We start from the raw sequence: 57671 nt of genomic DNA on the forward strand, positions 1-57671 counted from the left end.
ACGAGGTTTAGACATGAGACTACGACGATTGATGGGTGTAGCCGATCAGATCGTAGCTTCTAGATTTAGTTCCATCGATTTAAGCAACAAAGCCCGTTATCAACACTGTTATTGGTGAATGAGATGTTTGCGCAGGAAGACAACAGTATTGCGCTTACGATCGGTGAATCTATTCCGTTCTCAAGCTATAACACCAGTGCAAATCTACCTGCAAAAACACGTGTGAAACTTTTTAAAAAGCACTTATACAATCTCTCCCGAGGAAAAGCTGGCGTATTCCCGACAGAATCTGCCATTGCATCACCAGAGCCTCGACTCGCGGTTAAAGAAGAATTGGAAAACAGCGAGCGCTTGGGCACTACCCCTGACGGCAAAATGATTTACCTTTATCGCTATCACGATGAATCCCCTGTCATGCGCGAGATAGGACGATTAAGAGAAGTGGCATTTCGCGCCGTTGGAGAAGGCACAGGACAGCGCCGAGACATCGACAAATATGACCCTCACTATTTTCACCTTGTGCTTTGGGATCCAGAGGCGCTCGATATCGTTGGTGCCTACCGTTTTTGCGATACACAAGCAATCATGGCAAATCACGGGGTCGATGCCATCTACACCAATACATTGTTCAATTTTAACGGCGGTATGAGGCAGGTCTTGGATCAAGGATTGGAACTTGGCAGAAGCTTTGTGCAGCCTAAATATTGGGGGAAACGGAGTTTGGACTACTTATGGCTCGGGATTGGTGCATTCTTATCAAAGCACCCACACTATCGCTACCTGTTCGGCCCTGTCACAATCAGCAACGCGATGCCGCTGGCAGCGAAGGAACTCCTTATTTTTTTCTACTCTATGTATTTTGGATCATCGGCCATGTTGGCAACATCCAAACGCCCTTTCAACCTCAATAATCAGAAGCAGCATGAGTTGCTCGGGCAATTTTGCGGTGACAATTATCAGAAAGATCTTAAAACGCTTAAATCCCTGCTCGATAATTTGGGAACAGCCATTCCAACACTCTATAAACAATACAGTGAACTCTGCGAAGATGGCGGCGTTCAGTTTTTAGATTTCAGTGTTGACCCAGATTTTGCTGACTGCATTGATGGTTTGGTCATGGTAGACCTTACCAAGCTGAAGGAAAAAAAGCGGTTACGCTACATCACACCTCATAGAGAAAAAGCGTTGAGCGAAGCTTAGCGTTTAAACCGCACATGAAAAAAAGGCGCGAATTCATCGCGCCTTTTTCGTATATTCAATCTAGAAACAGTGCTTACCAAGCTCTCACTGGCCCTGTATCCACATGGATAAAGCCACTTTTCGGGTAATACCCGACGCCGCCAGCATTTAACGACAACGCTGCTTTTCGTAAGGAAGCAAGCGGAACGCCTTCCACAAAGAAATCGATAGCCTGTCCCGTCATGTGGTAGCTCTTTTTAGCTTGACCGCCACCACCATTTCTCAACATTTCATTGGTTGCTGGCGAACGATAACCTGACACCATAGTGATGGGGTTCGGTGCCTTTACCAAGCCACAAATCGCTACCAGCTGATCATAGAGTTTCGGGTCCATCTCCGTTGACAAATTTCTCCGATGATCGCGGCATAAGTGGTTTAACTCACCGAGACCATCCATGAGATATTGTTTGCCATCGAAATAACAAACATCAAGGTGTTCACCCGTATTAATGCTGGTCATCGCCAAATTTCGAGGCTTCCCCTGAGCAATCGGGAGCGCAAAAGCCGCATTAGGTAGCACCGCCGCAGCCAGACAGGCGACTCCGCCCACCATAAAGCGACGACGTTGAAGATCCAAACCGTCCATAAACCAACAAGTTCCCACAACTGTAAATCACAACAAGTAGCGGCAAGGCCCCGTTTTTTGACACAAAAAACGAGTGCGCACACTAAACAAAGGGGAATCTATAGATTTATTAATTAACAATCAAACGGGTTGCTGTCTCTAAAATGAGCATAAACATGTAAAAACACCACCTTCGTGCTGATATTTCACACAATTTCGTCATTGTCAGAGAAATGTAAATTAATGAAATTATGACTATGGGGCCACAACACCGTCATTGCCCTGGTTTAAACCCTAGGTAGGCTAAATGGGCAGACGACTCGCGGCGAGAGAAGATACTGTGGCGTTATTTCGCTTTGGGCGCGTATCATAGTGATATACATCATCTCGAAACTCCACGCCTCCTTCTTCATTTACCCATGCGGTTTGATAAATGGTATGCACTTCAATTTGCTTACGAAGCGATACCCATTTTGTTTCTGGAATTTGCGATAGTAATCGTAATCGCCAAACTTTAACCCCGATTTACTCAACAAGATCTGCGCCAGTGTTTCGGCTTTTTGTACACGAATACAACCTGAACTGTATGCTCGGCGTTCTTTGTTAAAGAGACTCTTTGCAGGCGTATCATGTAGGTAAATCGCGTTCCCATTGGGCGTGTTGAACTTATAGCGTCCCAGTGCATTGAAGTTACCGGGAGACTGTTGGAGACGGTATGGGAAGTTTCTCGGTGTCACCGTTTCCCAGTCAATTTCTTCATGGGGTATTACATTGCCATTGACCCAACTACTGAGCACGGTATAGGAGTGTTTCGAAAGGTATTCATTGTCCTCTCTCACCTTTGGAAGAATATCCTCTCGCATGATCTTCACCGGGACATTCCAACTCGGGTTAAAGACGACGGAGTCCAAACGAGATTCAAACAACGGTGTTCTTCTACTTGGTCGTCCGACAACCACTTTACTGTCCAGAATAAGCTGGCTATCCAACCACAATTCCATTTCGTAATTTGGGATGTTCACCAAGATGATCTTCTCTCGACCTGTCGGCCATAAGCGAAGCCGTTCCATATTTAAAGCGAGGATTTGGATGCGATTATCGGCTGATTTATTGAGCCAGCGACGCGTCTTGTGTCCAATGACGCCATCCACTTTCAAGCCATGCTGTTGCTGAAATCGCTTCACAGCTTGCACCAACGTTGCGTTGTAAAAGCCAACCTTGTCAATTTTCAGCCTTTGCGCTTCAGGTGTACTCAACACACCTTGTCTTTCGAGGTTAGTGATCAGGCTGTCAGGATTATCCAGCTTTTCACCATGCTTAATCAGCCCGCGCTGAAGAAATTTTGGCCAATATGAGGGTTCCAAATCTTGTAACGCTACGATCGCTTTCGCCATTTCACGATATTGCATCGTGGCGGGTCTCAAATTGTGGACGAAGCCATAGAGTTTGTTCTTCATTGCTGAGACCAGAAAGCGGTTCATCTGTGTCAGCGTTGGGGAAGGCAAAACGGCATCAATGTCAGTGCCGAAAAACCAGCTTTTGCCATTATTAGGGATGGATTCGATGTAGCTTATCAAAGCAAGAAGGCTATCAGTGGCAAACACGTCATACGCGCGCCAACCACCACTTGCACGCAATTCTCTCAATATTACCGCTCGCCATTCAAAATCCTGGCTAATACCCGCCAAAGAAATAATGTTGATTTGGGTTTCTAACTCGTCTTTGGCTCGATAATCATGCCAAATAGGGGAAAACGAGAAGCTTTCGTAGATACGGGCAACTTCATCCGTGTACGTAACGATGCCAACTTCCGGCTCAGCCTGCTGAACCCAAAGTAGTGCTTCTTCAGAGATGCGACGCTCATTGGACGCCTCCACAGCCATTGCCGCGAACGGGAATAGGGCAAAAACAACCAGTGCCTTAATAATCGTACGGACAAATCCCATGCATCACCTCCAAATAGAGATCTTAGTATGGCAAATGACACAATTTTCGTTGGCGGAATTTTTATGAATATTACAAATCAGAGAGTTAGAAAAGCATGATCTGAAAGCATGACCCAATGGTTGTCCCATACTACGTCAGTCCCTTGATATATCGGGATTTCTTTTGCACTTTTCACAACTAATCGTCCACTACCTGAACTGATTGCAAAGCCAAATTGATTTGCCGAAGCACCTGATGCGTCAAGCAAAGTGCCCATTTCCATGAGTTTTCCAGAGCCGAGATCCCACACACCAAAACAGTTTCCTCTCGGAGAGGTGGCGACAATCTGTGAATCTGTACACGCAACACTGCCAATATATTGATTGAACCGCTGCCACTGTTCTGGCCTTGCCTCTAACGCTAGAAACTCACCACTTTTTCTCAATATCGCTAACAATGGCAAGGCTGCACCGTCTTCGCCCTTGTATTGCTGGGCAACCACAACATCACCATTCCTACTAATCGCAATATGCCTAATGCTCAGTTGGTGATTTTCCAACTCGTACCGTCCTTTCAACATGCCACTCTTACGATCAAGCAACACCAGAGCTGGCGCCATATTGTCAATATTGAGCTTTTCTCGGCCTCGCGTTTTTATACCGCCTACCGCCACCGCTAATGTTTCGTCATTAACCACTCTCACTTCATGAGGACCGGTACCAAAACCCGAAAATTCCCGTGTTTTATGTAAACACCCTGAAGGCAATATGTCATAAACACCAATAATGCCATCACTGGTTTCTGTAACACCTTCACTGGTATATAGAAAATGTTCGTAGACATCACCATGCCCATAAAAGATGCGATCATCCGGCGGGTAATAAACACCAAGCGTGGTTCCGTTTTGTGTATTGATGGTTTGAATAAACCTTCCTGGACGGCGGGCAAAAACAAAGCCCATTGACCGTTCCCTCATTAACGCGATGCCGTGGCCACGAGCTTGAAGAGAAGAACTAAAACACCGAATGCCTTCGCGTGAAACCCCGGTGACCTCATATCCTCCATCATCGCTTCTTGCACACCCCAAAAACGCCGGTTTCACGTTGTCTGAATATCTCGTTTTAATTCCCAGTCCGGCGAGTGTGCCACCTACGACAGACACACCGAGCGCAGACAACAAAAGACGTCTTCGTTTTTGACTGATAGCCATCGATTCAATCACCGTCTGTAGAATTAAAGCCGACTATCATTCCCAGCGCGGGTCCCGCCTCATCATCCAGCGCTATATTAATGTATTCGAGGTTGTTCAATACCATGATCAATGAACGGTAACCTTCTTTCGATTCGAGTAACGCTTTTAAGCCCTCACCATCAGGAATACTTTCTACTGCTGCCTCCCAGTGTTGCGTGAGACAGTTAGCGAGTTCCGTATGTGCGTTTGCAATAAGAATAGGCTCAAGGGTTTGCGCATAGAGACGTTGAAGATGCACGACACTTGCACGTAAAACCGTGAGCGACTGTTGCGAACGCCAAGCTTGTGCCTGATAGGGTTTTGGATATCCAGGCTTGCCCATCGGCAATTCAATGGCTTTCATCGTTGTGGCCAGTTTCGCTGCAATAAGCCTAAGTGCATCGGTATCACGCTGTTTTTCCTCGGCATCACGCCACGGGTTAACAGCCCAAGACGCCGTCAACGCCTCAGCAGACGAAACAATTTTTCCCGCAACTACAGTCATAAGCCTGCAGTTTTCCTTCACATGGATTGTATTTGCGGAATCAAACAGCAGCCACTCCATCGCCCCTAACCCCTGAACCGCCACACTTTCTGTTGAAAGAGAGTCCACAGAGTAGGGACCGCCCTTTTTAATCAACCGTGATAATTGTCGACCTGTCGTATTTTTTTTGTCTGGATAAAATTGTATTTGCCAACTTAACGATGTGGCTTTTTCATTGCCAACATTTGTACCTTGAAGCGGAGCCCAAGCCTTCATTGCTTCGACCCACGCCTGTTTTGTGCTTTCTATCTGAGACGGTTCACTGTCGGTATCGCAAAAGCGGTTGGTTGACTTCGCAAGGAGAGAAGCATCTTGAAGAAATCTCTGTGATGCCAGATGCTGACTTGCCCATAGCGGATCAGGGATATCCACCGTTTCAGTTTCCGCGTCCAACCCACACCCAGATAGCGCAACCAGAGCCCCAACTAACATCGAGATTCTCATGGTCGTCTTCTTTTCTATTCGGTTCATTTTCATGCCTACAAAGAATGAAGAAAGGCAATCAGCGCTTCACGCTGCTTCTGATCAAAGCCCAAAACTGTTTGCTTAGTCGCTTCAGCCTCACCGCCATGCCAAAGCACCGCCTCCAAGGCGTTTCGTGCACGACCATCGTGCAGGAATTCAGTATGACCGTTCACCTCTTCGGTATAACCCAAGCCCCATAACGGCGCAGTTCTCCACTCTTGCCCATTCGCTAAAAACTCGCCACGGTTGTCAGCTAAGCCCTCCCCCATATCATGGAGAAGAAGATCGGTATACGGGTGAATCAATTGATTGCTGATTGCTTTTCGGCCTTCTACAGTGCCCGTTTTAATGTCACGTTGGTGACAGCTTTGGCACCCTGAATCAACAAACAGAGCCTCACCTTCTATAACCAGTGGGTCCTTCACATTTCGACGCTTTGGAACTGCTAAGTGTTGCGTATAAAACTCTATAAAATTAAGAATTTTCTCACTCACTTCAGGGGCTCCCCCATTCGGAAAAACGTCACAAATAGCCTGGGATGGAGAGCAATTTTCTTTTGGGAAATGTGTCGTTGTCAGCCCTAAATCGCCATTAAACGCCGCCGCATTTTGCTGCATCAAATTCGGTTGGCCCGCTTTCCATCCAAATCGTCCAATCTGCGTCGTGCCAGAGGCAATGTCCCACACCTTGTTCGGACGGCCTGAGATCCCTTTACCTTCTGAAGCTTGTTCGTCTGCGAATCGCTCGATAGTTTGGTTAGGAATGGCTTCCAATAAGCCTAAACCAATCATTGGGGGAGCGACTCTCAACGACATTTCAGTCGAAGGGTGAAGTTTGCCGTAGTTCAGCGCTTCTATCGTCAACACGGGTTTTCGAAGTTCAACTTTGAAGCCATCACTAAACGTTTCTGTGTGGGTTTCAAATTCAACTTTTATGTGCCCTTCTTCCTTTGAACCGGGTAAAGCAAAGTCTTGCAACTGACCACCATACGTAGGCTCTGGTACATTTCCATGTCTCTTTACCCATGCCTTTTGTGCTTCCGATATTGCTGGGATACTGAGGCGGATGAGAATGGATACAGCATTTGAATCACTTTCCGAAGGAAGGTGTCCTCTGCCATCTTTAATATGACAATTCTGGCAACCATTCGTATTGAACAAAGGCCCTAACCCGTCTCTTGCACCAGTTGATGCGGGTGCGCTCACCCAGGGGTTACGGAAAAAACTGTTTCCAACACTAAAATCGATTTGTTCTGACAGGGGAAGGTTTGAGGCGGCTTGCGAAAATGCATTTGCGCCTTGTTGAGCCGTTGTTGTATCACCGCCAGATTTTACTGACGCAAAGAGAGTGGAAGATACAAACATGAGTAATAAAAAAAGAGAATACTTCATACATCCAGCACGTAATTAACAGTTACGGTATAACGACAAAAGCCTCCAAAGATCGGAGGCTTGCGATAGAGTGACATTTTCTAGAATTGGTGATCAGCGGTGTCTGGATTCAAGTTGGTAATACCCACAACACCAGCCACTTGTTCGATGCCTTGCGTCTGCTGGACCAAAGCACTAATCGCACGGTTAACTAGCTTATTGCCCGACGCATTGTCAGAAGCAATCAGCTGGTCGAAATACACGTTCTGTTTTTCTGCAGACTCGACCAATTGATAAACTTCTTTCTTGGCATTCTCGAAATCGGCCATGATGGATTTAGCCGCTTTCGGATCAGACGCTTTCACCATGTCGTAAAGTGATGGGCCGGTCAGTGTTGAGCCATCTACCTTTTTATATGAACCCGTAAATACGTTATAGATGCCCAGTTCGTTGTAGTAGTGTGAATTGTGCGTATTATCCGAAAAGCAATCGTGCTCATCTTCCGTCGAGTTTGCTTCAAGCGCCACTTTCATCCGCTCTCCCGCGAGTTCACCCAGTGACAACGATCCCATGCCAAATAGCATTTTCCGCAATCCATTATCAGCATTGTCAGATAATAGCGAGGCGCGATAGTTACCTTTTTGGTCAGCCGCCCATTGATTTTTCATCCAATCCAAATCAGAAATTAACAATTCGGCAGCCGCTTTTAAGTAATCTCTACGACGATCACAGTTACCGTTAGTACATGATTCTCCATACGCGAAATCACTGTATGCACGCTCACCAGCGCCTGCTTTTGTGCCGTTTAAATCTTGTCCCCACAGAAGAAATTCAATCGCATGATAACCCGTCGCAACATTCGCTTCTGACCCAGCGAGCTCATTGAGTGAAGCAAGAAGTTCCGGCGTAATCGTTGACACATCCAGAGTTTCACTGCCCATTTGCAATGATTCACTTGCCACAATATTGGCTACCGCGCCGGGATTACCCAACTCGTATTGATAATCATCTGCGACGTAGTCTATAAGCCCCTCATCTAAAGGCCATGCGTTTAGTTGGCCTTCCCAATCATCGACAACGCCATTCCCAAAACGAAATACTTCCGTTTGTTGATAGGGAACACGCGCAGCCAACCATGCTTTTTTGGCCGCTTCGAGCGTGCTGGCTGATGGATTGCTATTCAGTGTATCAATAGCCTCACCAAGTTGATTGGCAGTAGAGTGAGCGTCACTGAAAACGGCATGCGCGAGATCAGCATAATGTTCAACAACGTCAGTACGCGTTGATGCAGATGCTAGGGTCGTTCCCCCTACAAAAATCAACGCTGAGTAAGCGATTGCAAGAGATGAGCGTTTCATAGTCCTTCCTTGAGTGTGGTTTCATAACAAATACCCTGATTGATAACGATTATTACATTTATTTACACTTACATTCAAATGCAAATGTGAATTACTATCATCTGCACTCTACTCGGATCACAACACCCTCTTGAAACAAGTGAAAAGTTTTAGAATTAAAGATAGGGAGGAGTATTGTGAGTAAATTGCTTTCGCTAACTCTTTTCCAAATGTGTAAGGTTTGGTAAGAAACGTGCGAAAGGCCTTTTAAAAAAAAGGTTTTGCACTGATAATTTCGCCGATTTTACAAATTGCAGTTTTTAAGGAGACGCTTCTATGGAGAAGCACGAAGAGGTATTGGTTGCATTGAGGCAAATCATCCGTGCCATTGACCTGCATTCTAGAAAGTTGAACAAGGAAGCAGGATTAACAGGCCCGCAACTTGTATTAATGAGGGCGATTCACGATCTTGATGAAGTCACCATTCGACAGCTTTCAAATCACACCAATATGAGTCAAGCTACCGCGACGACCATTCTTGATCGCCTAGCTTCCAGAAATCTCATTGTCCGTGTTAGAAGCAACCTCGATAAGCGTAAAGTGCACGCACATCTGACCCCTGAAGGGGAGCAAGCGTTAGAGCAAGCACCGAAGCCGCTGCAAGAAAGCTTCATTTCACGTTTTCAGGCGCTCGACGAGTGGGAACAATCACTTCTAATTTCCTCTGTTCAACGTATCTCATCTATGATGAACGCCGATAGCATTGATGCCGCACCCCTGCTGGAAGTTGCACCACTTACATCCTCAGAACACTGAGTTTAAAGCCCCTCGCGGGCTTTATTCCTGTCTTACCTCTCTCAAAATCATCACCTCTTTCGGTTTGCACACATCGCGTAAATCTACAGGCACGCCATTACGACATAGCAAGCAAATGAAAATAAATATTCATTCACTAACCGCATAAAAAACAACGGAACACTGCCGTATTCTTAGGCAATCTGAAGAAATAGCCATGCACTTAATATTGAATTCTATCGATAAGAATCTAACTTTAACTTGAGACGGATGTATTGAAAGTGAGTGTCTAATGAAACGTTCAAGACGCGTTATGGTTATTGATGATTCGGAATCAATCTTAGCCCTGATGGTATTAATGCTAAACGAACTCGGTTACAACGAGGTCTGTACGCACTCATCACCTCAAGAAGCACTTAAACAACTCAAGCGTTCGCCACAACTTTTCGACATAGTTTTCACCGATCTCAACATGCCAGAAATTGATGGTATGGCTGTGATTCGAGAATTAGGGGAAATCAAGTATCAAGGTGGAATCTGTATTATTTCTGACCTTGATGTTCGTATCATTGAGTTAGCAGCTGAAGTAGCAAGACAACAGCATGTTTGCTTGTTAGGCAATATCGCTAAACCCATCACGTCGGATGGACTGCGGTTAATCTTCAACCGCATGACGCACATGGAAGAACGAAAATTTGTTAATTTTAAAAAAATGACAAAAGACGAGCTGCTCGATTGCATTATTCGCCACCAAATCATTCCGTATTACCAACCTAAATTGAATCCTGAAAACAATTTGGTTGAAAGTTTGGAAGTGCTGGCAAGAATCAATTTGCCCAGCGAAATGGATGCAGTGTTGCCCGGCAGGTTCATACCGACAGCCATCGAGAATGATCTCATGGATCTCCTCACCATGCAGCTCGCAGAAAAAACAGCGCTTGATATGAGCGCACTCTCCAGCATTTTTGGCAATCAGGTAAAAGTGAGTATTAATCTTGCTCCCCAACAATTAGCCAACCTAGACATTCCAAACCGTTTAGAGTCTTTATTTGACGCAAAACACATTGCTAAGTCTCGCATTGTATTGGAAATAACGGAAGAATATGAACTCAAGTCGACAGAACAAATGGAGTCGCTAAATCGCTTGAGGATCCGGGGATACGGCTTGTCGCTTGATGATTTCGGTACCGGTTTCACTAACATTCAGCAACTTCGAAGTTTGCCTTTTACCGAAGTGAAAATTGATCGCACTTTAATCAACCAAATCCACTGCGATCAATTTAGCCAAGTTATTGTCAGTTCACTCACGGATATTGCTGATAGATTTAAAGTAGACCTTGTCGCTGAAGGTATCGAACACTTTGAAGATTTGGACTACCTCACCTCTCGTTATCCTGGCATCTTGCTGCAAGGGTTTCTAATCAGTCGCCCTAGACCTCTCGAAACCCTGTCTAGTTGGTATCAACAATGGCTGAAAAGCGTCGAAACAACATACAGCTAAGAATCTCCGATCATTAATCTTGTTTTTCATTCCTGATTTCACTTCTGTGCAAAGAGGTTATGCCACACAACAACAACGACTGTCTGTTTGGCTTTCCTCTGTCCTACCCAGCAGATCTAACTGTAAATTTTGTTAGTTCTATTCAAAATTTTGTGATACCTCTATTCGTCAGAAATGCTTGCCCATTCAGCGCAAGTTTACTCGTTTGCTAAAGGAATAAGCGTAAATGAAATCTATCGGCGTAATTGGTGGTATGAGTTGGGAATCGACAATGACCTATTACCGCTTACTCAATCAATATACAAAGCGTGAATTAGGAGGACACAACTCAGCAAAAATTTTGATGAGCAGTGTCAATTTTGCTGAGATAGAGGCATACCAACGCTCGGGTGATTGGGATAAATCGGCACACTCGCTCGCAGATGAAGCCAGAAAGCTGGAAGCCGCAGGTGCTGACTTTATTCTCATTGCAACTAACACAATGCATAAAGTCGCAACAGAGGTACAAAGCGCAATCTCAATTCCGCTTCTTCATATCGCCGACGCAACAGCCCTTACACTAAAAGAAAACGGTATCCACCATGTTGGTCTGTTAGGGACAAGATTCACGATGTCACAACCGTTTTACAAAGAACGTTTAGAAGCTCATGGTATCACCGTCTCAGTTCCACCCGATTGGCAACAAGACGTTATTCACGAAATTATTTACCAGGAGCTCTGCCAAGGTGAAATTAAATCACACTCCCGCCAGCAATACTTGTCAGTTATTGAAGAGCTACAAGGCTTAGGTGCACAAGCCGTTATTCTAGGCTGTACTGAAATTGGTCTACTGGTCCAGCAAAATCACACCGACGTTCCTTTGTATGACACCACAGACCTACACGCACTCGCCGCAGTTAAATTGGCATTGGAAGATAAGTAATAGAGAACACCAAGGATGACGATACGAAAAGCAACGCCTGCAGATTTAGAGACAATCAATACCATTTATAATCACTACATCCTCAATACATCTATCACGTTTGATTATGATGTTTGGTCTCTTGATCAAAGACGAAATTGGTTCGAAAAAATCAGTCACAATAGCGATATATACCACGTCATTGTTAAAGAAGACGAACAAGGCAGTGTAATTGGTTTTGCTTACAACAACGAATTTCGCGAAAAGTTGGCCTATAGGGTCAGCAGTGAGCTGACCATTTACCTTCACCCTGACTATGCATCTAAAGGTGCAGGCTCACAGTTGATGCAGTCGCTATTGAACAGGATTTCAACATCTGAAGTCCACCGTGTTTACTCTGTCATCACACTACCCAACCCTGCGTCACTTCGACTGCATGAAAAGTTTGGGTTTAAACAGGTAGGTATACTGTCAGAATCTGGCTACAAATTTGAACAATATCATTCTGTTGCAATACTTGAAAAAAGCTTTTAATTTTATAAGCCTGCAATAAGCCTTCGTGTCACTAGACGTGAAAGTCTACCAAGCCATGTCTAGTGTCACATACAACCACTTTCTCTTTTTAGCAGCATCAAACAGAAGTATCTCCATTAAGCATGCATTCCACGCGTTCTTGTTTTTCCGTCAACTTCCATCGATTAATCACAGCGTGAAAATTAATAGCTCTACTTTTCAAAGCCTTAAATGGCAATGCCTCGAAAATAAAGTTATCTAGGCTTAAACAGCAGAATATTACCTACACTTACATTGTTATATGTGCAACTGATGTAACATATTTGGAGCGGACTAACATGAAAATTTCCACCAAAATTAAAGCCGCCTTTGTGGGTATGAGTGTATTTGCAGTCATTGCCACCGCAGCATTATTAACGATCACAGCAACTGACACATCGAGTAAAGCCCTAGAGCAACAAGTTCAAAATCAATTACTCTCGGTCAGAGAAGTAAAAAAATCCGAGATTGAGCATTACTTTGACGGGATTAGCAAACAGCTAACTAACCTCGCGAATTCCACGATGACGGAAGACGCAATGTTGCAGTTCTCAAAGAGCTTTAAAAGTGTCAATACGGAAACATTCCCCGAACAAGATCAAGCGCAGAAATTGCGCGATTACTACACCAACGAGTTTGGAAAGACTTTCCAAGAAACCAATGCGAAAGATTCGAATTCTCTAGCGACACTAAAAAACATTGGTATAAATGGAAAACTCTTACAGCAAGCCTACATTGGGGTGAACGAAAATCCGCTAGGAAATAAACACCTTTTAGATAAAGCGGACGATGGCACTACATACAGTGAGATTCATGAGGTGTTTCATCCCAACTACCGCACCTTCCTTGAGTCTTTTGGCTATTACGACATATTTTTGGTGGATACATCAGGCAACATAGTTTATTCCGTATTTAAGGAATTGGACTATGCAACCAACTTGGTTAACGGACCTTACCGAGAAAGTGGACTTGCAGAAGCATTCAATGGCGCAAAGAACCTAAGTAAAGGTGAATTTTCTTTTGTAGACTTCGCTCCCTACTACCCTTCCTATGACAGTCCTGCATCCTTTGTTGCCTCACCGATTGTGAGAAATGGCAAAAATATTGGTGTGCTTGTTTTCCAGATGCCCATCGATAACATCAATGCGATCATGACGTATGGCGGGATGTGGCACGAAGATGGACTCGGTGACACGGGTGAATCATTTCTAGTCGGCCCTGACAACCTGATGCGTTCACAAAGCCGTCAACTGGTCGAAAATAAGTCTGATTACCTCAAAACACTACGTGAAACTGGCGTTAGCACGGAATTGATCAATCGTATCGATATGACCGAATCCTCCGCTGGGCAACAACCTGTCAACACCGCACATGTAAACGCAGCCCTTAATGGGAAAGCAGGTTTTGAGACCGTCATCAACCATGCCCAAGATGAAGTCTTTGCCGCTTATAAGTACGTCAATATCCTTGGTAAGCAGTGGGCATTGGTGACTGAGATTCATAAAAGTGAAGCAATGGCTGCTGTAAACCATCTTGAAAATACGCTTTCGACCATCGCAATGCTAATCGGTGCAACATTGATTGCGATATCGATCCTGATGGCGTGGCTCATTGCGGGCAGTATAAGCAAACCGATTTCTGTATTAACCAATAAAATCACCCATATCGCCAATAACCACGATTTAACGGTTCGGTTAGATGTGAAGGGAAAAGATGAAATCACAGAACTTTCGTCATCAATGAACGCAATGCTTGAAGATTTTCTGAATGTTATCAGGGGTGCTGATACCACTGTAAAAACATTAGGCGTAGCTTCAGTAGAGATACGAAACAACATAGAATCAATGCGTAACGAAGTTGATATGCAAGCGTCCAACTCTAGTCAGGTTGCGACAGCCGCAACAGAAATGAACGCATCCATCTCTGAGGTCGCACAGTTTGCAAACAGCGCATCCGATTCGTCAGAGAATGTTGTGGTTTCGGTTAAACAGAGTGCGGATGTTGGCCAACGTTTGGTTTCTGAAATTTCAGAACTCTCAACCAAAATGGGTGATGCTACTGACTCAATGCAACAGCTATCAACTGAGAGTAACTCGATAGGTTCAGTATTGGACGTTATTCAAGGTATCGCTGAGCAAACTAACCTACTCGCGTTGAATGCCGCCATTGAGGCTGCTCGTGCAGGAGAGCAAGGTAGAGGCTTTGCAGTTGTTGCCGATGAAGTTCGCTCACTTGCGATTAGAACGCAAACCTCAACGGAAGAAATTCGCGCGAAAGTCGAATCACTACAATCTGAAACAAATAAGGTGGTCAATGGCATTTCAGGCGCAAACAAGTTTGTAGCCAGCAGCGTTGAAAACTGCAATCGGAACAATGAGATGCTTGATCAAATTGCCAATATGATGACTGAGATTAATGACATGAACACGCAGATCGCCACCGCAGCAGGTGAGCAATCTTCCGTCACTCAAGAAATTTCGTTGAATGTCAATAATATTGCGAGTTCATCAAAACACCTTTCCGACAAAACACACAGCACTGACAATACAGCGAAAGAAATCAACACCCAAACCATGCAGCTTACAAAGCAAATTGGAATGTTTAAAATAGCATAATAAGTTAGAAAAAAGAGCCCATACAAATATGGGCTCTTTTTTTATGCAAATACATCTTCTTGAGCGGGAAAATATTCAATAATACACTTTGAAAATTCAATAGGCATTTCTAACATTGGACTATGACCGCAATTAATAACCTTTCTAACTTTTAAATTCACCTCAGATTCTGCAAGGTTTTCCCAATGTGAAATTGGTGTAATTTCATCATGGTCGCCCCAAATTAATTGGATGTCATGCGGTACATTTTTCACTGCCTGAGGAACATTATAATCACGACTAACACCCAGCCACTTTGCGATATTAATGAATGCCCTTTTATCACCAAACAAAGAGGCAATTTCTTCGACACCATTTTGAGGGATTTTAGTTTTATCGAAAAACACGCGGGCAGCAAGTTCTCGCGCTACCTTGACGTCACCGGTTTTTAAATCTGCCAATGTGACCCCTGTTTCGAGCTCTGCCAAGCCTGGCGAACCGCTAACAATCAAACCGCAAACTTTGCTCGGGTTAAGACGCGTGTACTCTAACGAAATTAACGCACCCATCGAGTTTCCTGCAATAATTGGCTTGTCATTGCAGTGCGACACAACCTCATCAATTTTCTTTATAGCGTATTCCATACTGCCTTTTAGACTAATTGGAATAGGCTGATTGAACGATATAACTTTATATCCATTGTCGCAAAGCGTGTTTGCTACATCATCCCAAATCCATCCCCCGGCGAAAAGGCCTGGTAATAGAATGATTGACTGTCCACTGCCTTTAATTGAAACATCCATTTACTGAGTTCCTTTTTTATTTAATTTCGCAAATTAAATGCGACAGGCAATTAATGTTCAAGTTAAAGTTTATGACAGCCACCATAACCTGACGCAGGTAACGCGGAAATGTAACTAATGATTCTGATATTTCATAGCCATAACAATTTGGGATTTATATTGCAACACGAAGATTGAATAAACTAAAAATAATACATTCATTTATAATTAACGTTAATTTTAATATACCGAATGATATGTAATAAAAAGGCCAGCAATACGCTGGCCTTCTCTTCTTTATATTATCCGTTAATCTGCAATTTCTAATGCTTCTTGGTGAGGCGTCGTTACCTTTGCAACCTCGCCAAACCCGCGAAGACCGACCACGTGAACATGTTCTTTATCATTAAAGATCTTACGAACAAGTTTGTAGGTCGTTCCCTGCTCAGGACTGATATTTTCAGGTGCTGCAATCAAAAGCTGCATATCGAGGCGATGACAAAGCTCAAACAGCGTAGAGATCGATTTCGCATCCAGACGCGCTGCCTCATCAAGGAACAGTAAACGACAAGGAATCACATCTTTACCACGCAGGCGACGAGACTCTTCTTCCCAACTCTGAACGACCATCAATAGAATAGCTTGACCCGTACCAATGGCCTCACCCGTAGACAGCGCACCAGACTCAGCACGCAGCCAACCATCAGTACCACGGTTCACTTCGATACCCAGTTCAAGGTAGTTTCGATAATCCAAAAGCTCTTCACCCAGAACTTGCGGAGAACGCTGACCCATATCAATATGCGGATTCAAACGCTGGAACAATTTCGCCATTGCTTCCGAAAACGTCAGTCGGTTGTTGCCGAAGAGATCTTGGTGCTGCTCTGCATTTTCTGCAAGCCCAGCCAGCAATTGCGCGTGCGTATCACGGATAGACACGTTCAGACGCACACCTTTTACCTGACCAAAACCAATGTTCGACAATCCTTGGTTCAGCAAACGAATACGGTTTTGCTCACGCTGAATCGTTTTGCGGATGATGTTTGCCACAGACTCAGAACTGATTGCCAGACGTTTCTCACGCTGAGTCAGTTCTTCGGTCAGGCGGCCTAGTTCCACCTCCATCTCTTCAATCGCTTCGACAGGGTCGTCAGTACGAATGATGTCATGGCGGATACGCTCACGCAGGTGTTGATAAACCGCGACATAGAACAGTACCTTACGCTCTGGACGCGCCATATCTTCCGACGCACGCAGGGCATCGCGCAGTGTTTCATTGTCTGCCACCGCAAGACGCAGCGCACCCAACGATTTATCTGACAACGAACGCAGTTCGTCAGCGGACATGTACGCCATTTCACGGCGGTTCAATTGCTTCTCAACGTTGCTGGTACGCGCAATTTTCAGAACGCCAACCCAACCCGCTTTCGCATTCACTACGAAAGTACGTAGGTCGGTGTATTCTTTGCCCGCTTTCTTCAGCGTCTTGACCAGAGATTTCATCTCCAGTTCAATCGATGTCAGGCCTTTCTCAAGTTCACTCTTACGACTGCGAGACTGAGACAACTGTGCATTCAGTTCATCACGACGAATGCGTGCTCGCTGTTCCGCTTCAACGTCAGCACGAACACCCAGCTCAACCAGTTCACGTTTAAATTCCGCAACAGTTTCTTGTTTTGCCTGATGTGAGCTTTTCAGTGATGCCAATAGCTGGTTGTACTGGTTTACTTGGTCACGAACCTGCTTCACATGTTCACGAGAACGCGTACGCGCGCGCTCGGCATCCACGAGCTTGGCTTTCAGCTGTTCGTTCAGCTCGCTGCTTTTATCCAGCAGAGCCAGAGCATCTTCATAACCGAAGTGGTGTCGTCGCTCAACCAGATCAGACAGTGCGAACAGTGTCTTCTTCAGTGATTGCAGTGACAGATCTGCTTGCTGGTAAGCATCATTCAGTGCATCGAATTGCTCTGGGTCAGCATCCAAAGTAGAAACTAGGTTTTCTAGCTCTGTCAGAGCTTTACCGTGCTCGCGCGTGAAGTGACGTGCTTCGTCCGCTTGAGACAAACGGCTTTCTACTTCTTCTAAACGCGCTTCCAGCGTTTCATCTTCCAGTGCGCTGACAACGTGCTGAAGTTTGTTTAGCAGTGATATCGCTTCTTTCGCGCCAGCCAATTGACTACGGATTTGCTGTTCGTTTTCACGAAGTTGAGTAAGCTGACGCTGAACACTGCCGCGTTTTTCACGCAAGTCTTTCAATGCCGCTTCAGGATCTTCATTGAATGCCACACTCATGTGGTTAGACACAAAGTGGTTGAAGCTTTGGCTCAAACGTTGCAATTTCTGTGCGTCAAACGATGCTTTCGCGTAGTTTTCTACCAGCTCTTCGCGTTTTTCACGCAGCACCTCTAGACGGTGCTCACGTGCCGCGCGGCCAAACAACGGTACTTTCGGGAAACGAGAATAACGTAGCTGACGGTCATTCAAATGAACACAGACCGCGCCTTCCATTTCATCAGCGTCGAAAACACTGTCATCGAAGCCTTCGGCTTCACCTTCAATGACATAAAGGTCCTCTGGGCAATCTTCGATATCAACCAGTTTTTCTTTGATGCCTTTTAGATCGGGGACAACAATCGCGTGACGTGCTGGACCATACAACGCAGAGAAATACGGCGCATCATGCATTGTGATGTCATCGTAGATTTCTGAAAGCAACGTACCACCAAGCGTATCCGCCAGAGATTGCAAACGCGCATCATCGCTACCACCCGGTTGTGCGAGACATTCAATTTCCGCTTCCAACGCCTGTTTCTCTACCGCCAGTTTGTCACGGGTATCCAGCGTTTCACGCTCTTTGGCCATGACTTTCTGCATAGTATCGAGAACAGCTTGGTTATCGTAAAGCTCTTCACCCGATTGCTCTGAGAGTTTCTCTAGCGATTCTTGAGCTGCGATCCATGCCGGCGCAACCTTTTCAAATTCCGCGATTTTGTCTACAAACTCATTCTCGTTACGTTGCAGTTCACGCGTTTTCTCTGATTGCTCGCCCACTGATTCTTCAGCAAACTCTAAACGCTCTTGTTGACGCGCAGATTCAATCTCTACGGCTTCTTCTGTCACAACAGATGTCGAGAATTGGCGCAGGTATTGCTCTGACAGTGTTTTGGCTTGTTGGAAGCTGCGCATCTGACGTTCGAGGTCGCGATGTTGCGCCGCCAATTGGTCAGCGTTTGCAGCCAAAGACGAAAATTCTCGGCCTTTCGCAATGACGTCTCGTGCTTTTGATGCTGCATCGCCACGTTCAACCTGACCGACAACGCTGCGAACCAGTTCCAAACCGCGATCAAACTGTTTCGCTGCCGCAGAAGAAAGATCCAGCTTGTGTTTCAGGCTCAGAAGCTCAGAAGTCTGACGGTCTTCATCTGCTTTCAGCGAAGTCAGTAGTTCTGCCGCGTTGTCTTGAGTTAGATCGTCATTTTCAGAAAGTGATTGCGCTTTTTCTAATGCCTTCACCGCTTGTTGATATTGCAACGCACGGGTTTGCTGCATATCCAGTGCTTGTTGATAATCTGCCAACTGGGTTTTCAGGCTATCAACTTCTTCTTCACTGAAATGCGCTTGCTCTTCAGCGATGGCGAGCTGCTCGGTTGCTTCTTCAACAACCATCATCTGCTCTTCAAGGCGAACAGCCAACTCTTCCAAATCTTCCTGGTAACGCTCAACTTTCTCTTGTTGGCGAACAGCGGTCTGCACCAGTTGCAGGTGATCAGACGCCGCTTGATGATCCAACTCTAAATGCGACTGACTTTCCGTCAATGCATCCAACTCGTCGGTCATGCGACCAAACGTGCCTTGGAAATCATCAAGCTGACGACGCGCACTCAGCAATTCACCTCGGCGTTTTATCGCCAGCTCAAGCTTGTTGCGACGCTCATTGGCGTGACGCATATAATCCGACGCAACATAGTTGGTCGATTCAGTGATCAAGTGTTTGAACAGATCTCGGTCACGTTGCGTCAGTTTGATCGCTTCCAGCGTCATGCGGTTTTCGCGAAGTGCCACTTCCATATCTTGGAAGGCTTTCTTCACGCCACCATTTTGCGGCAGCAGGTAATCGCGAAGCGACTTAGTAATCGCACTTGAAATACCGCCGTACAATGATGCTTCGATCAGGCGGTAGAACTTCGAGCGATCGGTCGAGTTACGCAGCTTCTTCGGCAGAGCACCGAATTCAAACATTTGCGCATGATAATCCGTCACCGAAGTGAACGCTTTGAAATGCGCAGTTTCGTACTGACCTAGAGAATCTTTCACTTCATTCAATTGACGAACACGCACCTGATTTTCAGACACGTTTTCAATCAGAATATCCGTAACTTTTGCACCCGAAGGCAAACCTTGAATGATAAACGGCTTGATATCGACTTTCTTGTCGCGACCCGCTACTTGCTGAAGGCGCACACCAAATAAAATGCGTTGGTTACGTGAGTTGATAACATCCAGAGCCGCATAACACGCACCCGGTTTCAACTTACCGTGCAGGCCTTTATCACGTGATGCGGTTGAACTCCCCGCTTCGGTGGTATTACGGAAATGCAGCAGGCTTTGGTCAGGGATCAGAGCGGTAATAAATGCCGCCATGGTGGTAGATTTACCCGCACCGTTACCGCCTGACAGCGTCGTCACTAAATTGTCGATGTCAAATGTACGTGCGAAGAAGCCGTTCCAGTTAACCATCGTAAGCGATTGGTATTTACCGCGTTGGATCATGCTCATGCCTGAACCTCCTGATCATCTTCATCACGCGCTTCGTCTTGTTCTTCACGAAGCAAGCTTGATTGCGCGTGCTCTTGCGTGTGGATCACGGCTTCACCATCACGGATCAGACGCAATTGCGCTTCACGCATATCATCTCCCGCACGAACATCCGCACCAAAGCGGAAAGTCGATTCACTCACACGGAACTTTCCATTCTCACCGATTGGCACAATCATGCCCAAACGACGAAGACGACGCAGTGATGTTTTCACTTTGTCGTAAAGCTTTTCGCGATCAAGGTCAGAACCGCTAGCACGTAGCGTCACCAACTTCATGAGTTTCTTTTCATCCGCCAAAGACAGTAGTTCATCAAATAGCTCTTGAGTGGTGAAAATACCTTCCTGAGCAAGACGCTCTGGACTCAAGTAAAGGAAACACAATACTTTGCCCACCAGCATGTCCAGCTCTGACAGCACGCTACGACCAATCAACGATGTTGAACGGGGACGCAAATAGAAAAAGCCTTCCGGTGCGCGCACCAACTCAGCGTGATAACGCTGATAGAAGTGCTGCAGCGGGGTTTCAAATTCAATCAGATACGCATGGTTATCCAAATCTTCACTGGCAATATGACGGCCAGCACGCAGCGTACTATCCAAAGCCGGGAAAAGCGGATTAGCAATCGCTTTTGCCAATTCCTCCGGCATAAATTCTTCAATATTTATCGATGACATTTGCCTGTACCTTGGCTCCATATTCGTTAATTGCCTGCCAATCTGGTTGTATTGCCTGCATATCAGATTGCGAATAACCAAGGCGAACCGCTTGGTTAATGACAATGCGTGCCAGATCGAAGTGACGGGCGTGTGGATGTTGAGCCAAATAGTTTTTCAGTACGACGCCCAAATCGATGCCCTCGCCTGTTGCTCGATGGCGAGATAGCATGTCACCAATTTGGTCGCTCAATTGATCGTTAACCAGTGTCAGTTCTTCAAACTCGACTTCCGCTGGCATTTCACCAGTCACTTCATCGTCACGAAGTACCAATGCTTCATCACGCAAATCGCGCAAACGCTCAGCATCAGCAAAAGTCAGGAACCATGGGTTATCGAAGTATTCTGTCACCGACACGCGAAGACGCTGGCTGAACGCGCGATTCTTGTCCATGTCGATGGCATTACGAATAAATTTATGAACGTGGCGGTCATAACCGATCCAAAGATCAATCGCTTGTTGTCCCCAGTTCACAATGCGGTCGAGCTTCATTTGCAGGTTGTAAATCATGGCATCAACGAATTCTAAATCGTCGCGTCCAAGTACTTGCTCTTGAATGTTCAAAAGCTGCGTCTGAAGTTGGTCACCGGCTGACTGCAACGTATCTTGCAGCTCACGCAGTGTGCTCGATGTTTCATTCAGCAGGTGTTCACAGTTCGCAATAGCGGCCTGCCAATCCTGATTCAACAGCGCAGCGATGTCTTCTTTCACTTTCTGCTGTTGCTCGTCCATCGTACGCTGGTTCAAATCGATACGATCGAAAATTTCGGCCGCTGAATATTTCAGAACGCCGTAAACGTTTTTGCGCCAAAAATCCGCATCACCATCTTCTGATGCTGCTGACAAGGCTTTATCGATTTCATCCGCAACCATAGACAGCTGAATAGACAACTTTAATGAGCTGTATTCACGGTGACGCGCGTAATAGTCACTGATTCCCAACGCTAAAGGCGTTAGACGATAGATGCTGGCACCATCGGTCATTTCACTGGTGAAACGACTCATGAGGCGACTGCGCACTAATTCGTTGATTGCGTTGTTTGCTCGGAATGCGATGGTTTCGCTGGCTTGCCCGAACTGGTCACTGACAATGCGAAATGCATCGATCAGCTCTCCTTCTCCAAGCTCCTCCTCAAAACGTTCGCTACTCAATACAGCGACGGCGAGAAGAAATGCCAGCCGCTCCGGTGGCAAATTGAGAGAAAAGTCGTTTTGTTTCACCCAACCTACCAACTCAGGAACAGTCTGAGAGAATTCGCTCATCTGTTTTCCTTGTGGTTTATTTATCGTTATGTTCGAAAGGCTTTTGCGCGTATACGTGGATATAACGGCCTAACGAAATAAAAGGCTCCTGGCGACATAGCTTCTGCTCCATCGCCACAACCTGTTCAAAAGTGTACTCACCCGTTCTCGTGTCTTTCATATAGTCATGAAACGTGCGGACACCACTTTTCCCTAAAATGTTAAATCCAGCATCTTCAATCCACTGATAGACGTCTTCAGGCTGAAGACCTTTTTGTGGTTGAAGCTTAAAACGTTTTCTGTGTGGCATGCCTTCTTCGACGTGCGTCAAGTTGCCACAAATCAGATTCTTGAATAACAGACCATTTTGGTTATAGAACATCACTGACGCGATCCCACCCGGCTTGACTTGTGACAATACAACATCCAGTGCTTCACGCGGGTCAGCAAGCCATTCCATCACGGCATGGAACAAAACAAGGTCAGTCTGTTTTTCCATATGCTGTGCGATTTCCTGCACGGGAGCGTGGACGAAGCGATATTGCGCCAGAAGCCCTGCGGCATCGATATCTTTTTCTGCCAATGCCAGCATCTGTGAAGAAAGATCACACAAGGTGACGTTGTGGCCACGGCGTGCTATCTGTTGAGATAGCTGTGCTAAACCACCACCAGCATCCAAAATGTCTAGCGGACTAGCTTCACCCAATTGTTTCAATATTGATTCGAGATCTTGCCAAACAACGGCTTGGCGGATTTCTCCTTTGCTTGAACCGTAAATGTTTTTAACAAATTTGTGGGCAATGTCGTCGAAATTTCTATCCCCAGTCACGGTGCCTTCGTTATCATAATCTGCTGAGGGATACATTTTGGCATAAGCCCGCCGTTAATAAAGGCTTGATGCACGTATTGGCCCCTGTTTGACTATATTTCGGGCGACATTTCATGTTTGAACTAAAAAAACTTATATCAACTTTACTGATGCCCCTTCCTGCGCTACTGCTCATTGGATTTTTCGGCCTGTTCCTTATCTGGTTCACGCAGCGAAAAGGTGTCGGTTCCTTCTTTGTGTTTGTTTCGCTTCTGTTAATAACTTTGGTGTCTTTTCAGCCGTTCACGTCTTCGCTATTGATGCCTCTTGAACGCAATCATACCCGCTTCCTGCCAACCGATGAGCCCGTTGATTACGTCATGGTGCTTGGTCATGGCCACGTAGTGGATGATGAAATACCGCCAACGTCTGAGCTCTCCCGCACGGCATTGATGCGTTTGGTGGAAGGTATTCGGATTCACTTTATGTACCCTACCTCCAAACTGATCCTGTCTGGTTACGATGGCGGTTTTGAAGTCAGTCACGCACGCATGCTTGCACGCATCGCGATGGCAATGGGGGTAAATCAGAACAACATATTGCTGCTTGAAACGGCCAAGGACACATGGGAAGAAGCCTACCAAGCGGCTTCTGTGGTTGGTAATAGCAACCTGGTATTAGTGACGTCTGCAAGCCATATGGACCGCGCGTTGTATGAGTTTGAATCGGCAGGTTTGGACCCAGTTCCTGCCCCAACCAACTTCATCGCCCAGAAAGAGATAAAACAGCCTTGGATCAAATATTCGCCTCGTGCGCAATATCTGGAGCAGTTTGAAAAATATTGGCATGAGCGTCTGGGGCAATTGTGGCAACGCATGCGTGATAAAGTTGCGCAGCAAGAAGCGCAGTTCCAAGGTGATCCTGTTACCTCTCCAGAGGGAGAAGCTATCAGTACCAACTGATAGCCAACGCTTCATCAACACAGCAAATGACAAACAAAAAACGGCCTGCTTAATTTAAGCAGGCCGTTTTCTTTCATCGGATGATTACTGCTTTGCCACAATCCGGCGAACGACTTCCAAGTCTTCAGGTGTATCAACACCAGCTGGCGGCGCCTCAATCGCGACGTCTACGTGAATCTTTTCACCGTACCAAAGCACACGAAGTTGCTCTAAGCATTCGATATGCTCAATTGGGCTTGGTGCCCAATTGATGTAGGTATTAATAAAGCCTGCGCGGTAACCATAGATGCCAATATGACGTTTCAGGTTGTGATGAATTTCAGCGGGAGCCTTTGCAAAGTTGTCACGATCCCAAGGAATGGTAGCGCGACTGAAATACAACGCGTAACCGTCTTTATCGGTAACAACCTTTACGGCGTTTGGGTTAAACACTTCATCAGCATGGTCGATATTCACGGCAAGCGTGGACATCGGAGCCTGAGATTTTGCTAAATTTTCGGCCACCTGATGAATAACGCTGGGTGGGATCAATGGCTCATCGCCTTGAACATTTACGATGATCTCGTCCGCTGCAAGATTGTACTTTGCAACCACTTCAGCCAAACGTTCCGTGCCCGATTGATGATCTGGGCTTGTCAAACACACTTCACCACCAAAGGCTTTGACGGCATCAACGATACGCTGATCATCGGTCGCGATAATGACTTTTTCCGCGCCAGACTTAAGAGATTGTTCGTAAACCCATTGGATCATTGGCTTGCCACCAATATCAACCAAAGGTTTTGCAGGCAATCGACTCGACGCATAACGCGCCGGGATCACTACCGTGAATTTCATTATTGATTAACCTCGTCAGATGACATCTCGCGCGCTTCCGTAGCCAGCATCACTGGAATGCCGTCATGAATCGGATAAGCTAAGCGGTCGAATTTACAGACTAGTTCGTTGTTTTCTTTGTTGTAGTTCAGTTTTCCCTTACACGCAGGGCAAGCAACGATTTCAAGCAGTCGGTGATCCATATCCATCCTTCACTTTCAAAATTGTATTCATTATTTGGGTAGCCGCCTCATTGCTAAAATGTGCATCTACAGGCAGATACCACCAATTCTCGATATTCGGGTTTTGTTGAACAAAGCCTCGGCATTTCACTGCATCTTTTTCTGTCATCAACAAGTGATCGCCTTTCTTGGCTAGTCCTTCTAACTGCGGCAACTCAAAGGCTTTATGATCCGCAAACGGTTCACAGTGTACAGGGGTTACACCCATGCCACTCAATGTATTGAAGAAACGCTGAGGGTTGCCAATACCTGCCATTGCTACGGTGTTGCACAGTGATTCTGCGGCGACTTTCTGTCCGGTTTTGATATTCACTAGCTTACTGGGCCTCAGGCTCATAGCCAATTCACCGCGTTGGGCTTTGCCACCGTTACAGACAACAAAATCCACACTCTCTAACCGATCTGTTTGTTCGCGTAGCGGTCCAAACGGCATGTAATGTTCGTTACCAAAGCGACGTTCGCCATCCACAATAACAAACTCAATATCACGATCGAGCTTATAGTGCTGCAAGCCATCATCAGTGATGACAATATCAACGCCTAAGGGAAGCAACGCTTTCACTGCATCGTTTCGGGTGGGTGAAATGGCCACCGGTGCACCTGTTCGTTGAAAAATCAGTACGGGTTCATCCCCGGCGGCTTCCGTGCTGGTCGTCTCATCCAACACAAAAGGGTAAGACGCTGCGTTACCACCATAACCGCGAGAGACGACACCAGGGTTCATTCCCAATGCTTTAAGTTGCTCAACCAGCCAGATCACCACAGGTGTTTTACCGTTCCCGCCAACCGTTATGTTGCCAACAACGATGACAGGAACTGGTGCGCGATACGTGTCGCTTTTGCCATCAAGAAATGCCTGACGACGATGACGCGCGATGGCGCCAAACACCTTACTTAGCGGCCACAGCAGGGGTGCGCCAATCAAACCTAGCGGGTGACCATCAAACCAGATCTTTTCAATCAAACCCGCCAATGCTTACTCTCCGAACTGTATACGATAGAGTTGGGCGTAAGCACCGTCTTTCGCCATCAGGGTATCGTGATCGCCACGCTCGACAATTTCTCCCTCATCGACAACCAAAATTTGATCCGCTTTTTCGATGGTAGACAGCCTGTGTGCAATCACCAGCACCGTACGATCTTTCTGCAACTCATCTAGCGCAGCCTGAATAGCACGTTCTGATTCGGTATCCAGCGCAGACGTTGCTTCGTCGAGTATCAATACTGGCGCGTCGCGCAGCAATGCTCGCGCAATGGCAATGCGCTGACGTTGGCCACCGGACAGGCTGACACCATTCTCACCAATGACAGTATCGAAACCTTTATCCATTTCACGGATAAAGTCTGACGCAAATGCCAACTCGGCAGCACGTTCAATTTGTTCACGGGTATAATCTTCTGTCGCTGCATAAGCAATGTTATTCGCAATGGTGTCATTGAATAGGTGAACGTTCTGAGAAACGATTGCGACATGCGTGCGTAAATTGCTTAGCGTGTAGTCTGCAATATTGGTGTCATCGATCGTGATAGCACCACTATCAATGTCATAGAAACGTGTAAGCAAGTTCGCAATCGTGCTCTTACCCGAGCCCGAACGTCCCACCAACGCCAAGGTTTGGCCTGCTGACAAATCGAAACTCACCTTGTTCAGGGCTGGCGTGTCCTTCGTTGGATAAGTAAACACAACGTCATTAACGTGGACATTGCCTTTCACTCGCTCGACCGATTTTTGTCCGTTGTCCTTCTCGGTTTCCATTTCCATCAGCTCAAACAAGCTGTTACACGCGGCCATACCGCGTTGAAATTGAGAGGTCACATTGGTCAGGGCTTTTAATGGACGCATCAAACCAAACATTGCACCAAAGACCACCGCGAAGGTACCTGCAGTCAGTTCACTGCGGATGGCATCGGTATTGGCTAGCATCAACACCACGACCAGCGCGAATGACGCTATCAATTGAATCACAGGGTTCGCAATCGCCTGCGCCGAAACCAGCTTCATGGTTTGTTGACGCATACTGTTGCTGACGTTTTCGAAGCGCGCTTTTTCAACGTCCTGACCGCCAAAACTAAGGACGACTTTGTGGCCCTTTAACATTTGTTCAGCCGATGTGGTCACCGAGCCCATCGCTTCTTGCATGTTGGACGAGATCTTACGAAAGCGTTTTGAAACGATACGAATTGCGACCGCGACGATCGGTGCAATGACCAGCAGGATAGCGGAAAGCTCCCAGCTGTAATAAAACATCAGCGCCATCAAACCAATGATCGATGCCCCTTCACGCACCAAGCTGACCAATGCACCACTGGTCGCATTTGCAACTTGCTCTGAGTCATACGTAATGCGAGAAAGCAGTGCACCTGATGACTCTTTGTCGAAGAAGCTTACTGGCATCTGCATAAAGTGGTTGAACATACGGCGACGCATGACCATGACCACCTTGCCGGAAACCCAAGACAGACCGTAAGCAGACACAAAACTGGAAATACCACGCACCGTCATTAGTGCCACAAGGTAGAGAGGCATCCATTTCAGAAAATCACTGTCGACACTGTCATAAGTGAAACCTTCATCGAGCAAAGGCTTAATCATGGAAAGCATGAGCGTATCGCTGGCAGCATTAATAACCAGCGCGATAATAGCAACCCCCAAACCCAACTTGTAATCCGTGATATACGGCCAAAGCTTTTTGAAGGTTTCCCACGTGGTACGATCTTGATAGTTTGATGACATTTTATTTGCTTATATTTCTGCAATTAGCGGGCATTCTACTCTTTTCTTGTAGGCGCTCCAAACATCTTCCTGTACCAAAAAGGCTCCTCGTGCATTCTCTGACTACTTAATCGCCAACCCTTATCGGAGAAATAAACAGAAATCTGACCGTATTCGATGGTGTCGACCCATGAAATACCCAAGTTGCGGTAGCGTTCTACCACGCTAGGATGCGGCAAGTTCCAAGGTGTGTATCGCCCGGCAGAAGCGATAGCTACCTCAGGCTTTACAGCGTCTAAAAAGGCAACTGAAGATGACGATTTACTTCCATGATGAGGGACAAGCAATACGGTCGAAGCCAATGTCGCGTTGCGTTTTAACATCAGCAACTCTTCCTTTAAAGGGACATCCCCCGTCAGTAACACAGAATGTGTTCCATCAGACACCCTTACTACACAGGAATCTTCATTTTCCGCTTGAGAAACCAATTGCGTTGGGCTTAAAGCGGAAAACGACAACCCTTGCCAGTACCACTGTTCCCCCTCTCGACACGGAAAATATCCGTTTTTCCGCTCAGGGCTTCGTACCCAAACAGGTGAAAGTTGCTCGATAATCCACTCTTCTCCGCCCGCATGATCATTGTCGCTGTGACTAACAATGAAACCCGATAATGATAAGCCGCGTTTTTCTAAAATCGGGGCCAATACCCATTGTGCCATACTGCCATTTGTCCATGCACTGCCTGTGTCATAGACGATGGCCTGCCCCTGTTTTTCAATTAACACAGAAAGTCCATGCCCCACATCAAGCACATCAACACGCCACGTTTGGTTATCATTTTCTTGCCCAAAACAAAACACCAAGCCGGCGAACAAAGACAACTTCAAAACAAGGAGTGACCTTAACCGTGTCATCAGCATGATCAACGCCAAAGTCCAAATATATACGGGTACCAACACCGGCATTTCTGAAGGCGCATACCAACCAGACTCAAATGATGCTAAAAATGCCATGACAGGCCAAAGCGAAGCATCGGCGATATACCAAAATACAGACGCAAGACCAAATAGGGAGAAAAACAGCGCAGCCAATATTGCCGGAACAGTCACAAAGCTCACCAAAGGTACAGCAACCAGATTCAACGCAAAGGCTGGAAAACTGATACCGCCAAACCATAGCCATGTGATAGGCAACATTCCCACCACTAAATATGCTTGCATGCGGACTAATTGTTTTACCGCATAAAAACGGCGTTTACTTTTTTCGCTGTCGAAAAGCTTGTTTTCTTTGATTGCAGTGTTACTTCGATGTACTGCGTTGATTTGATGCACAGCGCTATCGTCAGAAATCGCGCTTCCTTTTGCAAAGAAAACCGCGACGCAAAGAATGGTAACGGCACTGAAAGAAAGCCAAAAACTCACAGAAAATACAGACAGTGGGTCTATCACTAACACCACAGCTAAAACAATCAACAAGGCTTCAAACACTTGGAAGCGAGCGCAAAGCAATCGAATCACTGACGCAACCAACAAAGCAAGCAGTGCGCGCTGAGATGTCAAAGAAAAACCCGCCATCCAAGCATAAAAGATAGCGAGCATCATTCCGACCAACAGCGGAAACCAAAGGTGTTGATCGTGTCGAAACACAAACGGCGCACACAATTTAGTGACAGTGCAACCAAACAGAAAGGCTAAACCGATATGCAACCCTGAGATCGCAAGTAAGTGGCCGAGTCCTGTGTTCCTTAGTCCTTGCCAATCCTCACTTGAAAGCAACCCCCTCTCTCCGAAGGTCAACGCGACCAAAAAACGGGCCGACGGTAACCCCTCGGTTTGGCGAATAACATTATCGACAAGGTGTTGGCGAAAGGAATATGCTTCATTGACACGCTCTGCTGACTTCAAAGACCCTTTGGCATGTATATGTTTTGAAAGGAAATAGACTTCAGCGTCAAACCCAGCCTCGTTAACCCGACCATACGGCTCTCTTAACCTGACGGTTATTCGCCAACGTTCGCCTTGCTTTGGCTGCTCATCAAAACGCCAATAAATTCGTGTGCGAAAACGCTCAAAAGCGTTCAGTTTTTGTCCACCAACCGTATCCACATCAAAGATTACGTTTGTTTGCTGTTTTTGCGCTGTAAAAAGGCTGCCAACTTTTCCCTCTATGGTAGTATCGTGTGCCACTGTTAAAGCGGTGTTTGTTTTGAAAAGAAATAAACCCGCTGCACTGTATGCAATAAGGCCGCCCAAGGTGAGACCCATTGCTAATGCTGGAAGGCATTTACGCAGCAAGAAAAGGATGACAACAACCGGAGCAATCACGCTCAGCGATGGTATTTCCGGCCACCATTTAAGCGATACAATAGCAACAACGATACCCAGCAGTATCTTCATGCTGGTATTGAACCCGAAAGAAACGAAGACTTATGCCAAAAAAAATAATTAAAAAATACTTGCCGAAGCATGACGTCATTCGCAAGCACAAAGCACTGGCAGTGTTTGGCAACTTGCTTTATGACCCGAACCTCTGGTGCCTGAACCGCCGTTCGGCGTCGGGCGCGTTTGCAGTTGGCCTGTTCATGGCTTTTGTGCCACTTCCAAGCCAAATGATCATGGCTGCCGGCTTGGCAATCATGTTTGGCGTTAACTTGCCACTGTCCGTAGCGCTGGTTTGGATTACCAACCCCATTACGATGCCAGTCATTTTCTACGGCGCGTATAAGCTGGGTGCCTTTTTGATGAGGACGCCTGAACATCACTTCCATTTTGAGCTGACTTGGGAGTTCTTGTTCAATCAAATGAGCCAAATTGGCCCTCCGTTCCTGTTAGGCTGTTTCGTTTGTAGTATCATTTTTTCTCTCATTGGTTACTTCGGTTGTCGCGGTGTCTGGCGATATTCCGTCGTAAGAAGCTGGCAAAAACGCCGTCTTCGCTTACCGAAAATCAAAGTATTGAAGAAGAAAAAATCCGAAGATTAAAAAAATACCCCGCAATTGCGGGGTATTTTTTTATTTCTTGGTAGGTTGCGAGGAAAGTGACAGCCTAGTTATCTCGAATGTAATTCACCGATTTATCACCGGTATACTGCATCACTCTCTGGTGCTCAATCACTTCGCACTTAATACCGTCGCAGGTTGAAGTTTGCACGCGCGCTGAGACGGATACCAGGTTGCCAGCAAGCTCAATAGAACGGCGGTAACCGACACCATCAGTACGTCAGACAGATGTAGGGCGGTAGGCAAAAAATCAACAAAGTAAATATCACCTGAGAGAAAATGGTGCCCCGTCATTTTTTCAATAGCGCGAACAATTTCCGTCAGATTCAAAGACACCAAAGCCCCCGCGACCGACCCAATAACACTGCCCAGTAAACCGGAAAGCAAACCATGCCAAATGAAAATCGCACGTATCAAACCGTCTTTCGCACCCATTGTCCGCAATACCGCAATATCACCGGCTCGGTCTTTTACCGCCATCATCAACGTAGAAACAATATTGAACGTGGCAACGCCGATAACCAGTACCATAACGATATATATGATGGCGCGAACCATTTGAATATCGCGATAGAGAAAACCGTATTCCTGCGTCCAGTTGTTTAGGTACACATATTCTTTAAGCGTGTACCCCACTTCGCGCACCACCGCTCTGGCATTCAAGGGATCGTTCAACTTCAATGCCACACCTGACACCGCATCCCCCATTTTTTGGTATGCCTGCGCATCGGCGAGAGGTACCAGTGCCAACCCATGATCAACTTGTCCTGCCAGGCTCAAAATACCCGTCACCTGAAGACGAATACGCTGTGGCGCACGCAATTTTAATTCAGGATCTGGAGAAGGCACCATCACGGTTAACCAGTCCCCAACTTTTACGCCAAGTGAATCCGCAATACCTTTGCCTAAAACGACCGCACTCTTGCCCGGTTCCAGCGATTTCCAACCATCACCAAGCACGTAATCACTGATGCTACTGACCCTTTTTTCCGCGTCAGGATCAATGCCACGAATTTGTACCGGTTTTAGGTTTGCCCCTTTTTCCAATAACCCCGTAAAAGTGACGTAAGGCGCACCCGCAACAACATTGGGATTAAGCTCAGCCGTCTCTTTCATTTGACGCCAAGTTTTAATCGGTGCTTCCACCCCTTCTAACTGAGCATGAGGAATAACAGAAAGCACGCGATTTTGAAGCTCTCGCTCAAAACCGTTCATCGCCGATAAGCCGATGATAATAACCATCACGCCAACCGAAATACCCATCATGGAGGACATCGAAATAAAGGATATCAGCTTATTTCTGTGTTTCGCTTTACTGAATCGTCGCCCTATAAATAGCGATAGCGATGACATCATGATGGCATCGCCTCTTGGGTTTCACTCCCCACAAACTGGCCATCCAGCATGGAAAGCTGGCGATCCATCTTTGAAGCAAGCTCTTTGTCGTGCGTCACAACCAGAAAAGCGGTATTGAATTCTCGGTTCAACGTTCGCATCAAATCGTAAATATCCAACGCGGTTTTGTGGTCAAGATTGCCGGTAGGCTCATCCGCAAGTACCAAAGCGGGTCGATTAACGACGGCACGAGCAATGGCCACACGCTGCCTCTCACCACCTGAAAGTTCAGAAGGTCGATGCTCCGCACGGTGTCCCATCCCAACCGCCTCAAGCATCTTGAGTGCTCGCGCTTTTGCCTCTGCGGGTTTTTCTCCGCCAATTAACAATGGCATTGCCACGTTTTCCACCGCGGTAAAATCTGCAAGCAAATGGTGGAACTGATAAATAAAACCAATCTGTTGATTGCGCAGTGTCGCCTGCTCAGACGCGCGCATCTTGACCACGTCTTTTCCTTCGAAAAATACCTCACCGTCAGTCAACGTATCTAATGCACCGAGGATATGAAGTAGCGTGCTCTTACCCGAGCCAGACGCACCAACAATAGCCACTAATTCTCCCGACGCGATTGAAAAGGATACCCCTCTAAGTACGTCAGTCGTCAGTTCGCCCTCTTGGTATGTCTTTTTAACATGTGAACAAGATAGCAATGCATTATTCATAACGAAGGGCCTCTGCAGGGCGAACAGTTACCGCCTTTAACGATGGGAAAAGCGTGGCAAGAAGACTCAGTACAACCGCGCCGACAACCACAGTAACAACTTGATCAAGACCGAGTGACACGGGCAGCGAAAGCCCCCCACCCAGTAAACTTATATTAAATAACCGCATAATCTCATTGATGTTAAGTGCCAACAGACTACCTGCAACACCTCCCAGCAGCGCACCAATAATACCGCTGCTTGCACCTTGAACAACGAACACCATCACAATGCTGCTGTGCGTCATTCCCTGCGTTTTTAGGATGGCGACCTCAGATTGCTTCTCCATTACAACCATGATGAGCGCAGAAATAATATTGAATGCCGCAACCAAAATGATCAGCCCCAACATCAAACCCATCATGTTTTTTTCCATTTTCACTGCTTGGAAAAGCTCGCCACGCAATGCCCGCCAGTCCGACCATTCATACCCCATGGATTCGGCCATTTTTTCAAGCTTTGGCACGTCGAAAGGTTCATCGACGAACAGACGTAAATCGGCGGGTTGCGATCGCGGTAACCGCATCAAACGGGACACATCATTGAGGTTGGCGTAGAGCAATTGTCCGTCTACGTCTGTTGCGGTGTCATAAATTCCAGCAACCGTAAAGTTTCGTTGGGAGGGAATACGGCCAATCGGCGTATACTGGCTGGCACTGGTGATCATCACTCGGACTTTATCACCCACAGACACATCCAAATCTCTCGCTGTTTTTCTACCAATGATCAGTTTATAGCTGCCCGGTGTCAGTTGACTGATTGCACCTCTCACCATGTACTGCTTAATAGGTTCATGGCTATCAGGGCTAATACCTAAAAGTTTACCCGCACCAATGGCCACAGGACTTTGCACAATCGCATCTGTACTTACTAGGGGCGCAGTTGCTTCAACCCCGTCCAAGTGACCCAAGGTGTTAACATCGGGGGAATGAGTCGCAGAGCCAGAAACAATCGCTTGAGGTATTACACCGAGAATGCGGTGTTTAAGCTGACCTTCAAAACCGTTCATCACAGACAAAACAGTAATCAGTGACATGACACCAATCGTAATGCCTGCGGTAGACATGTAGGACACAAATCGGCCGAACTTGTCGCCAGAGCGCCCTTTTAAATAGCGCAATCCAATAAACACCGGTAAAGGGTGAAACATAAATGTGGTTCTCAAAAACTCGTTAGGCTGCGTAAAAAGGTCAAATCCATGCCACAGCGTGGGTTGCAGTCAGAATACCTTTAAGGTCAGATGATTGCCACGAAAGGCCTCTTTTTCTCCCTGTCTTAGGTGGCTTTTACTTAGATTTGTTCCTTTTCTTTTCAATTTCTTGCGCGATCGGTGAAGTTTTATCCTTCTTCGTCCTGTTTACCAAGCAAGACCAATAGCACATTGTCAGACCGTATAGCATGCCCAGACGAAAGTGAGGTTGAGGAATCGTTAGTAGTGCGTGATAATCAACAGATTACAAAGCTATAGGCATGAGAATGACTCAGGACGAATATTTTTCCGTACATGCGCACATAAAAATCAACGTTGAAGTGCTGAACAATGGCGAGCATGTACCTTCTGACGTTGAGTTTGGGCGTGAAATTCCCATAGCGTTTCGTATAGCAAGTCAATGCGGTGATTTGGATAACTCAGTTGAAAAAGAGATCCAAGCCATCAGCCACGAAGACGGCCATGCATTGATGAAGTTTCTCCAAGCTCAAAACGAGAAAATCAACCTATTGCTTGGCTTTATGCTTTCCCAGTTAGACGATCCTAACCTTCGCTATCAAACGGAAACGTTTGGCGCCAGCAGCCTCACCTTCATTGCAAAACAGGCTTTTGAAAAGGGTCAGCATGTTCGCCTAAAGCTCTTTCTTGAGAACCCGCCCTCAGCAATTTACTGCTACGGTAGCGTATACGGCTGTAAAGAGAAGAATGGGAAGTATGCAGTCGGCGTAAAATATACTCGCTTGCAAGAAGAAGACCGAGATGTACTTATACGTGCAGCGTTGCACCAACAGCAAAAACTATTGCGCCAACGCGCACTGGAAAGAAATAACTAAGCCTCAATGAAATGACAGACAACCTTCTTTTTAATTTGCCCGCTCCCGAAAAGGCGGGCGACACACGCATCGTAGCCAACCTTCTTGGCGCATCGCTGTCCCTCACTATAGCCAGCCTTGCCAATCAACAACAACGCTTCATATTGTTGGTCGTTCCAGATAACCAGACTGCGCTAAAACTTAAACCCGAAATTCAGCAGTTTACTCAACGTGAATGTCATGTGTTCCCTGATTGGGAAACCTTACCCTATGACAACTTTTCACCGCATCAGGACATAATCTCCAATCGTATCGCACGCCTATATCAACTCCCTCAGCAGAAATCAGGGGTGTTGATTGTGCCTGCGAGCACCTTGATGCAACGCGTCATGCCACGCTCATTCTTACTTCAACACGCACTAATCGTGAAAAAGGGTGACAGGCTGTCTTTGGAAAAATTACGCCATCAACTTGAAGTATCCGGCTATCGGCACGTAGATCAAGTGATCGAACACGGCGAGTACGCAAGTCGAGGCTCCATTCTCGACTTGTTCCCGATGGGTTCAAACCAACCCTATCGCATTGATTTCTTCGATGATGAGATCGATACCATTCGTGAGTTTGACCCAGAAAACCAACGCTCGGTCCAAGAACTGGATCAAATTAACTTGTTACCCGCACATGAATTTCCAACGGATGACGACGCTGTAGAAGCGTTCCGTGGAAGATGGCGCGAGAAATTTGAAGCCCGACGCGAACCCGAATCGATTTACCAGCAAGTATCCAAAAAAACGTGGCCTTCGGGTATCGAGTACTGGCAACCCCTGTTCTTTACCGAAACAGAAACCCTGTTCGATTACCTGCCCGACAACACGTTATTAGTTGTCAAAGGCGATATCGAAGCAGCAGCAAATCAATTTCTGGCCGATGCTGATTATCGTTATGACCAACGTCGCGTTGACCCGCTCCGCCCTCTTTTGCCACCCGCTGAGCTTTGGCAGAACATCGATGAGTTGTTTGGACGATTCAAAGCGTACCCGCGTGTTAAATTGTCTTTCCAACCGAGCGATGAAAAAGCAGGACGCCAAAACGCACCCGTTTCGTTGTTACCAGAACTGACCATCAACCAACAGCTCAAAGAGCCGCTCGGGGCGTTGCGTCAGTTTGTGGAAGGATTCAAAGGTAACGTCGTCTTCTCCGTTGAAACAGAAGGTCGGCGTGAAGCGATGCTCGACTTGTTGGCACGGATTAAGATCCGTCCAATGGTATGCGACACCTTAGACGAAGCATTAAATGCCCCAATGTCTCATACCTTAATCGTGGGCCCCGCTGAAGTCGGTTTTATTTGTACGTCACCACACTTTGCATTGGTTTGTGAATCCAACCTCTTAGGTGAGCGAGTCGTACAACAGCGTCGTAGAGACAACAAAAAAGCCACGTCAAACAGCGATACGCTGATTCGAAACTTGGCAGAGCTGCAAACAGGGCAACCCGTTGTGCATTTGGAGCATGGTGTTGGTCGCTATTTAGGCTTACAGACCTTAGAAGCAGGCGGGATTGAAACGGAATATGTAACGCTGGAGTACCAACAAGGCGCAAAACTTTATGTTCCGGTTGCTTCTCTGCATCTCATCAGCCGTTATAGCGGCGGCGCAGAAGAATCCGCACCACTGCATCGCCTAGGCGGAGAAGTCTGGGAAAAAGCACGCAAGAAAGCGGCTGAAAAAGTCCGTGACGTGGCGGCAGAGCTTCTCGATGTCTATGCCAAGCGTGCCACGAAACCAGGATTTGCGTTCAAACACGATAAAGAAGCCTATCAGGACTTCTGTGCCGGATTCCCGTTCGAAGAAACACCCGACCAAACACAGAGCATCAACGCAGTGCTGTCCGATATGTGCCAACCTATCGCGATGGATCGACTTGTCTGTGGTGACGTGGGCTTTGGTAAAACGGAAGTGGCGATGCGCGCGACTTTCCTTGCTGCAAACAACAGCAAACAGGTCGCTGTACTCGTACCCACAACCTTGCTGGCCCAACAGCACTTTGAAAACTTCCGTGATCGTTTTGCCAACCAGCCGGTACGTGTAGAAGTCCTCTCGCGCTTTAAATCAGCCAAAGAGCAGAAACAAATTCTCGCTGATTGTGCGGAAGGTAAAGTCGACATTCTGATTGGTACGCACAAGCTGCTACAAAGCGATGTTAAATTCAGCGATCTTGGCCTACTCATTGTCGACGAAGAACACCGATTTGGCGTTCGCCAAAAAGAAAAAGTCAAATCCATGCGTGCTGATGTCGATATTCTTACGCTCACTGCAACACCTATTCCGCGAACGTTGAATATGGCCATGAGTGGCATGCGTGACTTGTCGATTATTGCCACGCCGCCTTCTCGTCGATTAGCAATTAAAACCTTTGTACGAGAGCGCGAAAAGAACCTTATCCGTGAAGCGATGCTGCGTGAAATTATGCGCGGCGGGCAAGTTTATTTCCTTCACAACGACATCGATAGCATTGAAAAAACCGCCGACGAACTTGCAGAATTAGTACCTGAGGCACGTGTTACCGTCGCTCACGGTCAGATGCGCGAACGTGAACTAGAACGCATCATGTCCGATTTCTACCACCAGCGCTTCAATGTGTTGGTGTGTACGACAATCATTGAAACTGGCATCGATGTCCCTACCGCCAATACCATTATCATGGACCGAGCCGATCACTTGGGCCTTGCGCAGTTGCATCAGCTTCGTGGACGTGTAGGACGTTCTCACCACCAAGCCTACGCCTATCTGCTGACACCACATCCGAAGCGCATGACCAAAGACGCCATTAAGCGCCTTGAAGCGATTGCGTCGTTAGAAGATTTAGGAGCTGGTTTCACCTTGGCTACCCATGACCTTGAGATTCGAGGCGCTGGTGAGTTACTGGGTGAAGATCAAAGCGGTCAAATTCAATCTGTCGGTTTCACGCTCTACATGGAGATGTTGGAGCAGGCTGTAGAAGCGCTGAAGGAAGGCAGAGAGCCTTCACTAGAAGACATGCTCAATCAACAAACTGATGTGGAATTACGCTTACCAGCCCTACTGCCAGATAGCTATATTCCAGACATCAATACGCGCCTGTCTCTTTACAAACGTGTGGCCGGATGCAAAACACAAGACGATATTGAAGAGTTACGCGTTGAGTTAATCGATCGATTTGGTTTACTGCCAGATGCCGCATCGAATTTGCTCAAAGTGCAACAAATCAAGCTCGATGCCGCGAAATTAGGCGTGAGAAAGATCGATGCGCATGATCGAGGCGGTGTAATCGAATTTAATCAAAATGCCCAAATTGATCCCGGCTTCTTGGTGGGTCTGTTACAATCCCACCCAAGTCGATACCGTTTTGAAGGCCCAACCAAACTAAAAATTGTCGAATCTCTTACGGATCGTCGAGACAGAGTGGCCTTTATCGAAACGTTATTAAGTGACTTTGCTAATAATTCATTGGTTGCCTAATCACGTCGCAACCAAGCTTTAAATGGAGTAATGCTTTGAAAAAGCTGATTTTCCTGTTGCTGTGTACTCTTAGTTTACCAACCAAAGCTGAGCGTTGGTTTGATGTTGAAGTGATTGTATTTAAACGCAATCAAGACCCAACATCGGTACAAGAGAAATGGCCAGAAACTCAACCCAATATCAATGTGTCTAATGCAGTGTCAGTGTTTGACTCAGTGTCTCTACAAAAACAAGGCTTACAATTGCTTCCACAAAGTGATTGGAAACTGAACGCTGAATATCAAAAGCTTGCAAACCATGCGGGTTTCAAGCCATTGGTTCACGTTGCGTGGAGACAAAATGACGGCGGTCGTGGTGTCATGCCAAAACTGCGTTTTACGGCGGGCCAAGACTACGGTAAAGACTATTACCTCGATGGTACCCCGAAGAACGCGCCGTCTGTTGCTACCACGCCAGATTTTGGTAACGCAAATGTGTCAGGTGATGCGGCTGCCGTTTCAACAGATTTCAATGCAGGTTCGAATGCAAATACGGCCACTGCCCCCATTGTGGCACCAGAACCTGTCAAAGAAAGTGGCCCAATGTACGAGCTGGATGGCTTCATTCGTGTCTATGTTCAGCACTATCTGTTTATCGAAACAGATTTAGTACTTCGTGAACCTGGCGAACGTAAAGTGCTGAAAGACGTGAACGCCGTTCCTGTGCCACTCGACAACCAAGCCGACACAGAAACCGATAGTCTCATGAGTGACAACACACAAGTTACTGCCACAGACGAAGGCACGACTGTCACTGGCTTGCAGAAGCTTGAACGCGAATATGAGATTGAAAAGTACTTAGAACCTTACGCTTTCAAACAGAAACGTCGTATGCGCAGTGGCGAAGTCCACTATCTTGATCACCCGCTGATGGGATTGATAATTCAAGTTACCCGCGTCGAAAAAGACGAAAAAGCCTAAACAAATCGCCCTCAACTGAGGGCGATTTTTCTTATTATTGTTTAATACCTAATTTCATTGTCCCCCTTTATGCAGTCAAATATAGAATTTCAAACTGATCGCCTTTTACTTCGCGCGTTAAAACGTGTCGACATTGCCACACTCAGAGACGCAATAAGCCAATCTGCTGACACCATCGCCCCATGGCTCGACTGGTGCCACGAAGGCTTTGATGATATGGATGCCGATGCTTGGATTAGTAGAAGCCACCAAGGCTGGTTGACGGGTAGCAGCTACGAATTAGCGGCGTTTGAATTGGAAAGCGGAGAGTTTGTAGGTTGCGTGTACATTTCCAGCATTGATACTGTCGCCAACATGGCGAATTTAGGCTATTGGACGGCAACGCAGTATCAAGGGCAGGGGTATGCTCTGGAAGCCGCTGAAATGGCAGCTACGCTTGCATTTAGTCACCTATTGTTAACCCGACTTGAGTTAGTGATGGATCCTGAGAATGCATCGAGTATTCGTATTGCAGAAAAGCTCCGTGCTACCTATGAGTGCCGTGCAAGAAACCGATATATGTATGATGGTGAAGCAAAAGAAGGATTAGTTTACAGCCTAATACCGGAAGACATTTTCTCCTAGCCTTCCCCATTATCTGCACATTGCACAATATCAGCCATAAAAAAAGCTGCCATCTGGCAGCTTTCTCTATTCATGTTGTTTCAGCGCATTTTAGTGCAGTTTCAACGAAGGTCGCAACACACGGTTGATTCGGCTTACCAACATCATCAAACCGGTTTTAACGAAACCATGTAGCGCAATTTGGTGCATGCGATACAGAGATATATAAACGATACGTGCCAGACGGCCTTCGACCATCATTGAGCCACGCGTCAAGTTCCCCATCAAACTACCAACCGTTGAAAAACGGCTCAGTGAAACCAAAGAGCCATGGTCTTTGTAGACATACTCTTTCAGCTCACGGTCTGTCAGTTTCGCAACGATATTAGAAAAACAGCGGCTTGCCATTTGATGCGCAGACTGCGCACGTGGTGGAACCATCGTACCGTCAGCTTGCTCACATGCTGCGCAATCACCAATAACGAAAATGTCTTCATCGCGCGTGGTTTGCAACGTTGGTTTTACTACCAATTGGTTGATGCGATTTGTTTCCAGCCCGGCGATATCTTTCAAAAAGTCAGGTGCTTTAATACCTGCAGCCCAAACCATGATTTGCGCAGAAATCTTATCGCCATCTTTCGTGTTCAGACCATCTTCTTCTGCTTTTACCACCATAGTGCCAGTGCGTACGTTAACACCCAGCTTGATTAGCTCTTGCTGCGCGGCACCAGAAATACGTGGAGGCAATGCAGGGAGAATACGCGCACCCGCTTCCACCAAGGTCACGTTAAGCTTAGAGCTATCCAAATCCTTGAAGCCGTAGTTATGCAGCTCTTTGATGGCATTGTGTAGTTCAGCCGACAATTCTACGCCTGTTGCACCACCACCAACAATTGCGATATCAACAGTACCATTCCCTGAATTCGCGTGAAGCTTCAAAAACTCGTTGTTCATTTCATTACGGAAACGACGCGCTTGTTCTGGACTATCAAGGAAAATACAGTTATCTCGCACACCCGCGGTGTTGAAATCGTTAGAGGTTGAACCTATCGCCATCACTAGAATGTCATAGCTCAGCTCACGCTCTGGCATCAACAATTCACCATCTGCTTTATCATGCAGAGCTGCAAGTTTAATGGTCTTATTCTCGCGGTTGATGTCCGCCAAACTGCCCAATTGGAAATCGAAAAAATGATTTCTAGCATGCGCACGATAGCTGATCGCATCAACACCTTCATCCAGTGAACCTGTTGCCACTTCATGCAACAAAGGCTTCCAAAGATGACTTGTTTTGCGATCCACCAAAGTGACCTTGGCGCGTCCCTTGCGTCCAAGCGTGCGACCTAACTTAGTTGCTAGTTCCAAGCCACCGGCACCGCCACCTACTACGATAATATTGGTCACGACTACTTCCTCACCATGAATTTAAAACGAAAAACTGTGTAGTACCCCGCCTTGTGATCGCGGCATACAAAAAATGTGTTGTAGGTAGTGAGGTAAAATTCACTCATTTTGAGTGACAAGCTGCGATTTTTTGTTTGTCTATTACACGCAACGTATCTGTATCGTTTTCTAAATAACGCTTTTTCAGACCGTTTCATTATACAGCCAGTTTGATCTCAATCAATTTTTTAATCTAATCATCAACATCGATTGCAGTAAAAACGCGCGTGTTGTTATTAGTTTGAGTGGATTAAATATGGAATGAAACCAGCATGGGCACACAATGTTGCATTGCGTACCCACTGTTAATGAATGGTCTGGACGTGATTAATTTACGTCTTTAAAGGCTTTCATTGCCTGAAGGTGGCTAGAAATACTGGTAAATTTGTGTGGTTGCTGATCGTCCCAAATGACGTCGTAATGTTCACTCAGTAACCGCGCTGAACGCTCATTATCGAGTACATCGTCATTTTGGGAAAGGACAACAAGGCATCGCCCTGCATTTTTCTGACGAAAGTCAGCAACACATTTGGTCGAGATATCCGCATACTCCTCAGGACGGTCAATGCGTCCTTCCATATTGTCCTCTGGGAATAGATTGGGGTTGAAGATCACTTGCTTGATCCCCGACAGAAAACCGATACGCTCAGACCAAAATCCTCCCAGTCCAACACCACAAATCAAGGGATATTTGTCGTCGGATAGCGCCATATGCTTATTCACTTCCTTCAGTAAATGTTGCATATCATGTTTGGGGTGTAATGTGCTGTAGTTGATAAAACGAATGTCTGGGTCAATGAACTGCAATTGCATGACCTTTTCATGGTTTCCAGGGCTTGTAGAGTCAAAGCCATGAAGATAGATAATCACAAAAATTCCCTCTTAAACCGTGCTGGCGTATTTGACCGCCAGTCTCTCTTACCCCAATTACACTGTGCCGAGGCAGCTTGCTGCTTCCGTGTTACCCGCAAACACAGCATGATTGGTCATTCTCATTATCAAGTTGATAACACATATAAATACAAATTCACATACTTTCGTTATGGTTAAATGGGGAAAAATGGTGTCCTTCAATAAAATCCACTTGAATTGGTGAAAGTTTAATCAATCCAGCAATGCATTGATGTCCCGAGAAATAGACGTCAGCTTTTCCCGCATTGCATTCCGCTGTTTCTCAGACAAGTGCTTGTCTATGCGTTGAAGCAGTTCGTATCTCCTTGCCTGATGCAACGCTATCTCTTTCTCATATGCCTCACTTTGAAAAGATACGATCTTCGCAAAGTACGCATTGATTCGATTGTGGAGATCAGGGGCATCGCGCTCTGTAAGTATCTTCGTCAAATCTGCCATCAGTTCATCACGAATAGCATAGAAAACAGGACGCATCTCGATTTGATAACTCGCCATTTCAAGAAACTGTCGCGATTGCGCGGTGTTTACCGATTCAACCCAAAACATCGCATGCTTTATAAGCTTCTCCTGACGCTTTTTCTGTTGTAATTGCAAATTACCTTCATTCGCTTTCTTAATGGCTTTATCAATGTTCTGAGACAATACAGCGAGCCATTGATCAGCTTGATCGTTATCCAGTGATCGAACCAAATTGGTCAGCGCGGGTGTCAACCCTTCCAGAGAAGCCAAAATCCGTGTATTGACATCGCTGTGATACGCCCCCACTTTCGAATAACTCAGCGGTTGAGCCATGTCTCTTTCAAGCTGGGTAATCAACGCATGAATCTTTGGGAGTTCATGCTGACGATGCCACGCATGGAATGCTTCTAAATCGCTGTCCCACTGCTTTTGTTGTGCTGAAGTCAAATCAACATAATCAGACAGGTAATAATCAACCCAAAAAGGCAAGGTGTTATAGGCAAGTTGGTTGGTGCATGCAGAGAGGAGAAACATCAGCACGATAAAAGGCAAAGTTTTCCATGTTCTTAGCCTAAGTATCCGCATCATTTCTCCTCCTGAAAACTAAGGATGATTTTGTATATAGTCTTCCACCTTTCGTTGGAAGAAGTGTTTTCTTTCCTTGTATATATCTAAGCCATACAGCTCGTAGCCCAATGCATACCAAAGGACTCCCAGATAGTCAGCGACAGGTAGCCAACGCTGGCAATGCATCAACCACCTTTCTTTATCTGCAATGCCTTTAATTTGACAGTATCTGTCCACTAAGGTTTCAAGTTCAAAGCCATTCGCCAACGATGTCATGACGATGTCCATCGCCGGATCGCCCAGCGCTGCATATTCCCAATCGATTAATGACACGCTACCTTCGGGCGTCCGAATCACATTGTAATAGCCGAGATCATAATGGCAGGTCGTCAGCGGTAAACCACTCACGAATACATGATTTTGAAAATACGTATGTATCTGAGATATCGACCTATCAACGGAAGACGGCGTCAGTTGCGAATAGTAATATGCACCTTTTACAAACGGATCAAAATGAAGCGACATGGGTGGCAAAGCATGCACATCGGCAAGCAAACGTGCTGTGAGGTCAAACTCCGCCGATTGCAGCATTTCCCCGTCAACCCAAGGGTTTAGAAGCCCTTCATCAAGAAGGTAAGCGGGCGCAGAGGCTATACCTACCTTGCTGGCAAACGTCAGCGCTTCATATTCTGTGGCACGGTTTAAACCAAAAGCGTCTGTCGAATGGCCATTTGGCCGCCACACATATGATTTTCCTGAATCATCAGTGACTTTCATACAGAGATTACTTAAACCGCCGACGAGCGCTTCCACGTTGTCCACAATTAAATAAGGCTGCAACAGAGAAACCAGAGCAGCCTTTTCATTTTCAATGTTTGGCACGAATTACCATCCGAGCAGAGACTTCGATTGCTTCTTGCGGATTTCAGTTTCGTCAGCCCATTCAATAAGGCCCGTTTCCAAATCCATCAGACGCATGGTCATTTTGTAGTAAACGTCTTCGTCGCTACCATCGCGTTTCACGATGCTCGCTAGGTTGCCGTATAGCATGTACTGTGCGCCTACCATTTTACCAAACTGGATAGCGGTGCCCGGATTAACCAATGCGTCATTGTTCTGGAAATCCAGTTGTTCACGAACCTGTTCAACACGGGTCATATCAACGAAGCGGAACTTACCCGATTTCAACATACGCGTGCTGATGCTGTCAGTGATCGATTCGGTATCAATATGCTCAGCGGTTTTATTCTTGATAGATTCCACGAAAACAATAGGTCGATTATCTCGTGTAATCGCAGTCACCGCACCTGAAGACAACATGCTGTCGGTCATTTCTACCGCAATAGTTTGAAGATCGGTCGAACCAAACTCGATGGTTGTCGTTTCTACTTCCTGCGCATCCCCGTAACTGACTTTTTGCGAACAACCGCCAAGTACCAGAGCTACACCCACGAGCGCAATAACGCTTTTATTCATTCTGAATTCCTGTTTTATCTTTCACGTTTCACTGAACATTCCGCAATGACACGCGGAAGTTTGTCGCATTTGAATTCAACGCGACGCCCTGCAATGTTACCGAGTCGCCACCATAAACAATAAATGGCTTCCAAGGGGAGTTCCCGTTATCCACCTCCAAACCTTGGGCGTCATACCAGTTAAATCGGTACTGAAGATTTTGTACGTCACTGCTCTTGTTTGTCACTTTGACTTGAGCAAGCAATCGGTCATTCACAATACTGGTTTGCGCATTGCCAAACTCTAGCGCTTTTCCAAGCATGCTGTTTCCGAGCACAACATTTTGGTTTCTACTGTCAATGCTAATGCCAGTAGAAGAATTCGTTGCACAACCTGCTACAAAAAGCACTGCTGACAACAATACAACTGCATATCGCATCAGACTCCTCCTAAAGTTCCTTGCCAGTCCACCACTTCCCCACTTGCCATCGACAGCCAAAGAAGTGTTGTCCTTTCAGGGGTTAAATTCACTGTTATCGTTTTACCGTCTATCGAAAGTTCATGCTTACCAGGCCGTATATACACACTATACAAGCTGGCTCGCGCAGGTAAGGTTTGCCAGCTTCGTGTATCTGGCTGCTCACTCACGGCATTGTAAACACTGGTGAGTAAACTCCCTAAACCCGACTCATCGTTTTTAGAAATGGACTTATGTAATTCATTTTTCGCCAAAACCCTTAAAATTTGGCGCACTACCATACCAGGCATCGCCTCATTCAGCGCGTGTCTAGCCATGGCATTCACGTCGGCCAGTGCGTCTAAGCGAACTCTTTTGCCATCAAGGCTGAAAGATTCTGGCTGTGTCCCACGGCTCTGCGCATAGTATGGCAATGCCAGAGTATGAGATTCGACATTTCCGTTGCTGTCTGTTACCCAAAAAGGGAGACGCCAACCGAGTCTCGCGTCAACAAATCCGTCTTCGACTAGTACCACCAGCTTCGCACTGCCTTTGGCGGGTGCCGCATAATCCCCATATTTCCTTTCTAGCAGCTTGAGTTCACTCTTGCGCCCCTGCTTCGCCGCAACTCGCATGGCTGCGTCTGCAACATAGTGATTGTTTGGCACGACAGCAAGTGCTCGATTGTAATCAATAAAGGCACTATTTTCATTGCCTTCTGCCTCGTAGAGCAGTGCCGACAAATAAAACAGGTACGCATTTTGAACTGCGCCAAGTAAATCACTGGATTGAGGGTATCGAGACAATATTGCACCAACGTTATCTGAAATACCGTGTTCACTTGCACTTTCTTCGGCTAACGTCAGTTCTTTTTCACGTAGTTTTTTCGCGTCTTCCTGAATTTGCTTGGCACGTCTGACTTCAACCAGTGCGCCTTGCAAATCGCCTTTCTCCAAATAACTTCTTACTCGATATAAATGCAAAAATCCGAGCTCATAAGAAGGCGCTACGTAAGTCAGTGCATTGTCGTTTGTTGCGAGCGCACCCACCTGATTAAAGCCTTCTGATACCTGAATAACAGCTTGGCTAGCCTGCTCTTTCGCGGCCAAATCAGCCAAGTTCAAGGCGTCGTGCATTTGAGCTTGATCTCCGGCCATCAGTGCCAGCCTAGATCGTTCCATTTCGTCAAGAACGTTTCCACCAGCCCCTAAAGGCAGCGCGTCGATCGCCTCAGAAAATGCACCTTGTTGCGCCAGAGAACGTGATTCAGACATTCCTGCCGAATAGTGGCTGAACAAGCCCTGAACTGACATATTGGCACAGCCCACTAGCCCGACCATAAGAACACTGGTCAGGATGAGTTTTTTGACAGGCGAAAAAGAAGCCCTGCTATATGAAGCGAGGGCTTTATTTAATTTTGATTTCATTAGTTGAGAAGCAATGGTCCGAGTGGACGTCCACCAACCAAATGCATATGAATATGGTACACCTCCTGACCACCGTGAACGTTACAGTTCATGATCAAGCGATAACCGTCTTCGGCAATACCTTCTTCTGCAGCAAGTTTACGCGCAACGGTGAACATGCGACCCATTGCGGCCTCATCTTCAACCTCTATGTCGTTAACTGTCGGGATAAGTTTATTTGGAATGATCAAAAGATGGCTTGGGGCACGAGGGTTAATATCGCGAAAAGCCGTGACAAGATCATCTTGGTAAACCACGTCAGCCGGAATTTCCTTGCGAATGATTTTACTGAATATGGTTTCTTCAGCCACGAGCAGCTCCAAATTAATGATTTCAAGGAGCTGTAAGTATGCTTTACCCCGATAAATTGAGCAATAATGAACACTGTTTTTAGATAAAATTCGCTATTTGCGGTTACGCACTCAGCATTGTTTATTAATTAAACAATGCGAAAAAGTAAACACAACGGAAGTATCACCAACTAGACGTTTATTAATCAAAGTCTCAGCATTTTTGCGTCCTACTTCAAATACTAGGAAGCACAGCCATTTTTTACCGTAAAGATTCTGAAATACTTGCAGATGATAAGAAAAGCAAAGTGTTGCATTACACAGAGCGTGTAACGCCGCGACGCTTTTTTTAACATCAAGCAAGTTTGACAGTCTAGATTTGCTCTCGATTGTAAAACCAAGCAACCGACCGTTTGTTGTAGTACGGAAGCGAAAGTGGGGAGCACCAGCCATAAACTGGTGGGAGGAATAAAAATGGCAAAGAAACGACAAAGTTCTGTAATCCGCAGAATGTATGCTGGTTTTGCAGTGCTGGCCGTCAGCCTTGTGGCGACCAATACGCTTAACATAAACAGTTCTCAAAATATTCATGACCAATTAGAGGTTGTGACCTCCGAAGCCCTGCCCTTAGTATCAATGTCTAACGATGCAAGTGTTAGCCTGCTTGCTGCGGACAAAATCTTTAAAGATTATCTGACCACGAACAATGTTTCTCAAAGCACAGAAGTATTGGAAAGCTTTGAGGCCGCGCGTGCAAGATTCGATCGCGCTTTGGCAAAACTGGATGAAGCATCTTCGGATCAACCAGAACTCGAAAACCAACTGACGCAGCTTCGTGAGATTCAGTCACGCTACTTCGCTGAAGCCGCTACCGCTATCGATAATTATCAGCGTCAACAAGCTGCACAAGATGAAGGCGTCAAATCCGCACGCCAATTCCAGCGGATGAACACACAGCTCGCCCTTGGCATGCAGGACTTCATCGCAAACAATGGCAACAACACCATCAAGATCATTTCTAAAACCTATTTTAAAAAGCTTAACGAGACAGAGACACATACGTCAGATGCACTTGCGAGCATGAGCTTAGACGATGTCAACAAAGCGATTACGGAAAACAAACGTAGTATTCGTCAATTGAACTACTCTTTCCGCTCTTTGACATCTCAACTGCCAGAGCTCACCGAGAAATTCCAGAAAGACTTAGACCTGTTCACCAAAGACGTGAGCCGTGAAGGTGGTGTGCTTGATCAGCACTATGCCTATCTGGTCGCGACAAACGAACTGTACGACAACATCGGTGTTCTTGCTGACGAAGTGGATAACGCGATGTCGATACTGACCTCGTACCGCACGCAGGCCGAAGTCGTCATGGCGGAGTCTATTGAGAACGCAAACCATGTATTCAAAACCGGTGTGCAGCAAACCATCGTTATTGGTATTTTGATTCTGGCCATCACTGTATTTATTGGTTGGAACATCGCACGTAGCGTGCGTAAACCACTTAGCAATACGCTTGCTGTGCTTGAGGCGATTACTGAAGGCGACATGACGAAGCGCATTGACGTAAAAGAGCATAACGAATTCGGACAACTTGCTGACCACATCAATACGCTCGCCGCCAATCTGCAAGATATTCTTCGTCAGCTAAGAGATGCCGCCGAAGATCAGGCCCAAATTGCAGCTCAGAACCAATCAACAACACAAACAGCAAAATCTCAGCTTAACGAACAGCGTCAACAAACGACAGCCGTTGCCGCAGCAATGACAGAGATGGAGCACTCAGTCCAAGATGTCGCAAACAGCGCACAGCAAACCATGGATAAAGTCATGGAAGTGGGCGATGCTGCGGCCAAAGGTCGCGAAATCATGACGCGCAGTATCAGCACAACGCATCAACTGTCTACGCGCCTTGATGAATCTGTTGCGGTTGTTTCGTCGCTTCAAGAGATGACATCGAGCATTGAAACAATACTCGACGTTATCAGCAATATTGCTGACCAAACAAACTTGCTGGCCCTGAATGCCGCGATAGAAGCAGCTCGTGCAGGCGAACAAGGTCGTGGATTTGCAGTCGTCGCCGACGAAGTTCGCGTACTGGCTAAGCGTACCTCTGACTCCACGTCAGAAATTGAAGACATGATCAGCAAGCTACAAACGCAATCTCGTGAAGCAGTGACCGTTATGCAAGAGTGCGTTGACGAAATGAGTAACAGCGTCACACAAGCGTCTGATGCGAACTCTGCCATGGAAGAGATTGAAGCCATCATCATGATGATCAGCGACATGAGCAGCCAGATTGCACAGGCGGCAGCGGAACAGAGAACCACATCAGCGGATATTGCACGAAACGTTGAACACATCAGCTTTATCGCTGACAGCAGTTACAATGCGATGCAGGATGTGGCGAGCGCTAGTGACCGATTAGACGAGCAAGCAGTAACACAGAACAACTTGGTACACCGATTTACCGTTTAATCAGCAAAATCCAATAGCGAAGAGGGCATCAATCGATGCCCTTTTTTCGGATGAAGAACACAGCGTCACAGCTATTTAGGCATCCTGCATCTCACTCGTTAATGCAACATGGCTCAGTTTATAAGGGTCAATGCCTTCAAGACAGGCCACGTTAACCCCATAGAAATAAGGATCAGAGCTGCGTTGGTGATGCGTATAGATCCCACAACGTTTGCAAAAATAGTGTTTACCGGCCAGCGAGTTAAATTGGTACAGCGTGAGAAATTCCTCCCCCCGAGTGACCATCAGGTTTTCAACCGCTACAGAGGTCATGACAGTGCCACGCTTTTTGCACATTGAGCAAGAACAACGATTAGCATCGACGAGCCCATTTGGCATTTTCAATTCAAGTTCAACTGAACCGCAATGACATGTTGCTTTATGTCTCTGTTTGATTTCCATATCGTTCTCCTTCACATGGGGTCAATCACGATCAGCTTTTCTCTCTAAGCAAAAGTTGATGCGATGAGGATCGTTGCTCAAGAACGGAGGTTACGCGTTACGGCAGTGTGAATCACATCATCAACGACGGAACCGCATACTCTAACCATAGTAAATACACGCAAATTCAAACAAGGTTTGGTATATCTCAACGCTTTGATATCAGTCGGGTTCACTGAGAGATGAATAGAATGAACGAGATGTTATAATGCTGCACCATCAATTTTCACGATGGGAAGGGTTTCAATGTCAATGCCTTCAAGGCATCGGACGTTGATTGCCCAACCAAGAAAAGGCAACCTCCCCTCCTCGCGTTCTTTTGGCGTTGGCTGGCTAGGTTTGCGAAACCCGAGAACACCACAATGCGGACAGAAGTAATCTTCAGCCGTTTTAGAGCCCCACTGGTACAGCACTAAAGATGAGATAGGAGTCAGCAAGGTAAATTGTTCTGGGGAGACCCGAAAGTTCAGCGTCCCGCGTTTCGAACATACCGAGCAATTACAGACCCTAACGTGGTCAATTTCAGCATTCACGCTAAATTTTACAAAGCCACAATGGCAGCTACCCAAATAATGCTTTTCACCAACGTCGATATCGCTGCCCATCGCCTTACCTTCTAATTATGAATCTGTTGTTAAGAAACACACTTTGCACGTTGATAATATCGGCAATTATTGACGCAATAACGCAATGAGATCCGTCACATATTCGCTGTCACCACTTTGGCTCAACAATGTCGTAAATTGGCCACGATGGTGTGTCTGGTGGTTGAAAAAATGAAGCAACACAGACGACAACGGATCTGAAATCACCAAACCCGCTAAATTTTTATACTGAACCGTGTTTTCATACTCATTAACATCAATGCCATCCACCCATCTCATAATGAGGGCATCTAACCGTGTGCGGGCGTGTGATAACTCCTCTACACAGTGATAGATGTGGACTTTGTTCGATGAGACCATCGGAAAACTTGCTAGCTCGCTGGATAAATCAACGCTTCCTTTTACCGTCGTTAAGCGGTTAAGCCAAAGCAGGTCACCCGTAAAAATATGACTTAATGTATGAAATGCACTGCCAAAGAAAGCACCCTTATCCGTATAGAGGTTGTCTTTCGTCATGCTTTTCGCTTTTTCATACAGGGCGTCATTCATCCATTGGTTGTACCTTGCCAGCAACACAAATTGAGATTTCATCCTATCCTCCTCTATTCAATCTTCAGGCTATTAAAAGATACCTTAATCAGATCCTTCTTTTGATTTTCCCCAAAAATGCATCCACCCGCGCTTTCGATACGTTTTCACTTCGGTATAACGTAAACATGGAAAACCGACACTGCTTGGCACATGCGCCCAACAAAGCAATACGAAGTATGCGCTTGACTGGCTGCCATAACACAAACGTATCCACCCACCATGGAGAACCCATTGTTGTAATGACTTTCACCTCTTTTAACTTTTCCAGCCGAGGCTTTATCGCGCCAAGGTCACTCGCATGGTCGTAAGCATGTCCAGGTGCCCAAACGCGGTCAAACCAACCTTTTAAGATCGCCGGAAAACCGAACCACCAGGTGGGAAACACCAGCACCAGTAACTCGGCTTCTTTCAACTGCTGGATCTCTGTCTCTACGTTTTTCTTATCAAACTCCGGCGCATAGTAGGTTTGCCTTTCACTCTGCGTTAATACCGGGTCAAACTGGTGCCGGTATAGATCCAGTACCTCGACCTCATGCCCCTTTGCTATTAAGTGATCAACAGTTTCAGTGCACAAATAATGACACAGGCTATTTTCGAGCGGGTGTGATAACACAAGGAGACATTTCACTGGCAGGTACCTCACGGTAAAAAACGGTTTCGCTTTCGAATGTACTTCCATATGGCAGCGACGAGTAAAAGTATCCCTACAAGACAGACGCATAGGGAGAGACAAAAAGAGGTTTTATAGGTTGCACTGCATTTTTGCGAGAGAAATCTATCGTTGGCAGCCTCACCGGCTATCAATAAGAAAAGTCACATTCAATAGGGTTGCTGGGTTTATCTCCTACGCTCATCAAGCGACAGAACGCCTCAATGCAAAAACAGTTTAGGTATTAGACAACATTTAGTAGTGTTAAACGTTTACACTCGCGCGTCTTTCAGGAATATTTTATGTCTAAAGTTGCATTGATCACTGGTGCTAGCCGCGGAATAGGCAACGCTATTTCTCATTACTTTGCGCAACAAGGCTACTCCCTCATTCTTCTATCCCTCAATAGGGAAAACCTCAAAAAGCGGAAACGGAACTGCGTTCAAAATATGCATCATGCGACATAAAATCGGTCTCGGTAGATTTCAATAATCCATCCGACGTTGAAGCAACCATCACTTCGCTCATCAGTACCAATGACAAAATAGATATCATGGTGAATAGCGCGGGGGTACTGGCATTTGGTCATACCAATATTTCTTTAAGCAAGCTTTTTGAACTCATAAACGTAAATGTACTGTCTACGATTATTGCCTGTAACTTAATTGCCGAAAAAATGAAGCAGCAAGGATTTGGGGAAATATACACTATTGGCTCAACCGCTGGCTTAGAGCCCGTTCCTAAGATAGCCGCTTACTCTGCGACTAAAGCTGCAATTGTTAGCTATAGCCAATCTCTTTATTCTGAACTCCTACCCTTTGGTATTAAAGTTTGTTGTTTGTGCCCGAGCGTGGTGGATACAGATATGACTAATGACGGCCGAATTCAAAACGACCTAAAGATTGAAACTCAAGACTTAACGAAAGCGCTTAACTTCATACGCAGCCTATCTCCAAGTGCGGCAGTAAGCACGCTCTCGATACGTTGTAAAACGATAGACTTAGAATCGTAACCCTCCGGAAAGGGTTACCGCAGACACGGGATCATGGCTTTAACACCAATAACCTTTTGATTCTTTTATTCGGGGTATGTCCAATTTATGAGTTCGACGCGTTTATCTAAGCACTCATAAGAGCCCATTTCGAACTCACGGCATATCCAAGGTCTGTTTTCGTAGATCGTACACATGTAGGTGTCTCTATCTAAGGCTGCACACCAACCATCGCTTAATCGTTCCATTGTCTCACCGCCGTACTGGTCACGTAAGATAAATTCTTCTGGAACGCCAGTGTCAGAAATAATCATAACTTCAAGACGGCAACAACACGCTTTGCAGTTTGAGCAGGACACATTTGAGGAGGAAACAGTGTTAATGGGTATATTCATGAGTAGCTACATCTTGGTCAATCACGCATGATACCTCAAATCTACAGTGACTATCCTCAATTTCTAGCGGATACGCGCCTTAAGTGCCATGACGTGACGATGTTTCAGTTGTACTATTTATCCGAAAGGTCGGCTCCGGCAGAGATTGGGGAGGTATTCCCATAGCATGCCGTTAATCCCCAACTTCCTTGTCGCCATCCCCTAGGTTCAACTTCATTTCTAGCACGTTCGGTGTAAAACCCAACTTCTCGTAGGCACGTATTGCAGCCGTATTTTCCGCATAGACGCGCAAGTAGAAGTCGGTTACCGACCGTGCTTGGCTCCAAGCAAATAGGTGTTCGATCACCAATCGATTGATCCCCTGCCCTCGATAGCGAGGGTCTACATACATGAAGTCTAGGTAGCAATCAACGTCATGATTTAGAGCGGGATTCGACGATCTTATCTGCCCAAACCCCGCGCCAATAATCGCACCGTCTTTTTCGATAACGAGAAGACAAACATCGTCGTTCGAAATTAAACTGTCGAAATCGTAGTATTTAATGTTTTCAGGCTTCATGGTTGCATTGCACGCCCTTTCCGCTTCAATGAGAAATTGCTCCAACGCCAAAAGCGTGGGTACATCCTCGCGTGTTGCTTCTCTTATCAAATACTCACGATTACTCATGCCGCTCTTACTCCATTATCTACCGTTCATCACGTAGCAATAACAAAAACAATAACGTTTAAACGGTCACGTTACGGGCAATCATCAATACTTCATCAGCAGAGTAAAGGTTGGTGATTGTCGCTTCGATCTCCGCGCCCAGTGTGCTTTTATATAGGTCCTGAGCGAAATTATCAGCGCGAGTGGTAACCATGACATGCTTTATCACAGCCTGTCTTTTTGCCAGTTGCTGCTTCACTAAAGGAAGCGAATCAACAACCAGTTTGCGACCAATACCCTGGCCATGAAAATCGGGTAAAACTGCGAGTTGTTCAAGCTCCAGTACGGCTTCAGGGCGAAAACCACTTTTCTGATTCCAGATAATATAGCCGACCACGTTCCCATCAAGTTCAGCCACATAAATTAAATAGCGAGGAAACGCATTCGCGTTACATTGAATCCACTCTTGCGAGTGTCCTTGCCGGACAAAAGCGGCTTTATGAACAAGTGCAGTCGCAGGAATATCATCTTCACGGATCAAACGAATCATTGATTCAAACTCTGGAATAAAACACGGCTGAATCATAACGAGAAACGTTAGTTCGTACCCACAAAAAAACGTGGCTGACTTAGCAAATTGATGACCTTCTGCCGTTTGTAGTCTGCTTAAGCCGATGACTCTTCGTCCATTTTTACCTTTCTGAAATGAAAAACCGCACAGATACTCTCTGAGTAAAAACGTTCTATTTCAATTTATCAAACTTACATTTCATTTTTAGATGATGCGTCAAACCATCAAACCCATTACGGTGAGTAGCACGTAAACCGCCACGGAGAGATGAAATGAAAGTACTCGTTCAATACACGCAATCGGGTAAATATCGAGATCAGGCATGGAGTGGATTTTCGATGCGAGCCAAAGGTGAAATTCAGGCAGTCACGCCTTCCTATGCCGCGCAATTAATCGAACAAAACAAAGCCAGCCTTGTAAAGAACGACGACGAGCAGATCATCATTCATAAGTAAACTGCAAAATGAGCTCTATCTGGAGCTCATTCTTTGCGCACTTTAGCGCCAAAAAACTAATCGGCTATTGCCTGAATAAAAACGCATCGATGTTGGTGGCATTTATATCTTGGGTAACTCTTCAAATCCAAGGTTCGTTATTTCGCTAGGTGACAGCATGGACGTTGATTCAGGGAAAAATACACGCCTAGCCCCAGCCCCCAAAGCAGCCTCACGAAAGGCCCGAACTTCCACATTGGTGTATCCGCCTTCCGAAGTTTCAAGCAATTGAACTACCGCTATTGGAGCAAGCGAAAAAAGTGTTTTAGGCAAAAGCTCCGTTGATATCTCTTTTAGGCACTTTTCAATCTCAAAAAAATCCCCCATGAGCGTTCGAGGATGAGCTAATGCTGCGCAGATCTTAGTGACGACTTTGCCACTTTCCACATGAGTCGCTTGGACTTTACCCTTATTAATCCGATAGTAAATATGGTTACTTTTAAGCATCGTTCCTCCTTGAACTTATTGCGAGTGTAAATACTACGAAGCAAATCGATTTAGATCCCCAAAGCGATAATAGCCACCACCTAATATGAGCCATTTGAATTCACAATGTAAAAACTTATAGCTAGCCCCACAAGCACTTGAACACACAGGATACAAGGACAGTTACGTTTGCTAAAGCATGGTAGAGAGGGCTATCTGATTTGCCGTAAAGTGCGTCCCATTTATTCAGAAAAGCGTAGGCAATATGATGCTGATCGGTGCGGAGTCAAGCAAAGAGCTATCCCCTCTGGAATCCAGCTTATGCCGTCACGACAGAGCGATAGAACCATCGCTCGTACCACTTACCATCCACCCGTCGCATCAACCGAGATATCACACCAACCATCGCCAACGCGAAAACCAATCTTCCCCAGAAAATAGCGGTGAAATCCGCACCTATCACCAGCATCAAAAGCGTATCTTCAATCAGACTATGAAGCAGCCCAAGCAAGGTAATGGCGGTGAATATATCTCTAGGAGGGATATGTCCCTTTTTCGCCTCGTTGATAAGCAGACCACCGCCGTACGAGAGACCCAACGTAATGCCGATTAACGTTAGGTTCGTCGCTTCTTGACTAATACCCAGTAAACGGAGAAAGGGGTTAAGTGCTTTTGCGAGGAGCCTTTCAATGCCTAAGACTTTAAGAATATTCAGCACCAGAATTAGAGTAACGATCATAACGAAAACCAAAATGAGATTCTGAATCTGACTGATACCCCAAGCGGCCAGCGTCGCATCCCCTACCGCCGCTGGTTGCCAAATGATGTGTGCCTGCTCTTGAAGCGAGCCTGTCGCGCTGTAGGTTAAATGAAGAATCCAGCCCAAGAGTAAAGCCCCACCCACGCGCGTAAGAATGCTCCACCAGACTGAAACGCCGGACTTTTTCGCCAGCCCAACTTCAATAGGCATGGAGTGAGCAAGTAGGATCATGCAACTGAGAATAGAAGCTTGAGCCACTGACATGGTCACATCAGTATTAATCAGGACGACAAGAGCAGAGTAGATGTTCACAAAGATAGCAGTAGCCCACACCAGCCCCATTTCACTGGGAAGGCCAATCGCATTCATCAACGGCGCAATGAAGTGGGAAAACCAGACGACACCACCAAGTTCGTCGAAAACCTTCACCACGATGATGGTTGGGATCATGACTTTGTACAGCGTGATAGCCACATTGACACTATCAGACAACGTTCGCCGGAAAAACTGAACAACCTTTTGCATACCCTACCTCCTTGTTCGCCTGAGAAACTTCATGATAAACCGCTTTGGGTTAACAGAATTTCTAATTGCTAGGATTAATAGGTTTCCAATTTCTTTTAACTGGCGCTATAAGAAATTTGGCAGTCGAAAATTTGAAGGTGGGGAAATATGGAAATAGATCGCATCGATAGGCGTATTTTGATGGTGCTTCAAACAGATAATCGCATCGCGAATGTGGCACTCGCAGAACAGGTGGGCCTGTCTCCACCTGCGTGTTTAAAGCGGGTAAAACGATTACGTGATGAAGGAATCATTGCCAAGGACGTGTCCATCCTTAATCCAGAGCTGGCAGGCGTAAGATTGACTATGATCGTTTCGGTGGAGATGGAACGCGACCGCCGTGAGATTTATCAGGTCTTTCGTTCCTCCATCCTGAAAGCACCCGAAGTCACGCAATGCTACCAAACTTCAGGCAGCTATGACTTCGTACTGATCGTCGGTGTACCAGATATAAAAGCCTATGAAGCGTTTGTAGAGCGGGTACTTCATACTGACTTAAACATACGTAAGTTCCACACATCAGTGGCGATGCGTCAGGTGAAGTTTGAGACGGCGATTGGGCTAGAGAACAACCGATAATACGCGGGAAATGATGCTAGTAATGCAAGATAAGCCCCTGTCTTATCTTCTCGTCCTAGCGTATCTTTATACCGTACGTAAAACGTGGTAGACCCATTGTT

General features: G+C 46.2%; 50 protein-coding genes and 2 pseudogenes. 16 read left to right on the forward strand and 36 right to left on the reverse strand.

Annotated elements, in window-relative coordinates; genetic code table 11:
* Positions 1-123: 123 nt before the first annotated feature.
* The gene (locus tag B5D35_RS10575) at positions 124-1200 is read left to right on the forward strand and encodes a GNAT family N-acetyltransferase (protein ID WP_244556559.1); all 1077 of its coding nucleotides are present in this window, start codon (positions 124-126) and stop codon (positions 1198-1200) included.
* A 73-nt stretch (positions 1201-1273) separates the two neighbouring features.
* Here the strand turns inward: B5D35_RS10575 and mepK are convergent, their stop codons facing one another.
* The 6 genes and pseudogenes from mepK to B5D35_RS10605 form a co-directional block, all read right to left on the reverse strand.
* Positions 1274-1825 carry a peptidoglycan L,D-endopeptidase MepK gene (mepK, locus tag B5D35_RS10580; RefSeq protein WP_078752551.1) on the reverse strand — a complete coding sequence of 184 codons (552 nt, stop codon included), beginning with the start codon at positions 1823-1825 and terminating at the stop codon, positions 1274-1276.
* Between the two features lie 282 nt (positions 1826-2107).
* Positions 2108-3750 (reverse strand): annotated as a pseudogene (locus B5D35_RS10585) (L,D-transpeptidase family protein).
* Between the two features lie 77 nt (positions 3751-3827).
* On the reverse strand, positions 3828-4940 hold the full coding sequence (locus B5D35_RS10590; protein ID WP_078752598.1) for a DUF1513 domain-containing protein: 1113 nt from the start codon (positions 4938-4940) through the stop codon (positions 3828-3830).
* 4 nt (positions 4941-4944) lie between these two features.
* On the reverse strand, positions 4945-5976 hold the full coding sequence (locus tag B5D35_RS10595) for an imelysin family protein (protein WP_157828346.1): 1032 nt from the start codon (positions 5974-5976) through the stop codon (positions 4945-4947).
* An 8-nt stretch (positions 5977-5984) separates the two neighbouring features.
* Entirely contained in the window at positions 5985-7361 is a 1377-nt protein-coding gene (locus B5D35_RS10600) for a di-heme oxidoreductase family protein (RefSeq protein ID WP_078752553.1), read from the reverse strand.
* A gap of 80 nt (positions 7362-7441) precedes the next feature.
* On the reverse strand, positions 7442-8698 hold the full coding sequence (locus B5D35_RS10605; RefSeq protein WP_078752554.1) for an imelysin family protein: 1257 nt from the start codon (positions 8696-8698) through the stop codon (positions 7442-7444).
* Between the two features lie 315 nt (positions 8699-9013).
* Here B5D35_RS10605 and B5D35_RS10610 point away from each other — a divergent pair, with 315 nt between their 5' ends.
* The 5 genes from B5D35_RS10610 to B5D35_RS10630 all read left to right on the forward strand — a co-directional run bounded on the left by B5D35_RS10610 (position 9014) and on the right by B5D35_RS10630 (position 15041).
* On the forward strand, positions 9014-9493 hold the full coding sequence (locus B5D35_RS10610) for a MarR family winged helix-turn-helix transcriptional regulator (protein WP_078752555.1): 480 nt from the start codon (positions 9014-9016) through the stop codon (positions 9491-9493).
* A 271-nt stretch (positions 9494-9764) separates the two neighbouring features.
* Positions 9765-10973: an EAL domain-containing response regulator gene (locus B5D35_RS10615; protein WP_078752556.1), complete on the forward strand. Its 1209-nt coding sequence runs from the start codon at positions 9765-9767 to the stop codon at positions 10971-10973.
* A 226-nt stretch (positions 10974-11199) separates the two neighbouring features.
* The gene (locus tag B5D35_RS10620) at positions 11200-11895 is read left to right on the forward strand and encodes an aspartate/glutamate racemase family protein (RefSeq protein ID WP_078752557.1); all 696 of its coding nucleotides are present in this window, start codon (positions 11200-11202) and stop codon (positions 11893-11895) included.
* Positions 11896-11910: 15 nt separating this feature from the next.
* Entirely contained in the window at positions 11911-12408 is a 498-nt protein-coding gene (locus B5D35_RS10625) for a GNAT family N-acetyltransferase (RefSeq protein ID WP_078752558.1), read from the forward strand.
* Positions 12409-12725: 317 nt separating this feature from the next.
* Positions 12726-15041: a methyl-accepting chemotaxis protein gene (locus B5D35_RS10630; RefSeq protein ID WP_078752559.1), complete on the forward strand. Its 2316-nt coding sequence runs from the start codon at positions 12726-12728 to the stop codon at positions 15039-15041.
* A gap of 41 nt (positions 15042-15082) precedes the next feature.
* Here the strand turns inward: B5D35_RS10630 and B5D35_RS10635 are convergent, their stop codons facing one another.
* The 5 genes from B5D35_RS10635 to cmoM form a co-directional block, all read right to left on the reverse strand.
* The gene (locus B5D35_RS10635) at positions 15083-15823 is read right to left on the reverse strand and encodes an alpha/beta fold hydrolase (protein WP_078752560.1); all 741 of its coding nucleotides are present in this window, start codon (positions 15821-15823) and stop codon (positions 15083-15085) included.
* Between the two features lie 288 nt (positions 15824-16111).
* On the reverse strand, positions 16112-20572 hold the full coding sequence (gene mukB / locus B5D35_RS10640) for a chromosome partition protein MukB (protein ID WP_078752599.1): 4461 nt from the start codon (positions 20570-20572) through the stop codon (positions 16112-16114).
* A gap of 2 nt (positions 20573-20574) precedes the next feature.
* The gene (mukE, locus tag B5D35_RS10645; protein WP_078752561.1) at positions 20575-21294 is read right to left on the reverse strand and encodes a chromosome partition protein MukE; all 720 of its coding nucleotides are present in this window, start codon (positions 21292-21294) and stop codon (positions 20575-20577) included.
* The gene (gene mukF, locus B5D35_RS10650; protein ID WP_078752562.1) at positions 21275-22597 is read right to left on the reverse strand and encodes a chromosome partition protein MukF; all 1323 of its coding nucleotides are present in this window, start codon (positions 22595-22597) and stop codon (positions 21275-21277) included. The genes mukE and mukF overlap by 20 nt, the downstream gene beginning before the upstream one ends.
* Positions 22598-22613: 16 nt before the next feature.
* On the reverse strand, positions 22614-23405 hold the full coding sequence (cmoM, locus tag B5D35_RS10655) for a tRNA uridine 5-oxyacetic acid(34) methyltransferase CmoM (RefSeq protein WP_101210115.1): 792 nt from the start codon (positions 23403-23405) through the stop codon (positions 22614-22616).
* A gap of 113 nt (positions 23406-23518) precedes the next feature.
* Between cmoM and elyC the strand changes: the two genes are divergently transcribed.
* A complete protein-coding gene (gene elyC, locus B5D35_RS10660; RefSeq protein WP_078752564.1) occupies positions 23519-24346 on the forward strand; it encodes an envelope biogenesis factor ElyC in 828 nt (275 codons plus the stop codon).
* An 84-nt stretch (positions 24347-24430) separates the two neighbouring features.
* Here the strand turns inward: elyC and kdsB are convergent, their stop codons facing one another.
* The 5 genes from kdsB to B5D35_RS10685 are packed head-to-tail and all read right to left on the reverse strand — an operon-like array spanning position 24431 to position 30513.
* The gene (kdsB, locus tag B5D35_RS10665) at positions 24431-25183 is read right to left on the reverse strand and encodes a 3-deoxy-manno-octulosonate cytidylyltransferase (RefSeq protein WP_078752565.1); all 753 of its coding nucleotides are present in this window, start codon (positions 25181-25183) and stop codon (positions 24431-24433) included.
* Positions 25183-25365 (reverse strand): Trm112 family protein, encoded by a 183-nt coding sequence (locus B5D35_RS10670; RefSeq protein ID WP_078752566.1) that lies wholly within the window; start codon positions 25363-25365, stop codon positions 25183-25185. Before B5D35_RS10670 ends, kdsB begins: the two co-directional genes overlap by 1 nt.
* Positions 25346-26377 carry a tetraacyldisaccharide 4'-kinase gene (gene lpxK, locus B5D35_RS10675; RefSeq protein WP_078752567.1) on the reverse strand — a complete coding sequence of 344 codons (1032 nt, stop codon included), beginning with the start codon at positions 26375-26377 and terminating at the stop codon, positions 25346-25348. Before lpxK ends, B5D35_RS10670 begins: the two co-directional genes overlap by 20 nt.
* A gap of 3 nt (positions 26378-26380) precedes the next feature.
* Entirely contained in the window at positions 26381-28138 is a 1758-nt protein-coding gene (gene msbA / locus B5D35_RS10680; protein WP_078752568.1) for a lipid A ABC transporter ATP-binding protein/permease MsbA, read from the reverse strand.
* A gap of 35 nt (positions 28139-28173) precedes the next feature.
* Positions 28174-30513 carry a DNA internalization-related competence protein ComEC/Rec2 gene (locus tag B5D35_RS10685; protein ID WP_078752569.1) on the reverse strand — a complete coding sequence of 780 codons (2340 nt, stop codon included), beginning with the start codon at positions 30511-30513 and terminating at the stop codon, positions 28174-28176.
* A 32-nt stretch (positions 30514-30545) separates the two neighbouring features.
* Here B5D35_RS10685 and B5D35_RS10690 point away from each other — a divergent pair, with 32 nt between their 5' ends.
* A complete protein-coding gene (locus B5D35_RS10690) occupies positions 30546-31097 on the forward strand; it encodes a DUF2062 domain-containing protein (RefSeq protein WP_078752570.1) in 552 nt (183 codons plus the stop codon).
* A gap of 129 nt (positions 31098-31226) precedes the next feature.
* Here the strand turns inward: B5D35_RS10690 and lolE are convergent, their stop codons facing one another.
* Genes lolE through lolC form a run of 3 tightly spaced genes read right to left on the reverse strand, consistent with a single transcriptional unit; the run spans position 31227 to position 34361 of the window.
* Entirely contained in the window at positions 31227-32471 is a 1245-nt protein-coding gene (gene lolE / locus B5D35_RS10695; protein WP_078752571.1) for a lipoprotein-releasing ABC transporter permease subunit LolE, read from the reverse strand.
* Positions 32468-33172: a lipoprotein-releasing ABC transporter ATP-binding protein LolD gene (lolD, locus tag B5D35_RS10700; protein WP_078752572.1), complete on the reverse strand. Its 705-nt coding sequence runs from the start codon at positions 33170-33172 to the stop codon at positions 32468-32470. Before lolD ends, lolE begins: the two co-directional genes overlap by 4 nt.
* Positions 33165-34361 carry a lipoprotein-releasing ABC transporter permease subunit LolC gene (gene lolC, locus B5D35_RS10705; RefSeq protein WP_078752573.1) on the reverse strand — a complete coding sequence of 399 codons (1197 nt, stop codon included), beginning with the start codon at positions 34359-34361 and terminating at the stop codon, positions 33165-33167. The genes lolD and lolC overlap by 8 nt, the downstream gene beginning before the upstream one ends.
* A 326-nt stretch (positions 34362-34687) precedes the next feature.
* On the opposite strand from lolC, the gene B5D35_RS10710 reads away from it, so the two are divergent.
* The 4 genes from B5D35_RS10710 to B5D35_RS10725 all read left to right on the forward strand — a co-directional run bounded on the left by B5D35_RS10710 (position 34688) and on the right by B5D35_RS10725 (position 40313).
* On the forward strand, positions 34688-35254 hold the full coding sequence (locus B5D35_RS10710; protein ID WP_078752574.1) for a PilZ domain-containing protein: 567 nt from the start codon (positions 34688-34690) through the stop codon (positions 35252-35254).
* Between the two features lie 11 nt (positions 35255-35265).
* Positions 35266-38730 carry a transcription-repair coupling factor gene (gene mfd / locus B5D35_RS10715; protein ID WP_078752575.1) on the forward strand — a complete coding sequence of 1155 codons (3465 nt, stop codon included), beginning with the start codon at positions 35266-35268 and terminating at the stop codon, positions 38728-38730.
* A 35-nt stretch (positions 38731-38765) separates the two neighbouring features.
* Positions 38766-39689, forward strand: a complete 924-nt coding sequence (locus tag B5D35_RS10720; protein WP_078752576.1) for a peptidoglycan binding protein CsiV — start codon at positions 38766-38768, stop codon at positions 39687-39689.
* Between the two features lie 69 nt (positions 39690-39758).
* Positions 39759-40313, forward strand: a complete 555-nt coding sequence (locus B5D35_RS10725) for a GNAT family N-acetyltransferase (RefSeq protein WP_078752577.1) — start codon at positions 39759-39761, stop codon at positions 40311-40313.
* A 90-nt stretch (positions 40314-40403) separates the two neighbouring features.
* Here B5D35_RS10725 and B5D35_RS10730 read toward each other — a convergent pair whose 3' ends face one another.
* The 8 genes from B5D35_RS10730 to hinT all read right to left on the reverse strand — a co-directional run bounded on the left by B5D35_RS10730 (position 40404) and on the right by hinT (position 47362).
* A complete protein-coding gene (locus B5D35_RS10730; protein ID WP_078752578.1) occupies positions 40404-41696 on the reverse strand; it encodes an NAD(P)/FAD-dependent oxidoreductase in 1293 nt (430 codons plus the stop codon).
* A 366-nt stretch (positions 41697-42062) separates the two neighbouring features.
* Complete coding sequence (ycfP, locus tag B5D35_RS10735) at positions 42063-42605, reverse strand: alpha/beta hydrolase YcfP (protein WP_078752579.1); 543 nt, start codon at positions 42603-42605, stop codon at positions 42063-42065.
* A gap of 234 nt (positions 42606-42839) precedes the next feature.
* Entirely contained in the window at positions 42840-43694 is an 855-nt protein-coding gene (locus B5D35_RS10740; protein ID WP_078752580.1) for a DUF6279 family lipoprotein, read from the reverse strand.
* Between the two features lie 15 nt (positions 43695-43709).
* Entirely contained in the window at positions 43710-44555 is an 846-nt protein-coding gene (locus tag B5D35_RS10745; protein WP_078752581.1) for a phosphotransferase, read from the reverse strand.
* 3 nt (positions 44556-44558) lie between these two features.
* On the reverse strand, positions 44559-45149 hold the full coding sequence (gene lpoB, locus B5D35_RS10750) for a penicillin-binding protein activator LpoB (RefSeq protein ID WP_078752582.1): 591 nt from the start codon (positions 45147-45149) through the stop codon (positions 44559-44561).
* A gap of 28 nt (positions 45150-45177) precedes the next feature.
* A complete protein-coding gene (locus B5D35_RS10755; RefSeq protein ID WP_078752583.1) occupies positions 45178-45567 on the reverse strand; it encodes a YcfL family putative periplasmic lipoprotein in 390 nt (129 codons plus the stop codon).
* Entirely contained in the window at positions 45567-46898 is a 1332-nt protein-coding gene (locus B5D35_RS10760) for a COG3014 family protein (RefSeq protein WP_244556561.1), read from the reverse strand. Before B5D35_RS10760 ends, B5D35_RS10755 begins: the two co-directional genes overlap by 1 nt.
* 113 nt (positions 46899-47011) lie before the next feature.
* The gene (gene hinT / locus B5D35_RS10765) at positions 47012-47362 is read right to left on the reverse strand and encodes a purine nucleoside phosphoramidase (protein ID WP_078752585.1); all 351 of its coding nucleotides are present in this window, start codon (positions 47360-47362) and stop codon (positions 47012-47014) included.
* 453 nt (positions 47363-47815) lie between these two features.
* On the opposite strand from hinT, the gene B5D35_RS10770 reads away from it, so the two are divergent.
* Positions 47816-49819: a HAMP domain-containing methyl-accepting chemotaxis protein gene (locus tag B5D35_RS10770; RefSeq protein ID WP_078752586.1), complete on the forward strand. Its 2004-nt coding sequence runs from the start codon at positions 47816-47818 to the stop codon at positions 49817-49819.
* Positions 49820-49894: 75 nt separating this feature from the next.
* Here the strand turns inward: B5D35_RS10770 and B5D35_RS10775 are convergent, their stop codons facing one another.
* The 4 genes from B5D35_RS10775 to B5D35_RS10790 form a co-directional block, all read right to left on the reverse strand.
* Positions 49895-50260, reverse strand: a complete 366-nt coding sequence (locus B5D35_RS10775) for a GFA family protein (protein ID WP_078752587.1) — start codon at positions 50258-50260, stop codon at positions 49895-49897.
* Positions 50261-50502: 242 nt separating this feature from the next.
* The gene (locus B5D35_RS10780; protein ID WP_078752588.1) at positions 50503-50904 is read right to left on the reverse strand and encodes a GFA family protein; all 402 of its coding nucleotides are present in this window, start codon (positions 50902-50904) and stop codon (positions 50503-50505) included.
* Between the two features lie 66 nt (positions 50905-50970).
* Positions 50971-51495, reverse strand: coding sequence for a DinB family protein (locus tag B5D35_RS10785; RefSeq protein WP_078752589.1), 525 nt, complete (start codon positions 51493-51495; stop codon positions 50971-50973).
* Between the two features lie 46 nt (positions 51496-51541).
* Positions 51542-52123 carry an NAD(P)H-dependent oxidoreductase gene (locus tag B5D35_RS10790; protein ID WP_078752600.1) on the reverse strand — a complete coding sequence of 194 codons (582 nt, stop codon included), beginning with the start codon at positions 52121-52123 and terminating at the stop codon, positions 51542-51544.
* Positions 52124-52446: 323 nt separating this feature from the next.
* Between B5D35_RS10790 and B5D35_RS10795 the strand changes: the two are divergent.
* Positions 52447-53156, forward strand: a pseudogene (locus B5D35_RS10795) (SDR family NAD(P)-dependent oxidoreductase).
* 65 nt (positions 53157-53221) lie between these two features.
* Here B5D35_RS10795 and B5D35_RS10800 read toward each other — a convergent pair.
* From B5D35_RS10800 to B5D35_RS10810, 3 genes are all read right to left on the reverse strand, one after another.
* Complete coding sequence (locus tag B5D35_RS10800) at positions 53222-53530, reverse strand: YkgJ family cysteine cluster protein (protein WP_078752590.1); 309 nt, start codon at positions 53528-53530, stop codon at positions 53222-53224.
* A gap of 172 nt (positions 53531-53702) precedes the next feature.
* Positions 53703-54197 carry a GNAT family N-acetyltransferase gene (locus tag B5D35_RS10805; protein ID WP_078752591.1) on the reverse strand — a complete coding sequence of 165 codons (495 nt, stop codon included), beginning with the start codon at positions 54195-54197 and terminating at the stop codon, positions 53703-53705.
* A 58-nt stretch (positions 54198-54255) separates the two neighbouring features.
* On the reverse strand, positions 54256-54726 hold the full coding sequence (locus B5D35_RS10810; RefSeq protein WP_198557148.1) for a GNAT family N-acetyltransferase: 471 nt from the start codon (positions 54724-54726) through the stop codon (positions 54256-54258).
* Positions 54727-55019: 293 nt separating this feature from the next.
* On the opposite strand from B5D35_RS10810, the gene B5D35_RS10815 reads away from it, so the two are divergent.
* A complete protein-coding gene (locus B5D35_RS10815) occupies positions 55020-55202 on the forward strand; it encodes a hypothetical protein (RefSeq protein ID WP_078752593.1) in 183 nt (60 codons plus the stop codon).
* A gap of 102 nt (positions 55203-55304) precedes the next feature.
* On the opposite strand, the gene B5D35_RS10820 is transcribed toward B5D35_RS10815, so the two are convergent.
* Both B5D35_RS10820 and B5D35_RS10825 read right to left on the reverse strand, forming a co-directional pair.
* A complete protein-coding gene (locus B5D35_RS10820) occupies positions 55305-55688 on the reverse strand; it encodes a hypothetical protein (RefSeq protein WP_078752594.1) in 384 nt (127 codons plus the stop codon).
* A 298-nt stretch (positions 55689-55986) separates the two neighbouring features.
* On the reverse strand, positions 55987-56952 hold the full coding sequence (locus B5D35_RS10825; protein ID WP_078752595.1) for a hypothetical protein: 966 nt from the start codon (positions 56950-56952) through the stop codon (positions 55987-55989).
* A 147-nt stretch (positions 56953-57099) separates the two neighbouring features.
* Between B5D35_RS10825 and B5D35_RS10830 the strand changes: the two genes are divergently transcribed.
* On the forward strand, positions 57100-57570 hold the full coding sequence (locus tag B5D35_RS10830; RefSeq protein WP_078752596.1) for an Lrp/AsnC family transcriptional regulator: 471 nt from the start codon (positions 57100-57102) through the stop codon (positions 57568-57570).
* Positions 57571-57671 lie beyond the last annotated feature (101 nt).

This window comes from Enterovibrio nigricans DSM 22720 (assembly GCF_900167155.1).
In the GTDB taxonomy this organism is placed as follows: domain Bacteria; phylum Pseudomonadota; class Gammaproteobacteria; order Enterobacterales; family Vibrionaceae; genus Enterovibrio; species Enterovibrio nigricans.

Coding starts and splice junctions, on each gene's coding strand:
- mfd (WP_078752575.1), top strand. CDS start 35,266: ATGACAGACAACCTTCTTTTTAATTTGCCCGCTCCCGAAAAGGCGGGC.
- mepK (WP_078752551.1), bottom strand. CDS start 1,825: ATGGACGGTTTGGATCTTCAACGTCGTCGCTTTATGGTGGGCGGAGTC.
- B5D35_RS10630 (WP_078752559.1), top strand. CDS start 12,726: ATGAAAATTTCCACCAAAATTAAAGCCGCCTTTGTGGGTATGAGTGTA.
- B5D35_RS10755 (WP_078752583.1), bottom strand. CDS start 45,567: ATGCGATATGCAGTTGTATTGTTGTCAGCAGTGCTTTTTGTAGCAGGT.
- lpoB (WP_078752582.1), bottom strand. CDS start 45,149: ATGAATAAAAGCGTTATTGCGCTCGTGGGTGTAGCTCTGGTACTTGGC.
- lolC (WP_078752573.1), bottom strand. CDS start 34,361: ATGTTTCACCCTTTACCGGTGTTTATTGGATTGCGCTATTTAAAAGGG.
- B5D35_RS10620 (WP_078752557.1), top strand. CDS start 11,200: ATGAAATCTATCGGCGTAATTGGTGGTATGAGTTGGGAATCGACAATG.
- B5D35_RS10740 (WP_078752580.1), bottom strand. CDS start 43,694: ATGATGCGGATACTTAGGCTAAGAACATGGAAAACTTTGCCTTTTATC.
- B5D35_RS10600 (WP_078752553.1), bottom strand. CDS start 7,361: ATGAAGTATTCTCTTTTTTTATTACTCATGTTTGTATCTTCCACTCTC.
- B5D35_RS10625 (WP_078752558.1), top strand. CDS start 11,911: ATGACGATACGAAAAGCAACGCCTGCAGATTTAGAGACAATCAATACC.
- elyC (WP_078752564.1), top strand. CDS start 23,519: ATGTTTGAACTAAAAAAACTTATATCAACTTTACTGATGCCCCTTCCT.
- kdsB (WP_078752565.1), bottom strand. CDS start 25,183: ATGAAATTCACGGTAGTGATCCCGGCGCGTTATGCGTCGAGTCGATTG.
- B5D35_RS10770 (WP_078752586.1), top strand. CDS start 47,816: ATGGCAAAGAAACGACAAAGTTCTGTAATCCGCAGAATGTATGCTGGT.
- msbA (WP_078752568.1), bottom strand. CDS start 28,138: ATGTCATCAAACTATCAAGATCGTACCACGTGGGAAACCTTCAAAAAG.
- mukE (WP_078752561.1), bottom strand. CDS start 21,294: ATGTCATCGATAAATATTGAAGAATTTATGCCGGAGGAATTGGCAAAA.
- B5D35_RS10595 (WP_157828346.1), bottom strand. CDS start 5,976: ATGAACCGAATAGAAAAGAAGACGACCATGAGAATCTCGATGTTAGTT.
- B5D35_RS10635 (WP_078752560.1), bottom strand. CDS start 15,823: ATGGATGTTTCAATTAAAGGCAGTGGACAGTCAATCATTCTATTACCA.
- B5D35_RS10610 (WP_078752555.1), top strand. CDS start 9,014: ATGGAGAAGCACGAAGAGGTATTGGTTGCATTGAGGCAAATCATCCGT.
- B5D35_RS10590 (WP_078752598.1), bottom strand. CDS start 4,940: ATGGCTATCAGTCAAAAACGAAGACGTCTTTTGTTGTCTGCGCTCGGT.
- B5D35_RS10780 (WP_078752588.1), bottom strand. CDS start 50,904: ATGGGCAGCGATATCGACGTTGGTGAAAAGCATTATTTGGGTAGCTGC.
- B5D35_RS10760 (WP_244556561.1), bottom strand. CDS start 46,898: ATGTCAGTTCAGGGCTTGTTCAGCCACTATTCGGCAGGAATGTCTGAA.
- B5D35_RS10830 (WP_078752596.1), top strand. CDS start 57,100: ATGGAAATAGATCGCATCGATAGGCGTATTTTGATGGTGCTTCAAACA.
- B5D35_RS10725 (WP_078752577.1), top strand. CDS start 39,759: ATGCAGTCAAATATAGAATTTCAAACTGATCGCCTTTTACTTCGCGCG.
- B5D35_RS10810 (WP_198557148.1), bottom strand. CDS start 54,726: ATGATTCGTTTGATCCGTGAAGATGATATTCCTGCGACTGCACTTGTT.
- mukF (WP_078752562.1), bottom strand. CDS start 22,597: ATGAGCGAATTCTCTCAGACTGTTCCTGAGTTGGTAGGTTGGGTGAAA.
- B5D35_RS10690 (WP_078752570.1), top strand. CDS start 30,546: ATGCCAAAAAAAATAATTAAAAAATACTTGCCGAAGCATGACGTCATT.
- B5D35_RS10685 (WP_078752569.1), bottom strand. CDS start 30,513: ATGAAGATACTGCTGGGTATCGTTGTTGCTATTGTATCGCTTAAATGG.
- B5D35_RS10775 (WP_078752587.1), bottom strand. CDS start 50,260: ATGGAAATCAAACAGAGACATAAAGCAACATGTCATTGCGGTTCAGTT.
- B5D35_RS10800 (WP_078752590.1), bottom strand. CDS start 53,530: ATGAATATACCCATTAACACTGTTTCCTCCTCAAATGTGTCCTGCTCA.
- B5D35_RS10785 (WP_078752589.1), bottom strand. CDS start 51,495: ATGAAATCTCAATTTGTGTTGCTGGCAAGGTACAACCAATGGATGAAT.
- B5D35_RS10670 (WP_078752566.1), bottom strand. CDS start 25,365: ATGGATCACCGACTGCTTGAAATCGTTGCTTGCCCTGCGTGTAAGGGA.
- B5D35_RS10615 (WP_078752556.1), top strand. CDS start 9,765: ATGAAACGTTCAAGACGCGTTATGGTTATTGATGATTCGGAATCAATC.
- B5D35_RS10805 (WP_078752591.1), bottom strand. CDS start 54,197: ATGAGTAATCGTGAGTATTTGATAAGAGAAGCAACACGCGAGGATGTA.
- B5D35_RS10575 (WP_244556559.1), top strand. CDS start 124: ATGTTTGCGCAGGAAGACAACAGTATTGCGCTTACGATCGGTGAATCT.
- B5D35_RS10815 (WP_078752593.1), top strand. CDS start 55,020: ATGAAAGTACTCGTTCAATACACGCAATCGGGTAAATATCGAGATCAG.
- B5D35_RS10605 (WP_078752554.1), bottom strand. CDS start 8,698: ATGAAACGCTCATCTCTTGCAATCGCTTACTCAGCGTTGATTTTTGTA.
- mukB (WP_078752599.1), bottom strand. CDS start 20,572: ATGATCCAACGCGGTAAATACCAATCGCTTACGATGGTTAACTGGAAC.
- B5D35_RS10820 (WP_078752594.1), bottom strand. CDS start 55,688: ATGCTTAAAAGTAACCATATTTACTATCGGATTAATAAGGGTAAAGTC.
- lolD (WP_078752572.1), bottom strand. CDS start 33,172: ATGAATAATGCATTGCTATCTTGTTCACATGTTAAAAAGACATACCAA.
- lolE (WP_078752571.1), bottom strand. CDS start 32,471: ATGATGTCATCGCTATCGCTATTTATAGGGCGACGATTCAGTAAAGCG.
- B5D35_RS10825 (WP_078752595.1), bottom strand. CDS start 56,952: ATGCAAAAGGTTGTTCAGTTTTTCCGGCGAACGTTGTCTGATAGTGTC.
- B5D35_RS10710 (WP_078752574.1), top strand. CDS start 34,688: ATGACTCAGGACGAATATTTTTCCGTACATGCGCACATAAAAATCAAC.